Source organism: Mesorhizobium waitakense, from assembly GCF_056431085.1.
Genome location: NZ_JBWKME010000064.1, coordinates 51,007 through 94,009 on the forward strand (window position 1 = coordinate 51,007; position 43,003 = coordinate 94,009).

Below are 43,003 nucleotides of genomic sequence, written 5' to 3' on the forward strand. Positions count from 1 at the left end.
CCGCCGCCCCTTCTGGCGAAGTCGCGGGCGATGTTCATGATGATCAGCTGGTGCTTGATATCCAGGCTGGAAACCGGCTCATCGAGGAACAAATAGCGCGGCTTGCCGTCGAGCACCGGCGCCCAGACCTGGCACAGCACGCGCGCGAGCTGGACACGCTGCTGCTCGCCGCCTGAAAGCTCCTGGTAGAAACGCCCGGCAAAACCGTCGAGGTCGACCCGGGCCAGCGCCCGTTCCGGCAACCGCGCGTCCTCGCCCGCTAAGACGCCCGAGCGGCCGCCGACAAGGCCAAGCTTGACCACCTCCCGCACCGTGAACGGAAACGACAGCGTCGTCGCCTGCGGCAGCACGGCCCGATGGATGGCGATCTCGACCGGCTTCATCCCCAAGAGATCGCGGCCGTTGAGGACAACATGTCCGGTGTAGGCGAGTTCGCCGGACAGCGCCTTGAGGAAGGTCGTCTTGCCGGACCCATTGGGGCCGACGATTGCCGCCACTTCGCCGGGGCGTGCAGCGAAATCGACACCGGCAACGATGCGCTTGCCGGCGATCGCCACGGAAACATCCCTTGCCTCGATCATCCGAGCCTCACAGGTTCCCAAATCACAAATCAACGACGCCGCGCTTGCGCAGCAGTATCCACAGGAAGAACGGCGCACCGGCGATCGCGGTGACGATGCCGATCGGCAATTCGGCCGGCGCCACGATGGTGCGCGCGACGGCGTCGGCCAACAGCAGCAGCGAGGCGCCGAGCAGCGCCGATGCCGGCAGCAGGTAGCGATTGTCGGGGCCGATCAGCAGCCGCAGCAGATGCGGCACGACGATGCCGACGAAACCGATGCCGCCGCTGACGGCGACGGATGCGCCGACCGCCGCCGAGACACCGATGATGGCCGTGTACTTCAGCCGCTGCACCGGAATGCCGAGATGGCCGGCGGTCGCCTCGCCCAGCGCCAGTGCGTTGAGGCCGCGCGCCAGGAACGGCATCGCCGCCAGCGCCAGCACGATGATCGGTCCGACCGAAGCGATCTTCGCCCAGGTCGCGCCACCGAGCGATCCGAGTTGCCAGAAGGTCAGGTCGCGCAACTGCCGGTCATCGGCCATGAAGATCAGGATGCCGGTCAGCGCCATGGCAAGCGCCGCCAGCGCGATGCCGGCGAGCAGCATGGTGGCGACCGAGGTTTGTCCCCGTCGCGTGGCAACCTGGTAGAGCACCAATGTCGTGGCAAGCCCGCCACAGAATGCCGCCAACGGCAGCGCAAGCGTGCCAAGCCAGGCCGTCATCGGCGCCAGCACCGTGGCTCCGAGCACGATGACGGCAACCGCGCCGAGGCTGGACCCGGCCGAAACGCCGATCAGGCCGGGATCGGCGAGCGGATTGCGGAACAGCCCCTGCATGACAGCGCCGGAGACGGCGAGTGCTGCGCCGACCAGCATGCCGAGGCTGATGCGCGGCAGGCGGATGTCGTAGACGATCAGCCTGTCGCGGGCGCCCAACGCGGCGTCGCGGGGCACGGTGCCGAACAGCCAGTCGCTGATGACGTTGGCGGCTGATGCGTCCGACGCCCCCGACGTGAGCGACAAAAGCACGGCAATGACGAGCCCCAGGCACTGCAGAAGGATGATGATGCGGGCGCGATCCGAGCGATCGCCGTCGGATGCCCCCGCCATCACCTTCACCGGGCCGGCGATTGATTGATCGACCATGATCTGCCCGCTCAATCCGTGACCTGCCCGCCATAAAGCGAGACGGCGAGATCGTGGATAGCATCGGCCGTGCGCGGCCCGAAGCCGAGCAGATAGGCGCCGTCGATGCGGATCAGCTTGCGTGCGGCACCCGCCGGCGTCGAGGCGATGGACGGATTGGAGAACAATTCGTCGTCCGAGACCGGAGGCCCGGCATTGCTCATCATCAGGATCGCGTCCGGCCTGGCGGTGATGATCGCCTCGCCGGAGATTTGCTTGTAGCCGGAAAAGCCTTCGACCGCATTGACCCCGCCGGCGAGCTTGACCATGCCGTCGGCGGCGGTCTCGCTGCCGGCCGCCAGGATTTTGCCGCCCTGTATCGACAGCACGAACAGGATGCGCTTGCGCTGCTTGATCGAAGCCGTCTGCTTTTCGGCTGCGGTGAGCTTGGCATCAAGCTCCCTGGCCAGCACCTCGGCCTTGGCGTCGACGCCGAGTGCCTTGCCGACGATGCGGACCTTCTCCAGGATGCCTTCGTGGCTATAGTGTTCGGGCACTTCGATGAACGGGACGCTCGTCTTCTTCAGCACATCGACGGCTTCCTTGGGACCACTGCCGTGCAGCGCAAGGATGCCGGTCGGGTTGACCGACAGCACGCCTTCCGGCGACAGCTGGCGCATGTAGCCGACATCAGGCAGATCACGTGAGGCCTTCGGATACCGGCTGGTGGAATCGCGAGCCACCAGATGCTTCTCCTCGCCGAGCGCATAGACGATCTCGGTGATGGAGCCGCCAATGGCAACTATCTTCGAGCTATCGGCAAAGGCGGTCGCGCCCTCGGTGGTGTTGCCGGACTGCAAGGCGACAAAAGCCAGGGAGAGACCGATTGCCGGTCCAAGCGCCAGCCTGAGAACACGCGCCAGTCTGGAAAAGGGAACCATAGGTATCGTCCTCAGGCTGCGGTCGGGCTTGGGATGCGCGGCAGGTGTTCCGCCAGGAATCGCCAGTCGTCGCGCTCGCTCTCGCCTTCGTGGCGTTTGCCGAAGAACTGGATGATCATCTTGCCGTTGGCATCATAGACTTCGAGCGAGATGACGTGACCGTCCTTGGTCGGCTTGCGCACCGCCCAGACCTCATGGATGTGGTCGGTTCGCAGGTGCAGGTGGAAGGTCTCGTCCAGTACGTTGATCCATGGCCCCATCGGCTTGATGGATTTGACCGGACCGGAATGGATCTGGATGCAGCCGCGATTGCCGACAAAGCACATGATCGGCATCTCGCCCTCGGCGGCATGATGGAACATGTGGCGGACGGCGTCATTGTCGAGCAGCCAGGCATAGTCCTGGCCGACCATGCGCACCGCCTGCCGGCGGCTGAGCTTCAGCGTCTTCAGCATGCCGAAGAACTGGTGCACGTCGGTCAGCCGGCTCCAGCGGTCGCGCAGATCGTCGAGATTGGCGGTGGTTTCCCCGCCATGGACCTCGTCGTCGGGGATGTGTCCAGAAATGTCGATCGTCGGCTCCTGATTCGACGATTCGAGTGCGGCGACCAGCTTCTGGTAAGCATAGAGACTGGAGGCAGGCCGCAGATGCACCTTGTGCACCGCCTCGCCCGCCGCGTCGAAGAACTGCAGGCTGCGGCGGATGTCGTCGCCATCGCGCTTTTCCACGGCAAAGCCGTGCGCCCAGACTTTCGGGAAGATGCGCAGATCGATGTTTTCGCCGAGTACCATGGCATTGTGGTTGCCGGTGACGATCTTGTCGTAGACGCCGATCTTCTCGTGCACCGCACTTTCGTTGCGGGTCAAGGCCATGACTTGGCCGACTGCTTCGAGGCCGGTCAGGAGATCGTTGACGCGCGGCTCGATGCGGACAATCCCGTCGCCGCAATGCGCGGCGATGAGCTCGGCCTCCGAAATGCCGAGCTGGGCAGCCAGATCACGCTCGCGCGTCTTCGGATTCTCTGTCCGTGCCCGCCGGATTTCATGCGGGGCGGGTTTTACGCGCTGGTCCATGTTTCGTCCCTACTGCCATGCCTTACTTGTTAAAAATGGGCCTTACTTGTTGAGAATGAGCTTGCCCTGGCGGGTGATCTTCAGCCGGTAGAGCGCGCCATGATGCTCGATGCCGATCTCGTGCTCCCCCTGGAACAGGGTGTTGCTGGACAGCGTTCGCACCGCCAGCGGAACCCGGTCGAAACGGGTGGAGGTGTCGTCGGAACGGCGGACGCGATAGCGAAAGTCATTGGGATTGTGTGTGTTCATCTTGATCGATCCCTTTCCTGTGCCGGGCGCCTGGCTAGGCGTTGCATAAATGCCGATTCATTTCTTGACTTTAATAATCATGTTTACTAGTCAGTGCAATACCGGAGTAAATGAGTCAACATTAAGACGCCGGACACGATCAAAAAACGCCAGCGAGCCCCAGGCCAGCCAGCACCGAACCTGGACTTTGGAGTTGGGGCATGGGGTTGATGAATTGGGAATGGCGCGGCCGGTTTGACACTGGCCCGTCTGATGAGGGTCTTGGCGGGCGATCCACGACAAGAGCAATGGCGGCCTTGCTGGCAAGCGTCGCGGCAGTCGCTTTGCTGGCGCCACCGGCAAGCGCCCAGCAAGCGGCGCAATCACCGAAGGCTGAAGAGGCAAAGCCCGCCCCGGCGGGCGCAACGCTGCTCGACAAGATCCTGGTGCTGAGCCGCACCGGCGAGACGGCGATCGAATCGCTGGGCTCAGTCAGCCATATCGACCAGGAACAGCTCGACCGCCGCATGGCGACGACGCCGAACGAGATGCTACTCGGTGTGCCCGGTATCGCGGCGCAGGCCGACGCCAGGCGTGTCAGCACCAGCATCAACATCCGTGGCCTGCAGGATTTCGGTCGCGTCGCGGTTATCGTCGACGGCGCCCGCCAGAATTTCCAGCGTTCCGACCACGGCACGCAGTCGACCTTCTACATCGATCCTGAGCTCGTCAAATCCGTCGACGTGATCCGCGGTCCTGTCGCCAATACCTATGGCTCGGGCGCCATCGGCGGCGTGGTCTTCTTCGACACCAACGATGCCGAGGGTTTCCTCAAGCCGAACGAGACATGGGCTGGCTCCGTCACCGGGCGCTATGAGAGCAATGGCAAGGGCTGGACCACCAGCGCATCCGGCGCCTGTCGCTTCAACGAGAACTGGGGTGCGCTCGGCAACATCGTCTACCGCAACTATGACGACTACAAGGATGGAGATGGCGACACCGTCAAGGGCACTGGCTTCGACGTGCTCAGCGGCCTGCTCAAGACCACCATCCGACCGACCGACAACAGTGAGCTGAAGCTCGGCTGGGTCGGCTCAAGCGATGGCTGGAACGAGATCAGCGGTGGCGCGCCGGTGAATGATGTCGACCTGAAGTCGAACACCTCCACAGCCCGCTACAACGTCACCGACGAAGACAAGAGGTGGCTCGATCTCCACATCAACACCTCCTACAATAAGACCAACCTCGACCTGACGAGCCTCGTCCCGCTAAAACGCTTCGATCCGGTCACCGGCCTGCCTGTGGTGCTGCCGACAGGTTCGACCTCGACCTTCGATGTCGGCACGACAAGCATCGACATCTGGAACACGTCCAGATTCGAGACCGCCGGCGTCGCGCACGAACTGACCTATGGCGGTGACTGGGCGGGCGACAACGTCAAGACCGGCGGAACGGCCGGCGGTGACAGCTTCTACACGCCTTCCGGCAAGCGCAACGTTTCCGGTGCCTATGTCCAGGACAAGCTCACCTGGGACTGGCTCGAAGTCATCGCCGGGCTGCGTTACGACAATTACAGCCTCAAGGATGATACCCACGAGACTTCAGGCGATAGAGTGTCGCCGCGCGTCACCGTCGGCGTCTCGCCTTTCGAAAGCGCTGGCCTTGCCGGCCTGCAATTCTATGGCACCTATGCGGAAGGCTACCGTTCTCCCTCGCTGACGGAGACGCTGATCAGCGGCAACCATCCGGCCGGCGTTTCCTTCCCGTTCCTGCCCAACCCCAATTTGCGCCCTGAAACCGGCAAGACGACGGAATTCGGCGTCAACTACAAACAAAATGACATCCTGGAGGCCGGCGACGCGCTTCGCATCAAGGCGGCCTATTTCAACAACAATGTCGATGATTATATCGACGGCGTGACGCTGTCGCCGTTCGACCCGACCAGCGGCTGCCCGTTCGGCCCGGGCATCCCGATCTGCTTCCAGTATCAAAATTTTGCCAAGGCCAAGATCAACGGCTTCGAGATGGAGGGGGTTTACGATGCGGCATGGGGCTATGCCGGACTTTCCGCCTCCATCATCAATGGTCACACCATATCCTATGAAGGCGACCGGGCAGACCTTGCCACCATCCCGTCCTCTCAGGTCACGGCCCAGCTCGGCCTGCGCTTCCTCGAGGACAAGCTGACCGTCGGTGGCGAAATGCAGTACAATGGCAAGCCGAAGGGCAATGCGGTGGCCAAGAACTATACGCTGGTCAACGCCTTCGCCAGCTATCAGGCGACCGACAATCTGAAGGTCGATTTCCGCGCCGACAATCTGTTCGATGTCAAATACGCCAACCCGTTGAACGGCAGCACGACGGTCGCGGTCTATGAACCGGGCATAACGCTGAAGCTGGCGGCAACGATGCGATTTGGAGGCTGACGGCAATGACGAGCTTGAGGACATCCCTTCGTCTGCTGACCTCGACGTTGGCGATGTCGCTTGCGATGGTTCCGGCGTGGGCTGAGCAGTCCGCGCCGGTTCCCGCGCTGGCCCTCGAACTCAACGGCGCGCAAGCCTCCGACAAAGGCTGCCGCCTGACCTTCGTGGTCAGCAACAACCTCGGCGCCGACCTCTCCAAGGCGGCGTTCGAGATCGCCCTGTTCAACGAGGCGGGCGTCGTCGACCGGCTGACCGTGCTCGACTTCAAGGAATTGCCGGCAGGCAAGACCAACGTGACACGCTTCGATCTGGCCGGCACCGACTGCGCCAAGGTCAGCCGAGTGCTGATCAACAGCGCGACGGAATGCGCCGGAGCAGGCGTCGAACCGAACGCCTGCATGCGCGGCCTGGAGACCGACACCAAGACCGGTATCGCTTTCGGCGTCTGAGGTGGGACTTCATCCCGCATTCCTGCAAAACGCCGTGGCATGGCCTCCGGCCGGACCGCATGCGTTGTCGTTTGGACCATGCGATCTTGATTTGACAAGTCCGCACGGGTCGCTGCAGGTCTCGTCCCGCGACATGCGTGACATCAATCCTCTCCCCGAAGCGGGCGCCGAGCTGGCGGTAGTGCCAGCCGGTCCACTTGCGCCGCCGCGGTCATCGGCCTGGAACCGCAAATGGACGGCGGCGATCATCGTCTCCTGCCTGCTCCATGCGGCGGTGGCGGCGGGTTTTCTGATTTCGCCCTCGGGGACATTCGATTCCCAGGACGCCATCCGGTCGGAAGGCAGCGATCAGTCCGGAGACAAGGTGGTCGGCAGCGCACTGGACCAGGATCCGGCGGCTGTGAATGTCAAGCTGGTGCCGAATCCACGGCCGACCAAATCAGAGCCTTCAAAGGCGGCCAGGCCGACGCCACCAACAGAGCCGTCTCAACCTGCTCAAGAAACCGCCAAACAGCCGGTCGAGCCTTTGTCAGCGCCTGTCAAACAGCCTTCGGTCGCGCCGGACATTCTGGTGGCGAGAGCCCCGCGCGCCGATGACAAGAGCATCGTTGCAAAGACTGAAACCCCTGCACAGCCGACCGTTCAGGCCGAGCCCGCCGTCGTCCCGGAGCAGCCACCGATTCCCAGCGCCAGGCCAACTCCGGCAGCCGCCCCGCCCAGCACCAGCCAAGCGGATGAGAAGCGTGGCACGGCGAATGGCCAGGACCGATTGGCGCAGGCGGCCAGCAAGGGCAAAAAACAGAAGGAGGCAGGCAGCGCGGCGGAAGACAATTACCGCGGCGACGTCTTCCGAAAGCTCAGCCGTGTCAATCGCGGCGTCCCGCCTTCGGTACAGTTGGCTGCTCGCAACAATGCCGTTGTGACATTCGTCATCGGCAGCCGCGGCGGCATCGATGACCTGCGCATTGTGCAAAGCTCTGGATCGCCGAACTTCGACAAGGTCGCGCTCGGCATCGTGCGCAAGGCAGCTCCTTTTCCTCCAATTCCACCACAGGCTGCGAGCAAGAGTTTGGCGTTCGAGGCCGAAATCGGCCCATTTTGAAACTGTCGCGCCGTCAGCCATCAACACCCGAATGAAAGGAACCTCCATGTACATCGCCATGAACCGCTTCAAGGTGCAGACCGGCTCAGAAGCCGATTTCGAAGCCGTCTGGAAGAACCGCGATTCCAGCCTTGCGCAGATGAAAGGTTTCCGGGAGTTCCATCTGCTGCGTGGCCCGGTCAACGAGGCCGAAGGGTACACGCTGTTTGCCTCGCACACCGTGTGGGCGAGCCACGATGATTTCGTCGCCTGGACCAAGTCCGAGAATTTCCGCGCCGCCCACAGAAATGTCGGCACCACAAAAGTCCACTATCTCGGCCATCCGCAATTCGAGGGTTTTTCCGTCGTGGAAGGGGCCTGAGATGGCAACGCCTGCCCAAGATCCTGCGCGCAGCATTCCGATCCTGCCCTCGCCCGACATCGAGGCAACGCGCGATTTCTATCGCGACGAGCTTGGCTTCGGTGTCGTCGGGCCGGAGATGGACGACTATCTGATCGTGCGCCGGGGCGATATCGAAATCCATTTCTGGAAGAGCGACGACGGCAAACTTCCTGAAGTTTCGTCCTGCTATGTCAGGGGCGGCGAGGTGCCGGCCCTGTATGCCGAATTTTCAGCGCGCGGTGTGAGGCAACTCAGTCCGTTCACCGTGCGGCCGTGGAACATGAAGGAATTCCATATCCGGGACCCGCACGGCAATCTGCTGAAGTTCGGCTGCGCACCCGAAGAGGTGTGAGCAGCCGGCCCGTCAGGAGCCGGCCAGCAGGCTGGCATTGCCGCCCGCGGCGGTGGTGTCGACACAGACGGCGCGCTCATGCGCATAGGCCGCCGGGTTGAGGACCTCGCTGACCAGCGGCACGATTGGCCCTGAGCGGTCAGCGATGACCTTGCGCACTATGCGCGCAGCCTCCGGTGTGCCCGAGAAGGCGACGACGTCGACGTGCAGCGAGCACGCTTCGACCGGATCCGGACGGCCGTCGATGGCGGCCAGCGGCAGGCCCTTGCCGGTCAGCGCCGAGAGCGCGGCCGGTGCGCCCGGTGCAACGGCCAGCACCGCGTTGCCGGCGGCGAGTGCCTGGATCGCCTGGGCAAGCAGCGTGTCTTGATCGGGACCGAGGCACAGCACCCGTCCACGCGGCGACAGCGACAGCGTGTTGGCCTCGCCGGTCGGCCCCGGCAGGTCGACCTGGCCAAAGTCGATGCCGGCGGCGGCGCCAATGGCCGCCGCGCCCTTGCCGCGCAGATGCTTCCTCAGGATGGCAATCCGGTCGGGCCGCGTCGACCAGCCGCCCAATCCCGGATCGAGCAGATTGTCGGCAAGTTCGGTCGCCGTGACCTTGTGGCCTTCGGCAATGTGCGTGCCGGCCTCCGGCCCCTTGCGGAAGCGACGGAGATAGTGCGGACCGCCGGCCTTCGGCCCCGTGCCTGACAGCCCCTCGCCGCCGAACGGTTGCGAACCGACAACGGCGCCGATCTGGTTGCGGTTGACGTAGATGTTACCGGCATGGATGCCGTCGACGAAATGCTGCACGCGGCCCTCGATGCGCGTGTGCAGGCCGAAGGTCAGGCCATAGCCCTTGCGGTTGATGGCGGCGATGACCGCGTCGATCTCGTCGGCGTCGAACGTGGCGACATGCAGCACTGGCCCGAACACCTCGCGCTCCATGTCCTCGATACCCTTGACCCGGAAGACATGCGGCGCGACGAACCGCCCATCCTTCGGCGCCTCGAGCTTGGCGATTAGCCGGCCCTGCAGGCCCATCTTCGTGCAGTACTCGCGGATCGAAGTCTGCGCCTCGTCGTCGATGACCGGCCCGACGTCGGTCGAAATCCGCCAGGGATCGCCGATGCTGAGCGCCTCCATGGCGCCTTTCAGCATCTCAAGCATCTTCTTCTCGACATCCTTCTGCACATAGAGCACGCGCAGCGCCGAACAGCGCTGGCCGGCGCTCTGGAAGGCCGAAGCCAGGATGTCGCGCACCGCTTGTTCGGGCAGCGCGGTGGAATCGACGATCATAGCATTCAACCCGCCGGTCTCGGCGATCAGCATGGCGTCCGGCGCGGCGGTCTCGGCCAGTTGCTTTTCGATCAGCTTGGCCACTTCGGTCGAGCCGGTGAAGCAGACACCGGCGATGCGCGGGTCGGCGGTCAGCGGCCCGCCGACCGAGGGGCCGTCGCCGGGCAGAAGCTGGATGACGTCTTCCGGAACGCCGGCCTCGCGTAGCATTTCGACGGCGCGGAACGCGATCAGCGGCGTCTGCTCGGCCGGCTTGGCGATCACCGAATTGCCGGTGACAAGTGCCGCCGCGATCTGGCCGGTGAAAATGGCGAGCGGAAAATTCCACGGCGAAATGCAGACGATGGCGCCGCGCGCCTGCGTGCCCGGTTCGGCATTGGCCGCCTCGGCCGCGTAATAGCGGAGAAAGTCGACGGCCTCGCGCACCTCGGCCACACCGTCGGCCAGCGATTTGCCGGCTTCCCGGGTGGCCAGCGCGAAGAACTCGACGGCGTTGGCCTCATAGAGATCGGCGGCGCGATTGAGGATGGCGGCGCGCTCGGCGACAGGACGCTTTGCCCAGGCCGGCTGCGCCTCCACCGCGATGCGCACGGCGGTCGCCACCTGCTTGGCGGCGGCTTCGCTGACTGTGCCGACGACTTCCGCGGGTTTGGCCGGATTGACGATCGACCGTTGCTTGCCATAGCCGGCGGCCCGCGTGATCGGCTTGGCATGCCAGCGATCGGGGCCGGCGAACGCAGCCTTGGCTTTGTCGATCGCCGCCAGCGTCACCGTATCGGTGATATCAAAACCCTTCGAATTGCGGCGACCAGCGCCGAATATCTGGGAAGGCCGGGCAATCGCCGGATTGGCGGCGGGGCCCTGGCTCTCGACCGTCTCGAGCGGATCGCGGGCGATGTCCTCGGGCTCGACCTCCTCGTCGGTCAGCTGATGCACGAAGGAGGAATTGGCGCCGTTCTCCAGCAACCGCCGAACCAGATAGGCAAGCAGATCGGAATGCGCCCCGACCGGCGCATAGATGCGGCAGCGCGTGCCTTCGGCCTTGCGCACCGTCTCGTGCAGGGCCTCGCCCATGCCGTGCAGACGCTGGAACTCGAAGGAATCGCGGTCCCCGGCCATCGACAAAATGGCGGCGACGGTGTGGGCGTTGTGGGTGGCGAATTGCGGATAGATGCGGTCGGTCATCGACAGCAGCTTTTTGGCACAAGCCATGTAGGAAACGTCGGTGTTGGCCTTGCGGGTGAAGACGGGATAACCGGTAAGCCCGAGCGTCTGCGCCCGCTTGATCTCGGTGTCCCAATAGGCGCCTTTGACCAGCCGCACCATGATGGTGCGGTCGTATTTCTTGGCCAGCGCGTAGAGCCAGTCGATGGCAAAGGCGGCACGCGGGCCATAGGCCTGGACGACGACGCCAAAGCCGTTCCAGCCGGCAAGCTCCGGCTCGGCCAGCACCCGCTCGATGACGTCGAGCGACAGATCGAGGCGATCGCCCTCCTCGGCATCGATGTTGAGACCCATGCGCGAATGCCGCGCGGCCAGCGCCAGCGACAACAGCCGCTCGGCCATGACAGGCAGCATCTCGTCCTTCTGCGCCACCTCGTAGCGCGGATGCAGCGCCGAGAGCTTGACCGAGATGCCGTGATTCTGGCGGATATCCGGGCCGTTGGAACCGGAATCGAGCGAGGAAATCGCGTCGGCATAGGCCTTGTGATAACGCAACGCGTCGGCCTCGGTGCGTGCGGCTTCGCCCAGCATGTCGAAGGAATAGAGATAGCCCTTCTGCGTCATCGGCCGGCCGCGCTTGACGGCCTCGGTGATGGTGCGTCCGAGCACGAACTGCTCGCCCATCTCACGCATGGCCGCCGCCACCGCCTTGCGGATGACCGGCTCGCCCAGCCGGCGCACCATGGAGCGCAGCGTGCCTTCGATGCCGCCCTCGCCTTCATCGAGGACGCGGCCGGTCAGCATCAGCGCCCAGGTCGAGGCGTTGACGAAGATGGAGCTCGAACCGCCCGAATGCGCCGACCAGTCGTGCGGCGCGATCTTGTCGGCGATGAGATCGTCCATCGTCTCGGTGTCGGGCACGCGCAGCAGCGCCTCGGCCAGGCACATCAGCGCCACGCCTTCCTTGGTGGAAAGGCCGTAGGCCGAGAGGAAGACTTCCATCAGCCGGGGGTCCGACGAGCCGCGCACCGCCCGCACCAGATCGGCGGCCCGGGCCGAGATCGCCTTGCGGTCTTTCGCGGAAAGCCCCGTGGCCACGGCCAGTCGCTGCACCGCCTCGTCTTCGTCGGGCAGATAGTTGGCGCGGATCTGCTGGCGGATGGTATCTAGCGGCATGGCGGTCCCGTGGATCGAGCAAAGGGGATCGGGCCGGCGGTCACCGGACCGAATGGCGCAAGCTAGCACAAGTGCGAATTTCAGTCGGTCCGAAGAAATCGACATTTTAGGTCATTCGATCTAACGTTACGGCCTAGATTTGGCATACGGACTGTGTTTTCGATGACAGAAGACCAATTGGACCGCATCGACCGAAATATCCTGTCAGCGCTGGCAAGTGATGGCCGGCTTTCGATGTCCGAACTGGCGGCAAAGGTCGGCTTGTCGAAGACACCGGTGCAGGCGCGGGTCAAACGGCTGGAGAAGGATGGCTACATCAGGGGCTACCAGGCGATCATTGACCGCGAGCGCATGGGCGAAGGTCATGTCGCCTTCGTCCAGGTGAAACTGTCCGACACCCGATCCGCAGCACTCGATGCCTTCAACCGGTCCGTGCAGGCGGTACCGGAAATCGAGCAATGCCACATGATGGCGTCCAGCTTCGACTATCTGCTGAAGGTCCGCACCCGAGACATCGCCGCCTATCGCCGCGTGCTGGGCGAACGCATCTCGGCCCTGCCCCATGTCGCCCAGACCTCGACTTTCGTGGCGATGGAGACGGTCAAGGACAGGTAGGCGCTCAATGGCCTCACTCAGCTAGTTCAAAATGCCCCTGAACTTGCTCCTCGATCGCGCTGAGCAAATAGTCGGACGTCGATGTCCATCCAAAGAGCATCTGCACGAGGGTGATCGAGGCATCATGATTGCTCCTTGAGGCGTTCCACGCGATAGGCTCGCTCGTGCAATCCGTGAGCAGTATGCAGTGATAGTCCCTGAAAAAGGCATCGCGAATTGTCGACTCCACACACACGCTGGTCGTGCATCCCGTCACGATGAGGTGTCTGATGCCTGCGGCCTTTAGGACGGCATCAAGTTCGGTCTCGTAGAAACCGCTGAACCGGGTTTTGTAGAGGACAACATCCCCGGCCTCCGGCTTTAGGTCGTTGACGATATCTGTTCCCCAGGTCTCGCGGATCAGAATCCGGCTCTCGCCGCCGTCCGGCGCTATCATGTTCTCACCGACCCCAAAGATCTGGAGATGTCGGATACGGTTGGGGGCGTCCAATGCCCCGAGATCCGAGAGGTCGGAATGATACCCCATCTTCAGATAGATGACAGGCAGTCTCAGTTTGCGAGCCGCCGCTATTGCGCTCGCAGTAGGACCGACAGCCCGCTGAATCCCGGAGATATCGATTCCGGCTCTGTCGAACATCCCGCCTTTCGAACCAAAATCATTCTGCATGTCCACGACGAGAACTGCAGCCTTGGCGAGATCAATTGAAACAGGTTGAGGCTTCGCGTCGACGACAAGTGGCTGCATCGTTGTCCTCCTAGCAGCATTAGCTTCGCTCATTACGCCTTTTAACTACCTTGATCAGCGATCTGCATCGTGTCAATAAAGGGGAAACTGCATCTTTGGCTTGGGTGACTTGAGAACAGCGGGCTAACTGCCCTCATCGCTGGTAAGCCGAGCCTCACTCCGCCAGCGTCTTCAGGAAGGCCAGCAGCGCCGCACGTTCGCGATCCGACAGTTCCAGCGGATGGATTTCGGATGTCCCTTCAACGCTGGGCGCAGCCTTTGCGTAGTGCGCGACCACCTCGTCGAGCGACGAAAACTGCCCGGCATGCATATAGGGTGGACGCGTGGCGGCACCGCGCAGCGACGGCGTCTTGTAGGCCCGGATCAGCTGCGGCCCATCCTTGACCATGAAGCGCAGTTCGCCGCAGGCACTGGCGTCGCCATCACGGTAGGCGCCCAGGCAGTTGAACGGGTCGGCCTCGACTTGGCGTACCGCATCGATGCGCCCGCGGTCGGGCGGCAGATCCGCGACAGGCGGCACGCCAGTGTTGTGAAAACTGTTGTCGGTGAAGCGCGGCCCATTGTGACATGTCACGCAATTGGCCTTGCCGATGAACAGTTTCAGCCCGAGGATTTCCTCTTGGGAAAAGGCGGCATCGCCTTTGGCCTCGGCGCCGGTGGCGAGATCCAGCGCAAAGCGGTCGAAGCGCGTCGGCGCCGGCTCGATCGACCGTTCGAAGGCGGCGATCGCCTTGCCTATATTGGCAAAGACGCCGTTGATCGCGTTGCGCTGCGTATCACTCATCGCGTTCCAGGCGGCCTTCTCGGCATCGGTTCCGAGTGGGCTTGCATTCAACGGCATGCCGGAAAAATCGGGCAGCGGTCCAAAGATGCGCTCATAGCGTTCGCCGAATCGCGTCTTCATGTAATGCGCATAGGCGGTACGGTTTCCCGCCTGCTCCAGCGGATTTTCGAGCGGCGTCAGCGCCTGCGCCCACAGGCTGTCGCGGCGGCCATCCCAGAAGAACCAGGGATCGCGCGCCACGCCCGCCAGCGGCATGGTGCGCCGGTTGGTGTGGCCGACGCCGACCGCTTGCGGCAGGTCGTCCTGGAACTGGCGGTCGATCTTGTGGCAGGTCGAGCAGGAGACCGTGCCGTCGCGGCTCATCCCCTGATCGAAGAACAGCGTCGAGCCGAGTGCGGCGGCCGCCGGCACATCGGCAAAGCGGTTGGTGGAGTCGGGCTTCAGCGACGTCAGCGTTGACAGTGCCAGCGATGCGACGGTCTTCTTCTCGGCGTCGGAGAAATCCGGCTTGCCGCAACCGGCGAGGACGATGGCCGCCAACAGCGCCAGAAAACGCGGAAAGTGCCTCATCGGTCGCTCACAGCACCACGTTGAACAGCACCGTGTCGGAGCCGGCCGTAGCCGAGATGGCGAAGTGCAGTTGCCACCAGCCACTCATCGTGAATTTCACCCCTTCGATCCGATAGCGCCCGTCGCCGAGATAGTCGGTCGCTTGCGGGCTGGTCGGCAGGCCGTGATTGTGCTGCGGCATGCCGCCGGAAATCGCGATCGCGGCCCCCTCCACCGGCGTGCCGGCTTTTGTCTTCAGGGTCAGCAGCCAGGATTCCAGTTCGCCTTGCCGCACGACGCCCCGCTCCGGCAAAAAACTTGCCACGAAAAGCCCGTTGTCGGTGTTCTTCGTCCGCGAGACATCCGGATCGGCAGGCTGCACCGATCGCGGCGCCGTCAGATAGACGACCGCGAGAATGCCGACCAGCAAGGCAGCCAGACCAAGACCCGCCAGAAGATAACGCCATAACGATGCCAAACCGGTTCCTCTTCTGCAGACAACGTTTTGCCGGACGGATCGCATCCCGCCAGCCTGTGGGAAAACGCTGTGGCGGAAAAAACCCTGCTTGCCAAGCATGGCGCTGCCCGTGGCAAAAAGCTACAGCACCGGGATCACTGGAGGATTGTAGATGGCGGGAAACGGCGTCGCCTCGATCGGCGAATGCATGCTCGAACTCTCGGGCCAGACCGGCCCGAACTGGCGCATGGGTTTTGCCGGCGACACGTTCAACACGCTGTGGGCACTGCACGCGTTGAGCACTGAGCGGCCAGCAACCTATGTCTCAGCCTTTGGTGACGATCCCTTCTCACAAGGCCAGATCGCTTTCTTCGCTGAAAACGGCATCGGCATCGGTTCCAGCCCGGTCATAGCCGGGGCGCGGCCCGGTCTCTACGCGATCACGCTGACCGGCGCCGAGCGTTCCTTTACCTACTGGCGCGCCGACGCCGCCGCCCGGCAGCTCGCCTCCGATCCGGCGACATTGTCGAAAAACCTGGAAAATCAGGCGCTTGTCTACTTCAGCGGAATCACTTTGGCAATTCTGGACGATACCGCGCGGGCTACGCTGCTGGCGGCCGTGGCCAGGGCGCGCGCCGCAGGCTCGACTGTCGCCTTCGACCCCAACTACCGGCCGCGGCTCTGGCGCCGGCGCGAGGATGCGCAGGCAGCGATTGCCGAAGCGCTTGCCGTCACCGACATCGCCTTGCCGACCTTTCCCGATGAGCAGATGCTGTTCGGCGATGCAACGCCGCATGCGACCGCCGCCCGGCTTGGGCAAGTGGTCAGCGAAGTTGTCGTCAAGAACGGCGAGGCGCCGGCACTGATTGCCGACAACGGAACATCGCACGACGTGCCGGCGATCCATGTCGCCGCCCCCGTCGACACAACCGGCGCGGGCGATTCCTTCAATGGCGCCTATCTGGCCGCTCGCCTCGCCGGTCACGCCCCGGTGGATGCCGTATTGCGCGCGCACCGCGTCGCCGCAGCCGTAGTACAGGTGCGCGGCGCCTTGGCCCCGTTCGAGGTTCTACGAACCGCTTTCGACTCGGCCTGACCTGAATATCAACAGACCTTAGGGCAGCCGGAAGCGGTATTCGGTGACGTGATGGTAGATCGCACCCGGCCACAGCGTCGCCTGCGGGAAATACGGCCGGTTCGGCGCATCCGGCCAGACCTGCGGCTCCAGGCAGAACCCGCAGAAGGCCTTGTAGTCTCGCCCTTCCAACCCCTTGCGCGGCGTCACGTACTGGCCGGTGTAGAGCTGGACGCCGGGCTCCGTGGTCCACACCTCCATCTCGACACCGGAACTCGCCCCTTGCGTCCAAGCCGCCTGTTTGAGCGGCCCCCGCGTCGGGGCGAGGCAGAAATTCTGGTCATAGGGCAGCTGTTCGCCCTCGGTCTCCATGCGTAGCGGCCGCGCCTGGCGGAAATCGAAGGGCGTGCCGTCGACCGGCTTGACCACGCCGGTCGGGATCATGTCGCCATCGACGGGCAGATAGGCGCCGGCATTCAGCATCATCCTGTGGTCGAGAATGTCGCCGGCGCCACCATCATCCAGGTTGAAATAGGAATGCTGGGTGAGGTTGCACAGCGTCGGCTCCTCACAGGTCGCGGTGAGTTCGACGCTGAGCGTGCCGGGGATCTTCAGCCGGTAGGTGCAGGTGACGTCGAGCGCGCCGGGAAAGCCCATCGTGCCGTCGGGATCATGCAGCGTCAGCGTGACGAAATCCCTGCCATGCAGCGAAACCGTCCACGGCCGGTGGAAATAGCCTTGCGAGCCGCCATGCAGCGTGTGCTTGTCGAGGAAATTGCGTTCGGCCTGGTAGCGCTGGCCGGCGATGGTGAAGCGGCCGTCCCGGATGCGATTGGCATAGCGGCCGACGACGGCGCCGAAGAAGGCAGTGTCGGTCTCATAGGCCTCCAGATTGTTGTAGCCGAGCACCAGCGGCGCATCGTGTCCGGTGAGGCGCAAATCCTGGATGATTGCGCCGAGCCCGATGATGTTGGCGGTGAGACCGCCACCCCTGATCGCGAAGCGACGCACCGGCTCGCCTGCCTGCGTCGTGCCGAAAACCTCACCGTCCTTCATTCGCCATGCCCGCAAAAGCCAGTTGATTCAGAGAATTTCGGCTGGTTTTCTCGACTCAAGCGGGCAGGTCACAGACCTGCCCGCACAGAGCTAGTCTATCAGAGGCCGAGGCCACCGATGCAGACATATTTGGTGTCGAGGTAGTCCTCGATGCCCTGATGTCCGCCTTCCTTGCCGAGGCCGGATTCCTTGACGCCGCCGAACGGCGCCTCGGGCGTGGTGATGAGGCCTTCATTGACGCCGACCATACCGTATTTCAGACCTTCCATGACGCGGAAGGCGCGGCCGAGATCGCCGGTGTAGAAATAGCAGGCGAGGCCGAATTCGGTGTCGTTGGCGAGCGCGATGGCTTCCTCTTCGGTCTCGAACTTGAACACCGGTGCGACCGGGCCAAAGATCTCTTCCTTCATGAAGCGCATCTTGGGCGTCGCATTGGCGATGACCGTCGGCTGGAAGAACGACCCGCCGAGCGCATGACGCTTGCCCCCGGCGACAATCTTGCCGCCCTTGGCAGTCGCATCGGCAATCAGCTCCTCGACCTTCTCGACAGCCTTTTCGTCGATCAGCGGTCCCTGCTGCACGCCGTCCTCGAGGCCGGAACCGACCTTCAACCCGTTGCTTGCGGCAGCGAGCTTTTCGACGAACTTGTCATAGACGCCGGCCTGAACCAGGAAGCGGTTGGTGCAGACGCAGGTCTGGCCGGAATTACGGTATTTGGCGGTGATCGCGCCGGCAACGGCACGCTCGAGATCGGCGTCGTCGAAGACGATGAACGGCGCGTTGCCGCCAAGCTCCATCGACACCTTCTTGACGGTGACCGAGGACTTCTGGATGAGAAGCTTGCCGACCTCGGTCGATCCGGTGAAGGTGATCTTCGACACCAGCGGATTGGCGCAGATCTCGTCGCCGATCTCGCTGGCCGAACCGGTCAGGATGTTGATGACGCCCTTGGGGAAACCGACTTCCTCGGCGAGCGCGCCCCAGGCCAGGCCCGAGTACGGGGTCTGCGAGGCCGGCTTGACGACCGCGGTGCAGCCGGCGGCAAGCGCCGGGCCGAGCTTGCGGGCAAGCATCGAGGACGGGAAATTCCACGGCGTGATGGCGGCGATGACGCCAACCGGTTCCTTGGTGACCAGGATGCGGCGGTCCGCCCATGGCGAGGGCACGACGTCGCCATAGGTGCGGCGGCCTTCCTCGGCGAACCACAGGATGTAGGAAGCGGCCGAGCCGATCTCGCCCTTGGACTCGAACAGGGACTTGCCCTGCTCGATGGTGAGCAATTCGGCCAACACGTCCTGATTGTCCATCATCGCGTCGTGCAGCTTGCGCAGCAGCTTCGAGCGCTCGAGCGCGGTCGTCTTGCGCCACGACTTAAAGGCAGCTTCGGCGGCCTCGATGGCACGGCGGGTCTCGGCCTTGCCCGACTTCGGCACAGTGCCGATCTTGAGACCGGTGGCCGGGTTGTTGACGTCGACCGTCTGGCCGCTGTCGGCCTGCACCCATTCGCCGTTGATGAGATTGGCCTGCCGCATGAAATGGCTGGTTTTCTGAAGCATGGTCTATCCTCCGTTCGGCGCACTGACGGGCCGGTCTGTGAAGTCTTCGGTGAGCGTGCGCCATGGAACTGAAGCCGGCACGCCGGAGCCACTGCTCTTTACCTAGGGCAAGGCCCGCAAGCAATCGCTACATGGCATATAGGGGTTGGGCCAGCCCGAGGCGAGAGCAGGCCGACATATGGCATGAAGATCGCAGGCCGGCATTATCTGAATATCAGCATAACCTGTCAGAAAACGTGGAGCACCACCGTCAGCCAGAAAGCAGTCGTCACGGCGGCGCAGGCCGTGGCGATGGTCATCTGGTTCGATGCCAGCGCCTGGCCGGTGTTGAACTGCACGGCGATGAGATAGGAATTGATGCCGGATGGCAGCGCCGCGATCACGACCGCCACCTTCGCCGTCAAGGGCGGCAGGCCGAGCAGCCAGACGAAGGCGAGAACCAGCGCCGGCATCAGGAACAGCTTCAGCACCGAAAGCGCCAGCGCCGGACGGACATTCCCCGAAATGCCGAAGCGGCGCAGGCTGAGCCCCATGGCAAACAGCGCAACCGGCCCGGCCGTATCGGCCAGCGCATCGACCAGTCGCATGGCAAGGTCGGGCAGCGGCACGCCGCTGAGGCGCCACGCCAGTCCAGCCAGAATGCCGATGATCAACGGATTGATGAACAGCCGACGCAGGAAACTGCGGACGATGCGCAAGGGGTGCATAGGCTCGCTGCCACTCCGGCCGAACATCTCGAACAGGACGATCGATGCCATCATCATGATTGGCAGATGCACGGAGACGAGCAGCGACAGCACTTCGAAGCCGCTCGGGCCGAATATGCCGAGAATGAAGGGGGCACCGAGCAGCACGACGTTGGAGTAGGCCGACGACACGCCGCCGACGACCCCGGCACGTGCATCCCGTCCGAAGATCCGCGTGGTGACGAGATGACCGGCGGCCCAGGTGATCGCTACCGCCGCGAAATAGGCGCCCCACAGGGACCATGGCGCGACGCCGTGGAAATCGGCGTTCACCATGGTCTGGAACAACAGCAGCGGCATCGCCACGCTGACCGCGAAATCGGATATCCCCTCGCCGCTCGCCGGTCTGAGATAGCCTGTGAACCCGGCGAGATAGCCGAGCGCGACAAGGCTGAAGACGAAGAGGACGGTTTCGGTAAGCGGAGACATTTTTCCCGTGATAGGCGAGCCACGGTCGCGGCGCAATCGCGCCTGAATTTGATCAAGGTCGCCTGGCAGCGTTATAGAGGGTTTGGTTCATCAGGGCGGGCGCGAACGACAAATGGCCTTTGCCGTGATTTCAAAACGCAATCTTGTACAGCAGGCGTGGCTGACAGCTTTCGTCGCAACGCTGCTTTGCCTGTTTGCCACCACGCTTCAGGCCGCCGAAACGAAAAGCCTCAAGGGCGTGGCGCTGATCATCGGCCAGTCGAAATACGAACACATCGCCGCCCTCCCCAACCCGGCCAACGACGCCCGCGACATGGCCAAAATGCTGACCGATCTCGGCTTCGACGCCCGCAACGTCACCGACCGCGACGCCGCCAAGCTGAAGCGCGACCTGGAGCGATTCACCGAGGATGCCGAAGACGCGGATGTCGCCTTCATTTACTATTCCGGTCATGGCATCGAGGCCGGCGGCGAGAACTATCTGGTGCCGGTCGATGCCGACATATCGTCCCTGAAAGACGCCGACGCGGCCCTGGTGCCGATTTCCGCCGTCATGGATGCGTTGAAGAAGACCGTGCCGGTGACGATCGTGCTACTCGATGCATGCCGCACAAATCCGTTTCCGGCGGACGCAGTGGTGCGGCGCGCCCCGACCGCCTCCGCCTCGCCGATTGGCGCCGGCGGGTTGGAACCGGTGCGTGGCGCCAAGGCCCTCGGCAACGCGCCGGCGACAGACGAGAGCCTGGGCACCGTGGTCGGCTTCGCCGCCGAACCCGGTCGCCCGGCGCTCGATGGCGCTGCTGGCGAAAACAGCCCTTACGCGGCCGCCCTGCTCCGCCACCTCGCGGCGATGAAAGGCACCGAGTTCGGCTCGGTCATGCGTATGGTGACCGAGGAGGTCTATCTCGGCACCAAGGCCAAGCAGCGCCCCTGGGTCAATGAGAGCCTGCGCCGCCTGCTCTATTTCGGCATTGCACCACCCGAACCGACCGGCGACGACGGGTTGATCACCGGCGAGCGGCGGCAGCTGCTGCTGGCCATTTCAGACCTGCCCGACCCGAAACGGGCACAGGTGGAACTGGCCTCGCTGCAGGGAGGCGTGCCGCTCGACGCGCTCTATGGCGTGCTGAAGGCGCTCGGCACGGAAAAAATCCCCGAGGATCCGACGGATCTGCGAAAGGTGCTCGACGCCCAGGCCGAGCGCCTGAAGAAGATGATGTCCGAGCGCGCGGCGTTGCGCACCGACGATCCTGAGATCAAACGCCTCGTCGCTTCCGCCGACGAGGCCATCGCCCAGGGCGCCATCGTGACGGCGCGCAAATTCCTCGATGACGCGGTCGGCCGGGTCGAGCAGACAGGCGCTGCGGTCGATGAAGCAGAAGATCTCGTCAAGCAGAAGCGCCTCGCCGATGCCGCGATCTACGTCAGGCGCGCCGATGCCTCGGCGCTGGTCTTCGACTACAAGTCCGCTGCCGGCGACTACGCTAAGGCGTTTTCGCTGGTCGAAAAATGGGACGACAAGCTGCGCTGGAACTACAAGAACCAGGAAGCCGAGGCGTTGAATGCTTATGGCTATGCCTCCGGCGATCTCGATGCGCTGCAGCATTCCATCGAGGCCTATCGCCTCATCCTGAACTTCATCCCCAATGGCGAGCAGAATCGCGACTGGGCGATCACCCGCAACAACATGGCGGTGGTGCTGCAGACCATCGGCGAGCGCGAGACCGAAACCACGCGCCTCGAAGAGGCCGCGCAGATCTTTCGCGATTCGCTCATCGTGTTCGAGCGCGAGAAGGACGATCTAAACTGGGCTGCCGCGCAGAACAACCTGGCCAATGTGCTCTTGAAGATCGGCGAACGCGAGAGCGACCCGAAGCGCCTGAATGAAGCGGTGGCGGCACTGCGCGCCACCCTTGAGAAGCGCCCGCGCGACAAGGTGCCGCTCGACTGGGCAGCTTCGCAGAACAATCTCGGCCTAGCGCTCTATGCGCTTTCCGAGCGCGAGGCCGCCGGCGAGCATCTGACGCAAGCGGAGGCGGCCTACCGACTGGCGCTTGAGGAATACACGCGCGAAAAGGCGCCTGTGGAATGGGCGATGGTCGAGAACAATCTCGGCAATACGCTTGTGTCGCTTGGCATCCAGCTCAACGACAAGGCAAAGATCAACGCGGCGGCTGACGCCTTCCGCGCCGCGCTCGAGGTGCGAACCCATGAAACCTTCCCGGTCTCCTGGGCCACCAGCCGGCTCAACCTCGGCAACGCGCTGAGCGGTGTCGCCCGCTTCGACTTGGGCACCAGCGCGCTCGAGGAGGCTGCGACGGCCTATGAAGATGCGCTGACGGTGTTTACCCGGCAGCGTTTTCCGATGGACTGGGCGTCGGCGCAGAACAATCTCGGTTCGATCTACCAGACGCTTGGCCAGCGCACCCGCGACACGGCCAGGCTCGAACAGTCGGCAGCGGCGTTCCAAGCCGCCCGACAGGTCTATGTCAGACGGAAATTCCCGCTCGACTGGGCAATGAGCCACTACAATCTCGGCAACACGCTGCAGCTGCTTGGCGGCGTGACCGACAAGCCGGAACACTATGGCGAGGCGATCGCCGCCTACCGCGATGCGTTGCGCGAATACTAGCGCGAGACGAACCCGCGGCAATGGGCGCTGGCCCAGGCCGGCCTTGGCTCGACGCTGCACTGGCTGAGCATGAGCAACGCCGACCCGAAGACCCTGCTTGAGTCCATCGCCGCGCGGCGGGCGGCACTTGAAGTGTTGACCGTCGAAGCCGCACCCGTCGACTGGGCCAATGCCCATAACGGCATCGGCATGAGCCTGCTCAACCTCGGCAATCTCCAGCGGACCGATAAATATCTCGGCGATGCCGAGGCCGCCTTCACGGCAACGTTGAAGGTGTTCACCCGCAAAAGCCAGCCGATGCAGTGGGCCTTCGAACAGAACAATCTCGGCGACATCCACTGGAACCGCGCCAGCTATGGCGGCGGCAAGGCCGAATATCGAAAGGCGATCGAATTCTTCGAGAACGCCAAGCAGGGCTTTACCGAAGCCGGCTACACCATGCCCATCCCGTTGACCGACCAGAAGATCGACCTGGTGAAGAAACAGCTGGCGAAGAAGTAGGCTCTGTCCGACCGCGCCTTGTCTTTCGGCTGGCTTTACCGTCCCTATATGTCCAGTCACCGGAGCCCATGCCGGGAACCGGAGAAGGATAGCCTATGATTCGATTTGTGCTGGCTTTGCTTCTGTTCGCCATCCCGGCCGCGGCTAACGCAACGGACGCCGGCTGGGCGCTGTTGCGCGATGGCGGCCATGTCGTGCTGCTTCGCCATGCCATGGTCACCGGCACCACTGATCCGGCCAATTTCGACATCGACAGCTGTGCCACCCAGATCAACCTGTCGGCGCGCGGCAAGCAGCAGGCGAGCAAGATCGGCGCCTTGTTTGCCGCCCGCGCGGCACCCATCGAGCGTGTGCTGTCCAGCCGCTATTGCCGTTGCCTCGACACCGCGCGCATTGCTTTCGAGGCCGAACCGGAGCTCTTCGCGCCGCTCGATCTCCTGAAGGGCGATGAGACGCAAAAGACGGCGCAGCTGGCGGCGATCATGAAGGAAATCCACGCCTATTCCGGTTCCGACAATCTGGTCATGGTCACCCATCTGGAAGACATCGTCGCGCTGACCGGCGTCTCGCCGCGCGAAGGCGAAGCCGTGGTCGTCGAGCCGCAGGGCGATGGCCTGCGCGTGCTCGGCCGGGTCACCTTCTAGTCGTGGCGATGACCGACTGACGCGTCGGTGAGCAGCCACGCATCGATGCGGACTTTCCACGTCTCGATCATGCGCGCGAACGCGTCCTCCGTCAGCGCCTGCAGATACCACCTGCCTGACGCGTTCAGGGCGGTGAACGTGTAGGCGATCGATGCCTCGGTGCCGCCGTCAGCCGCCGGATGGCAAGCCACCTCGACAAATCCGAAACGTGAATCCGGCGTGACCCTGACATAGCGGACACGATGCCCGACAGGATCCCAGTCAGTGCAGGCCCAGAGCGTCGTCTCATCACCGTGGGCGGTCCGGAAGACCATGCCTTGCTGCGTTTCGCCGCCTTGCGGATGCAGAAACTCCGGATCCCAGCCCTCCACCCACAAGGTCTCGCCGATCGGCGTGAACAGCGGAAAGACGCGATCGACCGGACCGCAAAGGACGATGCTGTGGCAACGCTCAAGATGGCTCGTCATCCGCCTTCGCCCTTCCGTTCAGTCAGACGGTGGCTGTCCGCAGCGCCAAGCTCCAGCCCATAGATGCGCTTCAATTGGCTGATTGTTTCGAGTGTCGACGGCGAAAACGGCGTCTGCCCTTCGAAAGCATGCAGCACGATGCCCTCAATGAGATCGCCGAGGCTCATGTCGCGATGTTCAGCCAAGGCCTTGAGGACCTTCACCAGCCGCTTTTCCAGGCGAACCCCTGTCTGCACGCGCTCTATATCCATGGTCATTTGTACCATGGTACATTGGTACACGCAAGCGCACGCCGGCGACTGCCGTTTGTGTTGCCGAAATGCCACCACTGAAAGAAGCCGCAAATTGACCACGACAATGCCGCTTGCGACAACCCGTCGCAGGGGCTATAGGCGCGCTCCCGGTCACGAGAACCGAAGCGAGAACAGCGGTTGGAGCTTTCGTCTCCGCCCGTGCAGACGGCTTTGCCGCCCTGTATACGGCGCCGCTTTGGGGATTGGGATCGCGGATATAGCTCAGCGGTAGAGCGCCGGATTTGGGTCCGGAGGTCGCGGGTTCGAGTCCTGCTGTCTGCACCACGGATAGCTCAGTTTGGTTAGAGCATCAGATTGTTAATCTGACTGTCGAAGGTTCGATTCCTTCTCCATTGGCCTGATAAGCCAGCACCCTGCCAGGTGTTATCTGAAAACGGTCCGGGGACTGGAATGCTGAAGACCTGACGGACGGCCGAAGCCTTCGGGCGGAGGGCGTATCGAAAGGTTTGACGCCATCGGCTCGTGGCCAGGCCCGCGGTGATGGTCAAGGCGCAGCGTCGCCGGCAAGGGAGGCTTCGGCCTCCGGCGCCCGTTTCGCTGCCCCGCGATCCGCTCCCGAAGGCCCGCCACGGATTGATGCCACCAGTCCCCGGATCATTCGTGCCCGGACTATGAGACGACGTGAAATGAGAAACGAAAGGAATGATCGACGCATGACTTGACGCCTCGCATGGGGCCATGCCCGACAAGGAGTAAGACAATGACCATTCTCGACAAGGTTCTTGGACGCGAGCGCGTCCTCGTTAGGGAAAATGAACGTGCCCTCACCCTCTATAAGGGTGAGATCAAGGCTGTCCTGCTGCCGGGCGAACATTGGCTCGCCAACCGGCGCGGACGCCTTGAAGTGTCCCGGCACGATCTGAAGAACCCGGAATTCGTTTCGGCATACGAGAAGGCGTTGTTCGACAAGCTCCCGGATGTGGCCGCGCGTCATTTCACCGTCGTTCGCACCGGGCGCACGGACGTCGCCGTCATCGAACGTGACGGCAACCTGCATGCCGTGCTGGCGCCGGATCGCAAGCTCGTGCTGTGGACGGATGCCGGTCCGTGGAAGGTGACGCTGATCGACACATCGGCCGATCTCGCCATCGATGCGGCGGTCATGCGCCGGCTCGGCCAGGCCCGGAAGACGGAATTGATGTCCGTCCATCCGGTCGTCGACGGCCAGGCTGGGCTGCTGTTCATCGACGGCGTCCTCGTGCGGACGCTGACGGCGGGCGTGCATGGCTTCTGGAATGTCGGACGCATGGTGCAGATCAAGGTCGTCGATCTCAAGCGCCAGTCGCTGGACGTCGCCGGGCAGGAAGTGCTGACCAAGGATCGGGTCACGATCCGGGTCAACATCGCCGCCGAATACCGGGTCGCCGATCCGGTCAAGGCGGTGAGCGCTGTGAAGGACTTCTCCGAAGCCCTCTACCGCGCCCTGCAGTACGCCTTCCGCAAGACGCTTGGCGCGCTGACGCTCGACCAGATCCTTGAGAAGAAGATGACGGTCGACGAGGAAGCGGCGGCCAAGGTCCGCGCCGACATGGCCGAGATCGGCGTCGAGGTCAGCGATATCGCCCTGAAGGATGTCATCCTGCCGGGCGAGATGCGCGAGATCCTCAACCAGGTGGTGTCGGCTGAAAAGCAGGCAGAGGCCAACATCATCCGTCGCCGCGAGGAGACGAACGCCACGCGTTCGCTGCTCAACACGGCCAAGGTGATGGCGGAGAACCCGGTGATGCTGCGGCTGAAGGAGCTCGAGGCTCTGGAAACCATCGCCGGCAAGGTCGAGCGGCTGACCGTCCATAACGGAACGGGCGGGCTGCTCAACGACCTGGTCAAGCTCCGCGACAGCTGAGTTCACCTTGCGTAAAGGGAAGGGCCGCCGGGTCAACCGGCGGCCCTTCTTGCGTTTCCTAGGCACCCTACCCATCTGCGCCCGGCGTATCAGGCCTTTTCCTGCCGGAAAAAACCGATTAGACAGCGCCCAAACACATGCGGACAGATTCCGCCCGCAACCGAAGGAAAAGCCCTTGTCCACCACGTTCGACAAAGTCGCCAAGATCATTGCCGACACCAGCGAGATCGATATCGACACCATCACGCCCGAGAGCCACACGATCGACGATCTCGGCATCGACAGCCTCGATTTCCTCGACATCGTCTTTGCCATCGACAAGGAATTCGGCATCAAGGTGCCGCTGGAAAAGTGGACCCAGGAGGTCAATGACGGCAAGGCCTCGACCGACGATTACTTCGTCATGAAGAACCTGTGCGCCAAGATCGACGCGCTGGTCGCCGCCAAGACCGCCTGACGTCAGTTGAGCGCGCGATCTTGACGCGCTCTGCCGCCTGACCCACAAAGCCGCCCATGAGCAGCCCCCGCGACGTCGTCATCACTGGCATCGGCCTTGTCTCCTCGCTGGGAGAGGGTCCGGATGCCCACTGGCAGAAGCTTGCCCAGCCGGGCCTGCAGCCGGTGCTGGAAGCGGCGCGCTTCGCGCCCTACACCGTCCATCCGCTGCCCGAGATCGACTGGAACCTGCAGATCGCCAAGCGCGGCGACCAGCGTCAGATGGAGACCTGGCAGAGGCTCGGCACCTATGCTGCCGGCCTGGCGCTGGACGATGCCGGCATCAAGGGCAATGACGAACTCTGCACGACCATGGACATGGTTGTGGCCGCCGGAGGCGGCGAACGTGACGAAGCGGTCGACGCCGCCATTCTCGCCGCTTCGGAAAACCGAAACGACCGCGACGTGCTGCTTAACGAGAAGCTGACCACCGAACTGCGGCCGACCCTGTTCCTGGCCCAGCTTTCCAATCTGCTCGCCGGCAACATCTCCATCGTCCACAAGGTGACTGGCTCGTCGCGCACCTTCATGGGCGAGGAAGGTGCGGGCGTCGCCGCCGTCGAGACGGCCGCCGCACGCATCCGCTCCGGCCAGTCGACGCACATCCTGGTCGGCGGTGCCTTCCAGACCGAACATTCCGACATGCTGCTCGGCTACGAGCTTGCCGGCTACCTGCATCGCGGGCCGTGGAAACCGGTCTGGCAAAGACAGGGTGCTGAAGGCGGCGGCGTGGTGTCAGGCTCCGGTGGTGCCTTCCTGGTGCTGGAGCAGCGCGAACACGCGACAAGCCGAGGCCGGAAAATCTATGCCGAGCTCGGGCCGGTCGTCTCCGGCCGCGCCAGGCGGCGGCGGGGCGAACTCGACGCCGAGATCGCCGCGCTGCTCAGCCAGGCGGCGTTGCCGAACGGCAAGCTGCTGGCGATGTCGGGCGCGTCGGGCGCGCATGCCGCGACCACCGCTGAAAAGGCAGCGCTCGATGCCAATCCGGCGATCGCTTCGCGCGGCTTCTCGACGCTGACCGGACATATGAAGGAAGCACAGTTTCCGTTTGCCGTGGCGCTGGCGGCACTCGCCGTCGACCGCAAGGCCGCCTATCCTGTTTTTGACGCCGCTGCCGAGACGCCATTCGAAGGCGTTCCGGCAACCGTCCTTGCAACGGCGATCGGCTATCACCAATTCGAGGGCATGGCGCTGGTCAACGCCGCCTGAGGCGGTGCCGTGCGATCCATGCTGCAACGATACTAAGAGGTCGAGGGCTCCCGGATGGCCAATCTGAACGATCACATGGGCAGGCCGATCGTCGCCGTCACCGGCATCGGCGTGGTGACCTCGCTTGGCGTCGGCAAGACCGACAATTGGGCGGCGCTGACCTCGGGCAAGTCGGGCATCCACCCGATCACCCGCTTTCCGGTCGACCATCTCAACACCCGCATCTCCGGCACCGTCGACTTCCTGGCGTCCAGCTCGAAGGGCGCCAGCCCCCTCACCTACGAACTGGCCGAAACCGCCGCCCGTGAAGCCGTGGCCGAATCCGGTCTCGATTCCGGTGATTTCGATGGTCCTCTTTTCCTAGCTTCGCCACCGGTCGAACTCGACTGGCACGACCGCTTCTCGCTCTACAATTCCGACAAACAGGATGCCGGCGCCGAAAGGCTGCTGCGGGTGGCCCGCGGGCTGAAGGAAACAGACATTTTCGAGACCACCCAGTTCGGTTCGATCGCCGACCGTCTCGCCGACCGTTTCGGCACACGCGGCCTGCCGATCACGCTGTCGACCGCTTGTGCCTCCGGCGCCACCGCCATTCAGCTCGGTGTCGAGGCGATCCGCCGCGGCGAATGCGACCGCGCGCTGTCGATCGGCGCCGACGGTTCGGCGACCGCCGAGGCGCTGATCCGTTTCTCGCTGCTGTCGGCACTCTCCACCCACAACGACTTCCCGGAAAAGGCATCAAAACCTTTCTCCAAGGATCGCAACGGCTTCGTGCTGGCCGAGGGTTCCGGCGCGCTCGTGTTGGAATCGCTGGAAGCCGCGCTGGCGCGCGGCGCCACCGTTCTCGGCATCCTGCGCGGCTGTGGCGAAAAGGCCGACGACTTCCATCGCACCCGCTCCAAGCCCGACGGTTCGCCGGCAATCGCGGCGGTTCGTGCCGCCCTTGCCGATGCCGGCCTGAGCGAAGACGAGATCGACTACGTCAACGCCCACGGCACCTCGACGCCGGAAAACGACAAGATGGAGCATCTGTCGCTGTCGACGGTGTTCGGCGAGCGGATCGGCTCGATGCCGGTCTCTTCGAACAAGTCGATGATCGGCCACACACTGTCGGCGGCAGGCGCTGTCGAGGCTGCGTTTTCGCTGATGACGATGCGCGAAAGCGTCATTCCGCCGACCATCAACTACGACAATCCCGACCCCGCGATCGTGCTCGACGTGGTGCCGAACAAGAAGCGCAATGCCGAGGTTCGCACCGTTCTGTCGAACTCCTTCGGCTTCGGCGGCCAGAACACTTGCCTTGTCATGGCGCGGGAACCGGTCTAAGCGACCTTTTTCCGCCAAACAGAACCGACAGGCTCCATGCGCGCACTGCAACTTATCGAGGACCGCCGTCTTGAAACGGTGGACCTGCCGCCTCCCCCGCCGCCGGCACTCGGCGAAGTCACGCTGCGCATCAAGGCGGTGGCGCTGAACCACATCGACGTCTGGGGCTGGCGCGGCATGGCCTTCGCCAAGCGCAAGCTGCCGTTGGTCGTCGGCGCGGAAGCCTCCGGCGAGGTCGAGGCGGTCGGTCCCGGCGTTTCCAGCCTGCTGCCCGGGCAGTTGGTTTCGATCTACGGCGCGCGCACCTGCGGCCTTTGCCGTGCCTGCCGCGAAGGCCGCGACAATCTCTGCGAACATGTTTCGGGGGTTCACGGCTTCCATCTCGACGGCTTCGCGCAGGAGAAGATCAACCTGCCGGCACGCCTTCTGGTCCCCGCCCCGCCCGGCGTAACCGATGTCGGTGCCGCAGTGGCGCCCGTGACTTTCGGTACCGTCGAGCACATGCTGTTCGACAATGCCCGGCTGCAGCCAGGCGAGACCATCCTTGTCCATGCCGGTGGCTCCGGCATCGGCTCGGCGGCCATCCAGCTGGCGAAGCGGATGGGCTGCACGATCATCACCACAGTCGGCTCGAACGACAAGATCGACAAGGCCAGGGCGCTCGGCGCCGACCATGTCATCAACTATCGCGACGACCGTTTCGAAGGCGTCGTGCGCAAGCTGACCAAGAAGAAGGGCGTCGACGTCGTTTTCGAACATGTCGGCGCCGACACTTTTGCCGCCTCGATGCTGTGCCTGAAGCGCGGCGGTCGCCTGGTGACCTGCGGCTCGACCTCGGGCGTCTCGACGCAGATCAACCTGATGCAGCTGTTCCAGCAGCAGTTGAAACTGCTCGGCTCCTTCGGCTGCCGCATGGAGAACATGGCCAACGCCATGCAGAAAATGGCGACGGGACAGGTCGCACCGGTCATCGACACCGAAGTCGGCTTCGACGATATCGATGCCGCGCTGAAGCGCATGGAAGGCCGCGACGTGTTCGGCAAGATCATCCTGCGCGTCGACTAGAGCTTCACCTCAGTGCTCAAGAAGTTTCGCCGGGATCTCAAATTTCGCTATGGCAGGCAGTTGCGCCAGTTCAACTACTGGCTGGTGGCGCGTGCGGCGATGATGGTCATCTCGGCGCTGCGCCTGCTGCCGGCCGACAGCGCGCTGAATTTCGCCGACCGCGTCGCACGCCGTGTCGGCCCTCGGGTCGGGCGCCATCAGGTCGCCGTCGACAATCTGCGCAGGGCCTATCCGGAAAAGAGCGAAGCCGAGATCCAGGCCATCGCCTCCGACATGTGGGGCAACATGGCCCGCCTGGCCGCCGAATACATCTTTCTCGACGCCCTGTTCGACTACGATCCAGCCGCCACCAGTCCGGGACGCGTCGAGGTCAAGGGGATAGAACACTTCATCGAGATCGCGGCCGAAAAGCAGCCGCACATCGTCTTCACCGGCCATCTCGGCAATTTCGAATTGCTGCCGGTGGCCGCCGCAACCTTCGGCATGAACATCACGGCGCTGTTTCGCCCGCCCAACAATCCCTATCTCGCCGACTACATCCTCTCGACGCGCCGCTCGACGATGGGATCACTGCTGCCATCGATGGCCGGCGCCTCGTTTGCGTTGGCCGGGGTCTTGGAGAATGGCGGCAACATCGGTGTCTTGGTCGACCAGAAATTCACCAACGGCCTGGAGACGACGTTCTTCGGCCGCCCCTGCCAGAGCAATCGCGTCCTGGGAACCCTTGCCCGTCACTACGACTGCGACGTCTATCCGGCGCGCTGCGTCAGGCTTCCGGGCAACCGCTTCCGGCTCGAGATCGAGGACAAGCTGACCTTGCCGCGGACCGCTGACGGCATCGTCGACGTCCGTGCCACCACCCAGCTTCTCAACGACGTGGTCGAGCGCTGGGTGCGCGAAGACCCTGGTCAGTGGATGTGGTTCCACAAAAGGTGGGAGATCGGCGGCCGGCGCAGAAAGCGGCCCCCGCAGGCGGGAGCGCCAGTCGCTGGCGCCTAAGCCCGTTGATTGGCCACCGGTCCTGACATTCGTAGCGTTGTTGGTCAGGGGATCTTAAACGGCCGGGGCGCAGATATCCCAGGGATGTTCATCGGCTGGGACCGTTGCATGGTTAGTCTCGAAACGCGTCGCGCCGACCGGGATAGGCTCGAAGACCGCTCGTTTGGCCGTTTTGGCAGGGCCTGGTCCTTTATCCGCCAGCGAGGCTTGCTGGAGCCGGTCAGGCTCGTTCGTCAGCATGGGATCGGCGCGAGCGTTGGCTTTGTCCTGCGGAACGTCCGCTATATCGTCGCCGACCGCCTCGCGCGAAAATGGGATCGCCGGCACGATGTCGATACGGCCGGTTCGATCCAGCTCGCTGCGCTCGATGTCGTCGGCCCGCATCGCAGCAAGGGCAACGAAGCGGTATGCACCTCGCCGAAAACCTTTGATTTCATCATGAAGTCGCTGCCCCAGGACCTCCAGGGCCGCACATTCATCGACATCGGCTCTGGAAAATCGCGGACGCTGTTGCTGGCGTCGCGCTATCCGTTTGCAGAGATCATCGGGGTGGAGTTCGCTCGCGAGCTGGTCGAAATCGCCAGGAGCAACATAAGGCGCTTCAGGAATCCGTCGCAGAAATGCCGCGCGCTCAGTGTCGTCGAGGCGGACGCGGCGACCTACGAATTTCCCGATGCGCCCCTGGTGGTCTATTTCTACAATCCTTTTTCCAAAGACGTTTTCGACATCGTGCTGAAAAATCTCGTGTCGTCGCTCGAACGGCGCCCGAGAAACTGTTTCATCGTCTACGGAAGCTCAAGCCACCGCGCCATCGATTGGGCAAGGCCGGCAATCCGGGCGGCCGGCATTTTCATGGAACTTCCCGTGCCGCCGATGCTCGGCTTCCTCGATGCGATCCGAACCATCGACTACGCGGTCTTTCAGTTTCGCGCCGGAGCGTAGCTCTTGCTTCTGGCCTTGACGAAACGCGTGACGTTGCGCGCGGCGTATGGCGTGCCGGCAGTGAACCGCATCAGCGGGCCAAAACTGCCGACGGCGCTCGCACCGACGAAATGCAAGCCTGGAATGCTCGACTCGAACCCTGCGGAGAGCACCGGAGCCCCTTCCCGGCGTGCAATCGCGGCAAGCACATCGGGCGCGAACAGCCCGAGCCTGGCGATATCGATCCGGTAGCCAGTTCCCAGCAGCACGTGATCGAAGGTGGCGACATCCTTCTCGAACCGCAGTTCGATGGCGTGGTCCTTGGCGGCAGCACCGACAATCCTGCTGCCAGCATTGACCTTTATTCCATCGAAGTCCGGCTTCAGCCAGCCTGACGCGCCGGCCCCAAGACTGCGGATGTTGAGCCCGTCTCTGGTTGCCTCCGGAAACCGGTGCACGAAGCCTGGAACTTCGACCAGCCAGGACAGTGGGAAGGGGCCGACCCTGGAGGGAGACGCAAGACGCTCCGAAGCGAAGTCGCGCAAACTCCAGCTTTTGTTTCCCGACAGCGTTCGATACCCGAGCCAATGGATGTCGCCACGGCAGACAAGTTCGACATCCGCCCCGCTACGCTTGAGCAGCACCGCGGATTCGCAGGCGCTCTGCCCGCGCCCGATGACCGCGACCCGCTTGCCGCGGAAGGCCTCGTAGCCGGCATGTTCGCTGGCATGGCTGACCAGTTCGGCGGGCATTCCATTGAAGACGGCGGGGATCATCTGCTGATTCATCAGCCCAGTGGCAACGACGACACGCCGCGCTTGGACGGCATCACCATCGGCAAGGGCGAGGCGAAATCCTCCCCTCGCCGTCTCGATACGGCCAACCATGCGCGTATCCAGATCAGGAACCGTCTGGGCCTGTATCCACAGTCCATAGTCGACGAAGTTTTCCAGCAGCAGCGGTTCGCGCGGCGAGATTCCAAGGACCGCTGCGTAGGAATCAAGCGAGAGCGAACCTTTCGTGTGGCCGATATAGGTCGCGTGCCAGGGTGAGCGCAGCCTCATGCCTCTTGGCATGTGGTCGCGCCAGAAAGACATCGCGCCACCGAAGGCAAGCGTTTCAATGCCCGCTGCCTTGAGGGCGGAAGCAACGGCCAGTCCAAACGGTCCGGCACCGATCACAGCCACCTCGCAATCGGTCCTGGGCATGGGAGCGGTCATGTCACTGGTCTCGTGGTTCCGTTTTCTCGACGCCTGGTCCCGACTGAAACCCCGGTCGGACACCCCGTCGTCCTAAAGATTCCCAGGTTAAGAATGCGGAAATGAACCGCATCCTACCGCCTGTCCGACAGATGACCTGGCATTGTCGGTTAATGGTTTCACCGCCTGCGAAGTATTCGCCTCGTCAACACTCTCCACATGGTCAAGGGTATGTCGATCAGGCCTGGCATCGGGTCGCTTGCCGTGAATGTCGCCCATGCCCGCACCGAACCGAACGAGCGCAAATAGGCCCGCCTTGTCAGCCGGCCACTTGAGATCAACTTGCTGACGGCCACTATATCCCGAACCAGGTACATCCAGGATGTATTCGGCCGCGCCGAGACCGCCCCGACCTCGCGGCCCGATCTGATTGCCCAAAGCATGGCGCCGAGATCGACGCCCGCGGCATCGGCAAGCCCAAACCATGTCCAGGGCCGCGGATTGACATCGAGTATCTTCAACGAGCCATCGCGGGGGTCGCGCTTGAATTCGACCTCCACAAGTCCGTGGTGGCCGATCGATCCAAGAAGCCGGCGCGCGGCGTCGATCAGTTGCGGCTCGTCGACCACCTCCACGAACGTGCTGGTATAGCCGAACTCGACCGGATATTGCCGGCTGCGGCGGGCAGTGAACTCGGCCACCGGCGCGCCCCGGTTCCACAGCGCCGCGTAGGAAAACTGGTTTTCTCCTCCTCCCGGTATCATTTCCTGAACGACGACATTCTCAAAACCGATCTCTTCGGCGGCCCATTCGTAGGCTGTCAGGAACGACGCCTGGTCGTTGGCGAGAATGGCCTTTGCACGGGCGAAACGGCTGCGCCCTCCCATGTTCGGCTTCAGGATGACGGGGAAGCGAAGCTCGGCCGCCCCTGCCTGCTCAACCGAAGCAAACTCGTAGGTCAGCGGAATGGCGAGCGCCAGTTCGCGGGCACGGCGATACAGGAGCGGCTTCTCACAAACCCATTTCAGCTGCTGCCATGGTGGCAGCACCACGTCGAATATATCGGACAGTTGCTCGATGGCTTGTGACACCAGGCGAACTTCAGGGTCGCCGCCGGGAACCAGAAGAAAGCCGCCCAATCCCTGGGTCGCAGCCAGGTCGAGCAGGAAGGCAACGGCGCCGTCATCCTCGGGGCCGGGCCACGTCATCTGCCGATGAGCGTAACGCGAAAAGCGGGGCAAAGGCGTGTCGGCGCTTATCAGCCAGACCGGCACTTTCTGCGCGCCAAGGCTCCTGGCCAGCGCCAGCGTCCCGTGCGCCCCACCAAGAATAACCACCCCGGCGGGCCGACTGGAAACACGATCGTCCATTTCTGGCTGGGAGAGCATCTGTCAATTCCGACAATCGGTGCGCGGTGGCGAGACTTCTGGTTACCGATTGACCGGCCTGCAAAAAGTAAGAGACATCTCATATAGAAGCCGGTCGCCCAGGTGCTGCCACCACCGGCGGAACGTCTCATACCAATGCTTTCCACATGGTAATGAAAATTGGCGCCGCGTAGAAAGACGCGCCGGCTGTCGGCAGTGATCATGCCAGGATTGTTATGCGTTCCGACTTGCCACTGGCGTCGACAGCCAAAGCAATTCACAAAAAAGTGCCAACAAACAGTTAGACCAGTTCAGCGATACGTTGAACCGGCTAACACAAGACCAGACTGCGCCGCGATCCGGACGATGCCCGACCGACGGCCCTAGTTCGTCACGACAATCCGCGTGTTGCCGAAACCCACTTCCCGCACCATCGAATAGAAGGTCGCGGCGTTGGCCGTGTGCAGCCGCACGCAGCCATGCGATGCCGGCCTGCCGAGTTGCCTGACGGCGCCGGTTCCATGGATGGCATAGCCGCCATGAAAGAACACGGAATAAGGCATTGGCGACATATGGTATTTGCGCGAATACCACATCCGAGCCGTGCGTTGCGGCCGATAGGTGCCGCGCGGCGTGAAATAGCCGGATCGCGCGGTGGACACGCTCCACCGGTAAACCGAAAAGCCGTATCTGACCGTCATCGTCTGCGACGACACATCTATGTTTGCAACGAGGCTGGCCGCCCAGCCTTGCCCCGCGGCACCGAACAGCATCGCGACAAACACGGCTGCCATGAGAACAGTCTTTTTCATGCGATCAAACCCCTTTGATTGCCCCTTACTTGCCTGCCATCACGTTGTTTTTCATCTTTTTAATGGCAAGTGATGCGATAGCACACACTCCTTGACCAATTCGCCAATCCAAAGCAGCGAATTTGAACGATCTCGCGCGATAGTTGCCGCAACGACACGCCGCACCGGTCTGTTCACCGTCGGGCTTGCAAAACCGCTGATATCGCTGCTCAACTCGTCGCATGAACGAGCGACTCCTCAAGGCTATCGATGACCGGCGCGACGATGTCGTCGCGCTGACCGCCGACCTGATCCGATTTCCGACCATCAACCCACCCGGCGAGGCCTACCGGCCATGCGCCGAATATCTCAGTGCGCGACTGAAGAAGAGTGGTTTCGGGACCGAATTCATCCGTGCCGAGGGCACACCCGGCGACACCGATCGCTACCCGCGTGTCAATGTCGTTGCACGGTTCGACGGACGGTCGCCGGGCGCCTGCGTCCACTTCAACTCGCATATCGACGTTGTCGAAGCCGGCGACGGATGGAGCGTCGATCCCTTTGCCGGCGTGGTCCGCGACGGCAAGGTCTACGGCCGTGGTGCCTGCGACATGAAGGGTGGCCTTGCCGCCTCGGTCATTGCAGCGGAAGCCTTCATGGAGGTGTTTCCCGACTTTCCAGGCGCCATCGAAATATCGGGCACTGTCGACGAGGAATCCGGCGGCTTCGGCGGCGTCGCCCATCTGGCCAGGCTCGGCTATTTCTCGAAACCCAGGGTCGACCACGTCATCATCCCCGAGCCACTGAACAAGGACCGCATCTGCCTTGGTCATCGCGGCGTCTGGTGGGCGGAGATCGAGACCAAGGGCGAGATCGCGCACGGCTCGATGCCGTTTCTCGGCGACAATGCGGTGCGCCATATGGGCGCCGTGCTGCAGGCGTTCGAGGATGAACTGTTCCCCGCGCTCGACCGCAAGACGACGCGCATGCCGGTCGTGCCCGAAGGCGCCAAGCGCTCGACCATGAACATCAACTCCATCCACGGTGGCCAGACCGAGGATTTCCGGCCCGGCCTGCCTTCGCCCAACGTGCCCGATTCCTGCCGGCTGACCATCGACCGCCGCTTCCTGCTCGAGGAGGACCTCGACACGGTCAAAGGTGAAGTGACCGGCATTCTCGACCGGCTGAAGCGCGAGCGGAAAAAATTCGACTATGAGATCCGCGACTTGATGGAAGTGCTGCCGCTGATGACGGAGCGCGACGCGCCCGTGGTCAAGGCGGTGGCGCAAGGCATCATGGCGATCTTCGACCGCGAACCGGACTATGTGATCTCGCCCGGCACCTACGACCAGAAGCACATTGCCCGCATCGGCCATATCTATGATTGCATCGCCTACGGTCCGGGCATTCTCGACCTCGCCCACCGGCCGGACGAATGGGTCGGGATATCGGACATGGTGGAAGCGGCCAAGGTGATGGCGATCGGGCTCAACGTGCTGCTGCGCGGCACAGCCACGGGATAGTCGCATCGCAAACAAGCTTCGACCAGCCGACAGGGCTGTCACGGCAAAAACATTCCCAGCCATCCTGCCGGGCAGGCGAAACGCAATTTACTCCGTGGCCAAATCACGCTTCTATCGCCCGGGTTTGAGCACGTGTCTGAAAACGCATGGGGAGTTGCACGATGAGATTGTGGAAAACCATCCTGGCCGCAGCGGTGCTGTCGCTGGCCACTGGCACGTCGGCATTCGCCGCGCGAACCGATCTCGTCATCGGCATCCCGCTCGAACCGCCGCACCTCGATCCGACCGCCGGTGCTGCCGCGGCCATCGACGAGGTTCTCTACGCCAATGTGTTCGAGGGCCTGACCCGTATCGGGCCGAATGGCGAGGTGCTGCCGGACCTGGCCGAAAGCTGGACCATTTCCGATGACGGCAAGGTCTACACCTTCAAGCTGCACACCGGCGTCAAATTCCACGACGGCACCGATTTCGACGCCAGTGACGTTAAGTTCTCGCTCGACCGCGCCCGCGCCGACAATTCGGTCAATGCGCAGAAGGGTCTGTTCGCAGCGATCGACAAGGTCGATGTCGTCGACCCGGCGACGGTCAAGGTGACATTGAAGAACCCGCAAGGGTCCTTCCTCTACAATATGGGCTGGGGCGACGCGGTGATCGTGGCGCCTGAATCGGCCGACACCAACAAGGAGAAGCCGATCGGCACCGGCCCGTTCAAATTCCAGAGCTGGGCCAAGGGATCGTCGATCACGCTGGTCAAGTCGGACAATTACTGGGGCACGCCGGTGTCTCTCGACAAGGCCGAGTTCCGCATCGTGCCGGATGCGGCGGCCTACGTACCGGCGCTGCTGTCTGGCGACATCCAGGGTTTCCCGTTCTTCGATGCCGACAGCGTCGCCCAGGTCAAGGACGACCCGCGCTTCAAGGTGGTGATCGGCGCGACCGAGGGCGAAACCCTCCTGTCGATCAACAACAAGAAGCCACCTTTCGACAAGTTGCAGGTGAGACAAGCGATCTCCTATGCGCTCGACCGCAAGGCGATCATCGACGGCGCCTCGGCCGGCCTCGGTCAGCCGATCGGCTCGCACATGTCGCCGGCCAACAAGGACTATGTCGACCTCACCGGCCGTTATCCGCATGATGTCGCCAAGGCCAAGGAACTGCTGAAGGAGGCGGGACTGGAGAACGGCTTCAAGGCGACGCTGAAATTGCCGCCGCCCTCTTACGCGCGGCTAGGCGGCGAGATCATCGCCTCGGAACTTCGCGACGTCGGTATCGATCTCGAGATCATCCCGGTCGAATGGGCGCAATGGCTGGATCAGGTGTTCACCAAGAAGGATTACGACCTGACCATCGTCTCGCACACCGAGCCCAACGATATCGATATCTATTCGCGCAAGGATTATTACTTCAACTACGACAATCCGGCCTTCGACAAGGTGATTGCCGATCTGAACCTCACCTCCGACGAGGCCAAGCGCAAGGAATTGCTCGGACAGGCGCAGAAGATCCTGGCCGATGATGCCGTGGTCGGCTTCCTCTTCGAACTGCCCAAGGTCGGCGTCTGGGATGCCAAGCTTCAAGGGCTGTGGGAAAACGCGCCGATCCAGGCCAATGACCTGACCAAGGTGAAGTGGAGCGAGTAAGGCTGTTGGCCAAAAGGCGCCGCTTGCGCTCCTTCGCGCCCCCCTCTGCCTTGCCGCCCTCAAGGGGGGAGATTTCGCTCTTGTCACCGCTTTCGCCATTCATCAATGAAGCCGTTGTAGCGCCTGCGCTGAAATTGCCGATCTCCCCCCTTGAGGGGGAGATGTCCGGCAGGACAGAGGGGGGCGTCGCAGAACGCTATCGTCACTTGTTGTCTGCCCTCGGCAACGCCGCGGCCCCATGACGCCCTATCTCCTCAAGCGCCTCGCTATCGCCGTCGCCACGCTGGTGCTGGCCTCCATGGTGGTGTTCGCCGTGTTGGAGATCCTGCCCGGCGACCCGGCGCGGCTGATGCTGGGCATGAACGCCAGCGCCGACCAGGTCGAACTGTTGCGCAATCAGATGGGGCTCAACGCACCGCTGCCTTGGCGCTATCTGCATTGGGCCGGCGGGCTGCTCAGCCTCGATTTCGGCCGCTCCTACACCTATTCGGTGCCGGTCATCGATCTCGTGCGCGAGCGGCTGGCTGTCTCCCTGCCGCTGGCGCTGATTGCGCTGGCGCTCTCCACCATCATCGCCATTCCGGTCGGCCTGTTTTCGGCCAGCCGGCGCGGACGGGCCGGCGACACGGTGGCGATGGGCGCCGCTCAGCTTGGCGTCGCTGTCCCCAATTTCTGGTTCGCGCTGATGCTGATCTATGTCTTCGCCGTCTGGCTGCGGCTGGTCCCGGCCGGCGGCTTTCCCGGCTGGGGCGCCGGCCCCTGGCCGGCGATGAAATCGCTGCTGCTGCCGGCAGTGGCGCTTGCCTTGCCGCAGGCCGCGATCTTGGCGCGCGTCACCCGCTCGGCGCTGATCGAGGTGCTGAACGAGGACTATATCCGTACCGCCCGCGCCAAGGGCCTGCCCTATCGCGCAGTGCTGTGGCGGCACGCGCTGCGCAACGCCATGATCCCGGTGCTGACCATTCTTGGCCTGCAGTTCGCCTTCCTGCTTGCCGGCACCATCATCATCGAGAATGTCTTTTATCTGCCCGGCCTCGGCCGGCTGGTGTTCCAGGCGATCACCCAGCGCGACCTGATCGTCGTCGAAAGCGTCGTCATGCTGCTGGTCGCCGCCGTCATTGCCGTCAACCTCCTTGTCGATCTTTCTTATGCAGTCGTCGATCCGCGCCTGAGGAGCAGGCAATGACGCTGCACATCGACATCCCCGAGGAGACGTTCGGCAGCATCCTGGCCAAGGCGTTCAGGAACACCGCCTTCGTTGCCGGCTTCGTCATCACCTTGCTGATCCTGACGATGGCGATCATCTCCTACGTCTGGACACCTTATGACGTGACGAAACTGGTGATATCAGACAAGACGCAAGCCCCCTCGCTGGCGCACTGGTTCGGCACCGACCATTTCGGCCGCGACATCCTGTCGATGGTCATGGTCGGCGCCCGCAATTCGATTGCCGTGGCGTTGGTCGCGGTCGGCATCGGCATGGGTGTCGGCGTGCCGCTCGGCGCCTTTGCCGCGGCGCGCGGCGGCCTCGTCGACGAGGCGCTGATGCGGCTGAACGATCTCGTCTTCGCCTTCCCCGCCTTGCTGTCGGCCATCATGATCACCGCCATCTTCGGACCGGGCGCCGTCAACGCCATCATCGCCATCGGCATCTTCAACATTCCGGTGTTTGCCCGTGTCGCACGGGCCGGCGCGCTGGCGATCTGGCCGCGCGAGTTCATCCTTGCCGCGCGTGCCGCCGGCAAGAGCAGCACGCAGATCAGCATCGAACATGTGCTGCCCAACATTGCCACGCTGCTTCTGGTGCAAGGCACCATCCAGTTCGCGTTGGGCATCCTGGCCGAAGCCGGGCTTTCCTATCTGGGCCTGGGCGCCCAACCGCCGATGCCGAGCTGGGGCCGCATGCTGTTCGACGCGCAGACCCGCATGGTGGTGGCGCCGTGGATGGCAATCTTTCCCGGCATGGCGATCGTCGTCACCGTGCTTGGGCTCAACCTTCTGGGCGATGGCATCGCCGACATCCTCGACCCGAAATCGCGGCGGCAGCGATGAGCCTGCTCGAGGTCGAGAACCTGTCGCTGACCATAGGCGACACGCCGATCCTCAAAGGCATGGAGCTTTCCGTTGCGCCCGGCGAGGTCATGGGACTGGTCGGTGAATCCGGTTCGGGCAAGTCGATGACGGCGCTGACGGTGATGCGGCTTCTGCCTCATGCCGGGCGCGTCACCGGGCGCGTCTCGTTCGAAGGCATCGACATCCTCGCGGCAACCGAGGACCAGATGTGCGCGCTGCGCGGTGACGACATCGGCATGGTGTTCCAGGAGCCGATGACGGCGCTCAATCCGGTCAAGACGATCGGCGAACAGGTCGCCGAGGGCATACGCTGGCACACCAGGGCAAGCCGCGCCGAGGCCGAGGAGCGTGCGCGAAAAATGCTCGACCGCGTCGGCCTGCCCTCGGCAAAATTCCCTCTCTCGCGCTATCCACACGAACTGTCCGGCGGCCAGCGCCAGCGCGTCGTCATCGCCATCGCCTGTGCGTTGAAACCGAAGCTGCTGATTGCCGATGAGCCGACGACGGCGCTCGACGTTGTTCTGCAGGCCCAGATCCTCGACCTCCTGCGCGACCTCGTCGCGGAGAGCCGCATGGGCCTGCTGTTGATCTCGCACGATCTTGCGGTGGTGACCGAGATGGCCGACCGCATCACCATCCTGCGCCACGGCGAGGTGATGGAGGCCGGCGACACGGCGCGCACGCTGTCCGAACAGCTCCACCCCTACACGCGCCAACTGGCGCGGGCCTCGATGCATGTGCCGGCGCGGGCGAGGCCGCATGGCGTCGGATCGAGCCAACTCTTGCTTCAGGTCGAGGGCGTGACGCGCGACTATCCTGGCCGGCGCACCTCGCTGTTCAGGCGTGCGCCTGATATCCGTGCCGTGGACGATGTATCCCTGTCGATGGCGCCAGGCCAATCGGTGGCGCTGGTTGGTCGCTCCGGCTGTGGCAAGTCAACGCTCGCCCGCATGATCCTGGCGCTCGACCGACCAAGCTCGGGCACGATCCGGTTTCGCGGCGAGTCCATCACCGGCAAGAGCGAAGCGGAACTGAAGCCGGCCCGGCGTGACATGCAGGTTGTCTTCCAGGATCCTTACGGCTCCTTCGACCCGCGCCAGAAGGTTGAAAAACTGGTCGCCGAACCCCTGCATGTTCTGGACAAGAAGCCGACGCGCGCCGAGCGCCACGAAATGGTGGCGCATGCGCTGCATGAAGTCGGCCTCGACCAGCGCGACATGGACAAATATCCGCATGAGTTTTCCGGCGGCCAGCGCCAGCGCCTTTCGATCGCCCGCGCCATCATCACCCGCCCCAAGCTGGTCGTCGCCGACGAGCCGGTCTCGGCGCTCGATGTCTCGATCCGCGCCCAGATCCTGGATTTGTTCGCCGAGCTCAACCAAAAACTCGGCATCGCCTATCTCTTCATCACACACGACCTGTCCGTCGCCCGTGCCATCACGGACGAGGTGCTGGTCATGCATGACGGCAAGATCGTCGAGCGCGGCAAGACGAACGAGGTGCTGGATCACCCGCAATCCGAGGCGGCCAAGGCGCTGGTCACTGCTGCCCCGAACCTGCAGCGGGCAATCGCTCGGCGGATGCAGGAACAGGGTTAGCCCATCAGATCATCTGGAATATTCCGGGTCCGTGAGCACCGGAAGCGCAGAAAACGCCGCTAGAGCGGGATGAGCTTTATAGGAGTCGTAGGATTCCCAAATCATCGCGGTTCTGATTCAACAT

At 63.4% G+C, this 43,003-nt stretch carries 39 protein-coding genes and 2 tRNA genes (1 of these 41 cut by a window edge); 24 read left to right on the forward strand and 17 right to left on the reverse strand.

All coding sequences use genetic code 11. From position 1 onward, the window contains the following. The 5 genes in view from AC07FD_RS15500 to hemP are tightly spaced (at most 42 nt apart) and all read right to left on the reverse strand, a layout consistent with a single transcriptional unit that may run on beyond the window. Positions 1–581, reverse strand: partial view of a heme ABC transporter ATP-binding protein gene (locus AC07FD_RS15500; RefSeq protein WP_478350539.1) — the 5' portion only. 211 nt of this gene lie to the left of the window's left edge; the window shows 581 of its 792 coding nt (coding positions 1–581); it begins with the start codon at positions 579–581; its stop codon lies off the left edge, out of view. Positions 582–603: 22 nt separating this feature from the next. Further along, positions 604–1,707, reverse strand: coding sequence for a FecCD family ABC transporter permease (locus AC07FD_RS15505; RefSeq protein ID WP_478350540.1), 1,104 nt, complete (start codon positions 1,705–1,707; stop codon positions 604–606). An 11-nt stretch (positions 1,708–1,718) separates the two neighbouring features. Further along, positions 1,719–2,627 carry a heme/hemin ABC transporter substrate-binding protein gene (locus AC07FD_RS15510; RefSeq protein WP_478350541.1) on the reverse strand — a complete coding sequence of 303 codons (909 nt, stop codon included), beginning with the start codon at positions 2,625–2,627 and terminating at the stop codon, positions 1,719–1,721. 11 nt (positions 2,628–2,638) lie between these two features. Then, positions 2,639–3,700, reverse strand: a complete 1,062-nt coding sequence (locus tag AC07FD_RS15515) for a hemin-degrading factor (RefSeq protein WP_478350542.1) — start codon at positions 3,698–3,700, stop codon at positions 2,639–2,641. 42 nt (positions 3,701–3,742) lie between these two features. Further along, positions 3,743–3,949, reverse strand: coding sequence for a hemin uptake protein HemP (hemP, locus tag AC07FD_RS15520; protein ID WP_457155520.1), 207 nt, complete (start codon positions 3,947–3,949; stop codon positions 3,743–3,745). A 200-nt stretch (positions 3,950–4,149) separates the two neighbouring features. Here hemP and AC07FD_RS15525 point away from each other — a divergent pair, with 200 nt between their 5' ends. From AC07FD_RS15525 to AC07FD_RS15545, 5 genes are all read left to right on the forward strand, one after another. Further along, a complete protein-coding gene (locus AC07FD_RS15525) occupies positions 4,150–6,354 on the forward strand; it encodes a TonB-dependent hemoglobin/transferrin/lactoferrin family receptor (RefSeq protein WP_478350543.1) in 2,205 nt (734 codons plus the stop codon). A gap of 5 nt (positions 6,355–6,359) precedes the next feature. Then, positions 6,360–6,803 carry a hypothetical protein gene (locus AC07FD_RS15530; RefSeq protein WP_478350544.1) on the forward strand — a complete coding sequence of 148 codons (444 nt, stop codon included), beginning with the start codon at positions 6,360–6,362 and terminating at the stop codon, positions 6,801–6,803. A gap of 364 nt (positions 6,804–7,167) precedes the next feature. After that, complete coding sequence (locus AC07FD_RS15535; protein ID WP_478350545.1) at positions 7,168–7,905, forward strand: energy transducer TonB family protein; 738 nt, start codon at positions 7,168–7,170, stop codon at positions 7,903–7,905. A 46-nt stretch (positions 7,906–7,951) separates the two neighbouring features. Further along, positions 7,952–8,266, forward strand: a complete 315-nt coding sequence (gene hmuQ, locus AC07FD_RS15540) for a heme-degrading protein HmuQ (protein ID WP_477288049.1) — start codon at positions 7,952–7,954, stop codon at positions 8,264–8,266. A 1-nt stretch (position 8,267) separates the two neighbouring features. Next, positions 8,268–8,639, forward strand: a complete 372-nt coding sequence (locus tag AC07FD_RS15545) for a bleomycin resistance protein (RefSeq protein WP_478350546.1) — start codon at positions 8,268–8,270, stop codon at positions 8,637–8,639. A 12-nt stretch (positions 8,640–8,651) separates the two neighbouring features. Here the strand turns inward: AC07FD_RS15545 and putA are convergent, their stop codons facing one another. After that, complete coding sequence (putA, locus tag AC07FD_RS15550; protein ID WP_478350547.1) at positions 8,652–12,260, reverse strand: bifunctional proline dehydrogenase/L-glutamate gamma-semialdehyde dehydrogenase PutA; 3,609 nt, start codon at positions 12,258–12,260, stop codon at positions 8,652–8,654. Between the two features lie 162 nt (positions 12,261–12,422). Here putA and AC07FD_RS15555 point away from each other — a divergent pair, with 162 nt between their 5' ends. Continuing rightward, positions 12,423–12,875: an Lrp/AsnC family transcriptional regulator gene (locus AC07FD_RS15555; protein ID WP_027029407.1), complete on the forward strand. Its 453-nt coding sequence runs from the start codon at positions 12,423–12,425 to the stop codon at positions 12,873–12,875. A 13-nt stretch (positions 12,876–12,888) separates the two neighbouring features. Here AC07FD_RS15555 and AC07FD_RS15560 read toward each other — a convergent pair whose 3' ends face one another. The 3 genes from AC07FD_RS15560 to AC07FD_RS15570 form a co-directional block, all read right to left on the reverse strand. Continuing rightward, entirely contained in the window at positions 12,889–13,620 is a 732-nt protein-coding gene (locus AC07FD_RS15560; protein ID WP_478350548.1) for a cysteine hydrolase family protein, read from the reverse strand. 154 nt (positions 13,621–13,774) lie between these two features. Next, on the reverse strand, positions 13,775–14,974 hold the full coding sequence (locus AC07FD_RS15565) for a cytochrome-c peroxidase (RefSeq protein ID WP_478350549.1): 1,200 nt from the start codon (positions 14,972–14,974) through the stop codon (positions 13,775–13,777). A gap of 7 nt (positions 14,975–14,981) precedes the next feature. Continuing rightward, on the reverse strand, positions 14,982–15,431 hold the full coding sequence (locus tag AC07FD_RS15570; RefSeq protein ID WP_478350572.1) for a FixH family protein: 450 nt from the start codon (positions 15,429–15,431) through the stop codon (positions 14,982–14,984). 151 nt (positions 15,432–15,582) lie between these two features. Here AC07FD_RS15570 and AC07FD_RS15575 point away from each other — a divergent pair, with 151 nt between their 5' ends. Next, on the forward strand, positions 15,583–16,506 hold the full coding sequence (locus AC07FD_RS15575; RefSeq protein ID WP_478350550.1) for a sugar kinase: 924 nt from the start codon (positions 15,583–15,585) through the stop codon (positions 16,504–16,506). Between the two features lie 18 nt (positions 16,507–16,524). On the opposite strand, the gene AC07FD_RS15580 is transcribed toward AC07FD_RS15575, so the two are convergent. The 3 genes from AC07FD_RS15580 to AC07FD_RS15590 form a co-directional block, all read right to left on the reverse strand. After that, positions 16,525–17,541, reverse strand: coding sequence for an aldose epimerase family protein (locus AC07FD_RS15580; RefSeq protein WP_478350551.1), 1,017 nt, complete (start codon positions 17,539–17,541; stop codon positions 16,525–16,527). Positions 17,542–17,639: 98 nt separating this feature from the next. Beyond that, positions 17,640–19,097: an NAD-dependent succinate-semialdehyde dehydrogenase gene (locus AC07FD_RS15585; RefSeq protein WP_095087470.1), complete on the reverse strand. Its 1,458-nt coding sequence runs from the start codon at positions 19,095–19,097 to the stop codon at positions 17,640–17,642. Positions 19,098–19,324: 227 nt separating this feature from the next. Further along, positions 19,325–20,272, reverse strand: a complete 948-nt coding sequence (locus AC07FD_RS15590; protein ID WP_478350552.1) for an AEC family transporter — start codon at positions 20,270–20,272, stop codon at positions 19,325–19,327. A 112-nt stretch (positions 20,273–20,384) separates the two neighbouring features. Here AC07FD_RS15590 and AC07FD_RS15595 point away from each other — a divergent pair, with 112 nt between their 5' ends. The 3 genes from AC07FD_RS15595 to AC07FD_RS15605 all read left to right on the forward strand — a co-directional run bounded on the left by AC07FD_RS15595 (position 20,385) and on the right by AC07FD_RS15605 (position 24,049). Beyond that, the gene (locus AC07FD_RS15595) at positions 20,385–22,904 is read left to right on the forward strand and encodes a caspase family protein (protein WP_478350553.1); all 2,520 of its coding nucleotides are present in this window, start codon (positions 20,385–20,387) and stop codon (positions 22,902–22,904) included. 69 nt (positions 22,905–22,973) lie between these two features. Then, entirely contained in the window at positions 22,974–23,405 is a 432-nt protein-coding gene (locus AC07FD_RS15600; protein WP_478350554.1) for a hypothetical protein, read from the forward strand. A gap of 95 nt (positions 23,406–23,500) precedes the next feature. After that, on the forward strand, positions 23,501–24,049 hold the full coding sequence (locus AC07FD_RS15605; protein ID WP_478350555.1) for a histidine phosphatase family protein: 549 nt from the start codon (positions 23,501–23,503) through the stop codon (positions 24,047–24,049). Here AC07FD_RS15605 and AC07FD_RS15610 read toward each other — a convergent pair. After that, the gene (locus AC07FD_RS15610; RefSeq protein WP_478350556.1) at positions 24,046–24,516 is read right to left on the reverse strand and encodes an SRPBCC family protein; all 471 of its coding nucleotides are present in this window, start codon (positions 24,514–24,516) and stop codon (positions 24,046–24,048) included. The two genes, AC07FD_RS15605 and AC07FD_RS15610, sit on opposite strands and share 4 nt — an antisense overlap. Then, positions 24,513–24,752, reverse strand: a complete 240-nt coding sequence (locus AC07FD_RS15615; protein ID WP_478350557.1) for a hypothetical protein — start codon at positions 24,750–24,752, stop codon at positions 24,513–24,515. The genes AC07FD_RS15610 and AC07FD_RS15615 overlap by 4 nt, the downstream gene beginning before the upstream one ends. Positions 24,753–25,020: 268 nt before the next feature. Here AC07FD_RS15615 and AC07FD_RS15620 point away from each other — a divergent pair. The 9 genes from AC07FD_RS15620 to AC07FD_RS15660 all read left to right on the forward strand — a co-directional run bounded on the left by AC07FD_RS15620 (position 25,021) and on the right by AC07FD_RS15660 (position 32,709). After that, positions 25,021–25,094, forward strand: a tRNA-OTHER gene (locus tag AC07FD_RS15620). Positions 25,095–25,096: 2 nt separating this feature from the next. Further along, positions 25,097–25,166: transfer RNA gene (locus AC07FD_RS15625), tRNA-Asn, on the forward strand. Between the two features lie 364 nt (positions 25,167–25,530). After that, positions 25,531–26,673: a slipin family protein gene (locus AC07FD_RS15630; RefSeq protein WP_478350558.1), complete on the forward strand. Its 1,143-nt coding sequence runs from the start codon at positions 25,531–25,533 to the stop codon at positions 26,671–26,673. Between the two features lie 175 nt (positions 26,674–26,848). Beyond that, positions 26,849–27,130, forward strand: coding sequence for an acyl carrier protein (locus AC07FD_RS15635; protein ID WP_010909964.1), 282 nt, complete (start codon positions 26,849–26,851; stop codon positions 27,128–27,130). Between the two features lie 56 nt (positions 27,131–27,186). Beyond that, complete coding sequence (locus tag AC07FD_RS15640) at positions 27,187–28,377, forward strand: beta-ketoacyl-ACP synthase (RefSeq protein WP_478350559.1); 1,191 nt, start codon at positions 27,187–27,189, stop codon at positions 28,375–28,377. Between the two features lie 54 nt (positions 28,378–28,431). Beyond that, positions 28,432–29,703, forward strand: coding sequence for a beta-ketoacyl-ACP synthase (locus AC07FD_RS15645; protein WP_478350560.1), 1,272 nt, complete (start codon positions 28,432–28,434; stop codon positions 29,701–29,703). A gap of 36 nt (positions 29,704–29,739) precedes the next feature. Further along, on the forward strand, positions 29,740–30,768 hold the full coding sequence (locus AC07FD_RS15650) for a zinc-binding dehydrogenase (RefSeq protein WP_478350561.1): 1,029 nt from the start codon (positions 29,740–29,742) through the stop codon (positions 30,766–30,768). Between the two features lie 12 nt (positions 30,769–30,780). After that, positions 30,781–31,767 carry a lipid A biosynthesis lauroyl acyltransferase gene (locus AC07FD_RS15655; protein ID WP_478350562.1) on the forward strand — a complete coding sequence of 329 codons (987 nt, stop codon included), beginning with the start codon at positions 30,781–30,783 and terminating at the stop codon, positions 31,765–31,767. Positions 31,768–31,875: 108 nt separating this feature from the next. Beyond that, a complete protein-coding gene (locus AC07FD_RS15660) occupies positions 31,876–32,709 on the forward strand; it encodes a class I SAM-dependent methyltransferase (protein WP_478350563.1) in 834 nt (277 codons plus the stop codon). Here AC07FD_RS15660 and AC07FD_RS15665 read toward each other — a convergent pair. The 3 genes from AC07FD_RS15665 to AC07FD_RS15675 form a co-directional block, all read right to left on the reverse strand. Then, entirely contained in the window at positions 32,688–33,908 is a 1,221-nt protein-coding gene (locus AC07FD_RS15665; protein WP_478350564.1) for an NAD(P)-binding domain-containing protein, read from the reverse strand. The genes AC07FD_RS15660 and AC07FD_RS15665 overlap by 22 nt on opposite strands. Before the next feature lie 158 nt (positions 33,909–34,066). Further along, a complete protein-coding gene (locus tag AC07FD_RS15670; protein ID WP_478350565.1) occupies positions 34,067–35,275 on the reverse strand; it encodes a carboxylate--amine ligase in 1,209 nt (402 codons plus the stop codon). A 362-nt stretch (positions 35,276–35,637) separates the two neighbouring features. Further along, positions 35,638–36,066 (reverse strand): L,D-transpeptidase, encoded by a 429-nt coding sequence (locus tag AC07FD_RS15675; RefSeq protein ID WP_095087450.1) that lies wholly within the window; start codon positions 36,064–36,066, stop codon positions 35,638–35,640. A 221-nt stretch (positions 36,067–36,287) separates the two neighbouring features. On the opposite strand from AC07FD_RS15675, the gene AC07FD_RS15680 reads away from it, so the two are divergent. The 5 genes from AC07FD_RS15680 (at position 36,288) to AC07FD_RS15700 (ending at position 42,879) form a co-directional block, all read left to right on the forward strand. Then, positions 36,288–37,568 carry an acetylornithine deacetylase/succinyl-diaminopimelate desuccinylase family protein gene (locus tag AC07FD_RS15680; protein ID WP_478350566.1) on the forward strand — a complete coding sequence of 427 codons (1,281 nt, stop codon included), beginning with the start codon at positions 36,288–36,290 and terminating at the stop codon, positions 37,566–37,568. Between the two features lie 161 nt (positions 37,569–37,729). Beyond that, positions 37,730–39,208: an ABC transporter substrate-binding protein gene (locus tag AC07FD_RS15685; protein WP_478350567.1), complete on the forward strand. Its 1,479-nt coding sequence runs from the start codon at positions 37,730–37,732 to the stop codon at positions 39,206–39,208. Between the two features lie 238 nt (positions 39,209–39,446). Continuing rightward, positions 39,447–40,394, forward strand: a complete 948-nt coding sequence (locus AC07FD_RS15690; RefSeq protein ID WP_478350568.1) for an ABC transporter permease — start codon at positions 39,447–39,449, stop codon at positions 40,392–40,394. Next, a complete protein-coding gene (locus AC07FD_RS15695; protein ID WP_478350569.1) occupies positions 40,391–41,260 on the forward strand; it encodes an ABC transporter permease in 870 nt (289 codons plus the stop codon). The genes AC07FD_RS15690 and AC07FD_RS15695 overlap by 4 nt, the downstream gene beginning before the upstream one ends. Beyond that, a complete protein-coding gene (locus AC07FD_RS15700) occupies positions 41,257–42,879 on the forward strand; it encodes an ABC transporter ATP-binding protein (RefSeq protein WP_478350570.1) in 1,623 nt (540 codons plus the stop codon). The genes AC07FD_RS15695 and AC07FD_RS15700 overlap by 4 nt, the downstream gene beginning before the upstream one ends. The last annotated feature ends 124 nt before the right edge of the window (positions 42,880–43,003 follow it).

What these genes read in the sequence shown, in the direction of transcription:
- AC07FD_RS15505 (WP_478350540.1), bottom strand. Translation starts at nt 1,707, where the DNA reads ATGGTCGATCAATCAATCGCCGGCCCGGTGAAGGTGATGGCGGGGGCA.
- AC07FD_RS15510 (WP_478350541.1), bottom strand. Translation starts at nt 2,627, where the DNA reads ATGGTTCCCTTTTCCAGACTGGCGCGTGTTCTCAGGCTGGCGCTTGGA.
- AC07FD_RS15515 (WP_478350542.1), bottom strand. Translation starts at nt 3,700, where the DNA reads ATGGACCAGCGCGTAAAACCCGCCCCGCATGAAATCCGGCGGGCACGG.
- hemP (WP_457155520.1), bottom strand. Translation starts at nt 3,949, where the DNA reads ATGAACACACACAATCCCAATGACTTTCGCTATCGCGTCCGCCGTTCC.
- AC07FD_RS15525 (WP_478350543.1), top strand. Translation starts at nt 4,150, where the DNA reads ATGGGGTTGATGAATTGGGAATGGCGCGGCCGGTTTGACACTGGCCCG.
- AC07FD_RS15530 (WP_478350544.1), top strand. Translation starts at nt 6,360, where the DNA reads ATGACGAGCTTGAGGACATCCCTTCGTCTGCTGACCTCGACGTTGGCG.
- hmuQ (WP_477288049.1), top strand. Translation starts at nt 7,952, where the DNA reads ATGTACATCGCCATGAACCGCTTCAAGGTGCAGACCGGCTCAGAAGCC.
- AC07FD_RS15545 (WP_478350546.1), top strand. Translation starts at nt 8,268, where the DNA reads ATGGCAACGCCTGCCCAAGATCCTGCGCGCAGCATTCCGATCCTGCCC.
- putA (WP_478350547.1), bottom strand. Translation starts at nt 12,260, where the DNA reads ATGCCGCTAGATACCATCCGCCAGCAGATCCGCGCCAACTATCTGCCC.
- AC07FD_RS15555 (WP_027029407.1), top strand. Translation starts at nt 12,423, where the DNA reads ATGACAGAAGACCAATTGGACCGCATCGACCGAAATATCCTGTCAGCG.
- AC07FD_RS15560 (WP_478350548.1), bottom strand. Translation starts at nt 13,620, where the DNA reads ATGCAGCCACTTGTCGTCGACGCGAAGCCTCAACCTGTTTCAATTGAT.
- AC07FD_RS15565 (WP_478350549.1), bottom strand. Translation starts at nt 14,974, where the DNA reads ATGAGGCACTTTCCGCGTTTTCTGGCGCTGTTGGCGGCCATCGTCCTC.
- AC07FD_RS15575 (WP_478350550.1), top strand. Translation starts at nt 15,583, where the DNA reads ATGGCGGGAAACGGCGTCGCCTCGATCGGCGAATGCATGCTCGAACTC.
- AC07FD_RS15580 (WP_478350551.1), bottom strand. Translation starts at nt 17,541, where the DNA reads ATGAAGGACGGTGAGGTTTTCGGCACGACGCAGGCAGGCGAGCCGGTG.
- AC07FD_RS15585 (WP_095087470.1), bottom strand. Translation starts at nt 19,097, where the DNA reads ATGCTTCAGAAAACCAGCCATTTCATGCGGCAGGCCAATCTCATCAAC.
- AC07FD_RS15590 (WP_478350552.1), bottom strand. Translation starts at nt 20,272, where the DNA reads ATGTCTCCGCTTACCGAAACCGTCCTCTTCGTCTTCAGCCTTGTCGCG.
- AC07FD_RS15595 (WP_478350553.1), top strand. Translation starts at nt 20,385, where the DNA reads ATGGCCTTTGCCGTGATTTCAAAACGCAATCTTGTACAGCAGGCGTGG.
- AC07FD_RS15600 (WP_478350554.1), top strand. Translation starts at nt 22,974, where the DNA reads ATGAGCAACGCCGACCCGAAGACCCTGCTTGAGTCCATCGCCGCGCGG.
- AC07FD_RS15605 (WP_478350555.1), top strand. Translation starts at nt 23,501, where the DNA reads ATGATTCGATTTGTGCTGGCTTTGCTTCTGTTCGCCATCCCGGCCGCG.
- AC07FD_RS15610 (WP_478350556.1), bottom strand. Translation starts at nt 24,516, where the DNA reads ATGACGAGCCATCTTGAGCGTTGCCACAGCATCGTCCTTTGCGGTCCG.
- AC07FD_RS15630 (WP_478350558.1), top strand. Translation starts at nt 25,531, where the DNA reads ATGACCATTCTCGACAAGGTTCTTGGACGCGAGCGCGTCCTCGTTAGG.
- AC07FD_RS15640 (WP_478350559.1), top strand. Translation starts at nt 27,187, where the DNA reads ATGAGCAGCCCCCGCGACGTCGTCATCACTGGCATCGGCCTTGTCTCC.
- AC07FD_RS15645 (WP_478350560.1), top strand. Translation starts at nt 28,432, where the DNA reads ATGGCCAATCTGAACGATCACATGGGCAGGCCGATCGTCGCCGTCACC.
- AC07FD_RS15650 (WP_478350561.1), top strand. Translation starts at nt 29,740, where the DNA reads ATGCGCGCACTGCAACTTATCGAGGACCGCCGTCTTGAAACGGTGGAC.
- AC07FD_RS15660 (WP_478350563.1), top strand. Translation starts at nt 31,876, where the DNA reads ATGGTTAGTCTCGAAACGCGTCGCGCCGACCGGGATAGGCTCGAAGAC.
- AC07FD_RS15665 (WP_478350564.1), bottom strand. Translation starts at nt 33,908, where the DNA reads ATGACCGCTCCCATGCCCAGGACCGATTGCGAGGTGGCTGTGATCGGT.
- AC07FD_RS15670 (WP_478350565.1), bottom strand. Translation starts at nt 35,275, where the DNA reads ATGCTCTCCCAGCCAGAAATGGACGATCGTGTTTCCAGTCGGCCCGCC.
- AC07FD_RS15675 (WP_095087450.1), bottom strand. Translation starts at nt 36,066, where the DNA reads ATGAAAAAGACTGTTCTCATGGCAGCCGTGTTTGTCGCGATGCTGTTC.
- AC07FD_RS15680 (WP_478350566.1), top strand. Translation starts at nt 36,288, where the DNA reads ATGAACGAGCGACTCCTCAAGGCTATCGATGACCGGCGCGACGATGTC.
- AC07FD_RS15685 (WP_478350567.1), top strand. Translation starts at nt 37,730, where the DNA reads ATGAGATTGTGGAAAACCATCCTGGCCGCAGCGGTGCTGTCGCTGGCC.
- AC07FD_RS15690 (WP_478350568.1), top strand. Translation starts at nt 39,447, where the DNA reads ATGACGCCCTATCTCCTCAAGCGCCTCGCTATCGCCGTCGCCACGCTG.
- AC07FD_RS15695 (WP_478350569.1), top strand. Translation starts at nt 40,391, where the DNA reads ATGACGCTGCACATCGACATCCCCGAGGAGACGTTCGGCAGCATCCTG.
- AC07FD_RS15700 (WP_478350570.1), top strand. Translation starts at nt 41,257, where the DNA reads ATGAGCCTGCTCGAGGTCGAGAACCTGTCGCTGACCATAGGCGACACG.